Genomic DNA, 57,671 nt, shown 5'->3' with positions numbered 1-57,671 from the left:
CGTTGGCGTTCTTCTACTTCACTTTTCACTGCCTCAAATTGAGCCGCACTGGGAATTGCCATCACTTGAGGAACTAGTTTGACGAGCATGACAGCAGTGTATAGGGAAACAAGGGCAGTCATTGCTTTCATGAAGCCAGACAACCAGTAGTTAGGATGCCAAAGTGTCCAAATCTCTAAGATATGGGTTGTCCCACATAAAACAATAAAAGCACTAAACAATAGAAAAATCCAGTTATAAGGGATGTCTCGCCGCTTTTCAACAATATAAGTTAACGTGAAAGGAATAGAATAATAAGCTAATGCAGTCAGACCATCTGAAATAATATGCAATCCTACTAACTCTGGCTTCCAAAGATAGCAGTGACCGTGGGGAATAAAAATTGACGCGAACATCATGGGAATAATTTTCCAACAGCAGTTGCCAGTACTCTCAAGTAAATAATCAGTCCTAATTCAGTAAGTATAGTGAGCACCACAGCTAACTGTCAGTTCAGTAAACTTCACAAATGATAGATACTCCATTCATACAGGATACTACTTCCTAGATGAAAGTTCACTTGACTTGCCCCAATCTACGTACACTTTATGTAGCCATTAAACTATAAATGAGGCAAAATGAGGCACGAAAAACTATCTCCTGGACTGCTATTAGCATTTGAAGACTATCAACGGGAAGGACAAGAAGCGTTAACTCCACAGATACGAACCCTAAGTATATTTCCCCCTAGAAACACCCTCAAGACCACCCGCAGTGTGGTTTTTCTCTACTGCGACGAACAGGCAGACTTAAGCCACTTGTCAGCACTAGGCATTGAACTTAACCAAAATACAGGCAGTGTTCGCACGGCTTTCTTACCTCTTGACTGTTTAGCTGATTTATCTGAAGACCCTGCCATCCAACGTATCAAACCCTCGCGAAAACTCAAACTCCGGATGGATGTTGCCAAGAATGCAGTATGTATGTCTGAGTTTTTCAAGAAAAACGGTAATCTCACTGGTAAGGGAGTCATTATTGGTGTCATAGACACTGGTATCGATCCAAAACACCCGTCCTTTAAAGGGCGAATATTACGCATTTGGGACCAAACATTATCTGGACCTGGAGTTGCCGAAGGAAAATACGGGGCAGAATTGACTGGTTCGTTGCTGACTGTTTCTCAAGATACCAACGGTCATGGTACCCATGTTGCTGGAATCTGTGCTGGTGACGATGCTACCTATGGAGGGGTAGCACCAGAGGCTGAATTGGTTATAGTTAAAAGCGACTTAGATGAAGGTCACGTTGCTGATGGAGTTCGATACATTTTTCGAGTAGCCCAAGAGATGGGATGTCCAGCAGTCATCAATTTGAGCTTGGGCGGTCATTATGATGCCCACGATGGCAGTGATTCCCTCTCCAAAATCATTGACTCCGAAACGGGTTCTGGGCGAATCGTGTGTTGTGCAGCAGGCAATGAGGGGAATGACAACATTCACGGTCAAGCCACTATACCTGCTCTTAAGACGCTGACCATGCGATTTAACGTTCCATTAAATCAAACAAACATAGCACTATTAACTGCTTGGTATTCCAGCGTAGGTCAGTTGGAGATTTCTCTGCGTAGCCCTAATGGTTTTGTGACCCCTTTCCAACCAATCATCACTCAAGGCAATTACACCCAAGAATATCACCTAAAAGATGCACGAGTGCAAATAGCTACACCGGGTCCAGATCCATTCAACGGAGACTACAATATACTCGTACAAATTCGCGGTACTGGGAAGGGCAATTACAGCCAACCGGTACCGGGTGGTAATTGGCAGTTGCAGCTCCGCAATATTTCATCTAAAGATGTGCGTTTAGATGCTTGGACTCTAGATGGATCGGTGTTATTTACGGGTAAAAATATTGCAGATTCAGTAAAAATTGGGTCTCCCGGTTGTGCGAGTAGTGCAATTACAGTTGCTTCTTATACAAGCAAGGCGAATTACACTGATATCGATAACAAATTACAAGAAATGGGCTTCCAGTTGAATGATATTTCTGATTTCAGCAGCGAAGGTCCACTACGGAATAACGCCCAAAAGCCGGATGTCGCTGCACCAGGAGCAATCATTGTTTCTGCCCTCTCTTCCAGTGCTAACTTCGATCGCTCGTCCATCATTAATAGCAAATTTGTAGCGTTGTTCGGCACGAGTATGGCAGCGCCCTTTATCACTGGTATTGTAGCACTACTTTTGCAGCGTGACCCCAAGCTTGATCCAGCTGCCATAAAAGACTTGCTACGAAAAAATAGTTCAATCCCAGGCAAAGCAGCAGGAACTTTTGATATCAAATGGGGCTTTGGATTGATTAATCTAGAAAATTTGTAACTGCTTGTAAATCAATGTGTCTCTTGCGTACAACGATTTGTTTGCGTTTTTCCTACGGTAGTCACGATAACCTATTAAGTTTGATAGGTTGGTTGTAGGGCAGATTTAGGAGTCAGGGTGTGAGGGTATTAACAGTATAGGAGTTCCCCACACCCGTAGAAGCGAGTTTGGAAAAGTTCACCCTACACAATTTCCCTTAACCCGATGACATACTGTGAGGTTTTTATGGATTATCAGAAGTTAGATACCGCCCTGACAATGGCACTTAACGAAGTTGAAGATCCACAAAAGCAAAGTTTGAATGTTTTTATTCACACCAACCAAGCCGCAGACGATGCTCGTGCAAATGATATGTTAAAAAATTTGGGCGTTCCTGGTGTCGCCTGTGGAAAAGATGTGTTTACAGCGACTTTATCACCAAATGCAATTTCCCAGTTATCAGAGCAACCTTGGGTAAAACATATTAAGCTGTCGCAAAACTTGCATTTGATGAATCAAAAAATGAAACTTGGTATTAAGTTGGCTTAATGGTGTTCAAAGAAGGTAAATGCCCTACTCATAAAGCGTTTCAGGGCACAATCCATCACGCGATCGCCTGCCTTTTTTAAGCATTTATACGTATAAGTCTGGGTATTTCTTTCGTTTGAAAGATAGAAGGATGAGTTCATAATTCTGTCAGAAGCAATACAACAATCTACCTTGACCCCCTTATCAGCAGCTACAGACAGTCCTAAACTGAAAGTGTGAGTTGAAAGGCAGTCGGGAGAATTCTTGTGAAAAGCGTTTTAGCTATCATTCTCGGGGGGGGTGCAGGTACCCGCCTTTATCCTCTAACTAAGTTACGTGCTAAACCAGCAGTACCCGTAGCAGGCAAGTACCGATTAATTGATATCCCTGTCAGTAACTGTATAAACTCGGAAATATTTAAAATTTACGTTCTGACACAGTTCAACTCAGCTTCCCTGAATCGTCACATTGCCCGTACTTACAACTTTGCTGGTTTTACGGAAGGTTTTGTGGAAGTCTTAGCTGCACAGCAAACACCAGAAAACCTCAGTTGGTTCCAAGGTACGGCTGATGCAGTCCGGCAATACCTGTGGTTGATGGAAGAATGGGATGTAGAAGACTATCTCATCCTTTCCGGCGATCACCTGTACCGGATGGATTACCGCCAATTTGTTCAGCGCCACAGGGAAACAGGGGCTGATATCACCTTATCAGTGCTTCCCATTGATGACCGTCGCGCTTCTGACTTTGGTTTAGTTAAAATTGATGACTCCGGTAGGATAATCAGCTTTAGCGAAAAACCCAAAGGAGAGGCAAAAACTCAAATGCGTGTGGATACAACTGTACTGGGTTTGTCACCAGAACAAGCCCAAGAGCAGCCCTACATTGCCTCAATGGGAATATACATCTTTAAAAGAGACGTTTTGATTAAGTTGTTGAAAGAATCTTTAGAACGAACCGATTTTGGAAAAGAAATAATTCCAGATGCATCAAAAGATCACAACATTCAAGCCTACTTATTTGAGGGATACTGGGAAGACATCGGAACCATTGAAGCGTTCTATCACGCAAATTTGGCACTGACCCAGCAACCCATGCCACCCTTTAGCTTCTATGACGAAAATGCGCCAATTTATACCCGCGCTCGTTACTTGCCACCAACCAAGATGTTAGATTGCCAAATCGTAGAATCAATGCTCAGTGAAGGTTGTATCCTGAAAAACTGCCGCATTGAACATTCGGTGCTGGGAGTACGATCGCGTGTTGAGGCTGGCTGTGTTATTCAAGATAGCCTGATCATGGGAGCGGATTTCTATCAGCCTTTTGTTGAACGTCAGTCAGATTGCGAACGCACTCCAGTTCCCGTAGGAATTGGTACCAATACCACAATTCGTCGTGCCATTATCGACAAAAACGCTCGCATTGGCTGTGACGTCCATATCGTTAATAAGGATAATATCCAAGAAGCTGAGCGAGAAAACCAAGGCTTCTTCATCCGTAATGGCATCATTGTCGTACTAAAAAATGCTGTCATTGAAGATGGAACGGTAATTTAGTCCTTAGTCCTTAGTCATTAGTCCTCAGTCATTAGTCCTTAGTATTAGACCAAGAACAAATGACTAGTGACAAAGGACAAATGACTAGTGACAAAGAACAAATGACAAAACTCCTATTGCTTATTGGTCTTCCTGGTAGCGGTAAAACAACTTTAGCAAAACACTTGCTGGCAGATTGTCCTGAAATGCAAGTCATTTCTACCGATGCCATTAGGAGGCAGTTATTTGGTGATGAAGCCTTCCAGGGACCGTGGTTAAAAGTTTGGCGAGAGGTTTTGCGGCAATTGCGGCGATCGCTAGCCACAGGTAGCACAGCAATTTATGATGCTACTAATGCCCAACGACGTCAAAGGAGAGAAGTTATTGCTTCAGCACGTGAAATAGGCTTTACTCACATTACTGGAATTTGGGTAGATACTCCGGTTTGGCTGTGTTTGGCACGCAACAAGAGACGTCAGCGCCAAGTTCCAGAAGAAGTTATTTTCCGCATGCACCGTCAACTTCGTGATGTCCCTCCAAGCCAGCAAGAGGGGCTAGACGCTTTGTTTCGTTTTGCTTTCGGGCAGCACGAAAGTACGGTAATTGCGCTTGAGCAGTGAGAAAGAACCGCACTTGATTTTCTTTAATCTTTGTTAATTTAAAATCAGTATCTATCTAAATAAAATCAGTAATCAGCTAGCTGGCTACTGACAGTATACACAAAAATTTAATGGGAATTTCTAGCGGAGGCTGGTAAATGGCTTCAACGGACTTTAAAGATTACTACGCAACATTGGGAGTCAGTAAGACTGCAACTCAAGAAGAAATTAAACAAGCTTTTCGTAAATTAGCTCGAAAATATCACCCTGATGTCAATCCAGGCAACAAGCAAGCTGAAGCACGCTTTAAGGAAATCAATGAAGCTTACGAGGTTCTATCAGATTCAGACAAACGTAAAAAGTACGATCAATTTGGTCAATACTGGAAACAAGCATCTCAAGGTTTCCCTTCAGGTGGTCCTGGCGTTGACATGGGCGGTTTTGACTTCAGCCAGTATGGCAGCTTTGATGAATTTATCAACGAGTTGTTAGGACGCTTTGCCGGAGGTGCGGGTGCCCGTAGAGGGCAACAAAGCTATTCATATCGCACATCTACGGCAGGAGCAGGACCGGGCAACTTTGGCGGGTTTAGTGATTTTGGATTTCAAGATGCTAATTCTGCTTATGGTGCCCAAGATGCCGAAGCTACAATCACCCTAAGTTTTTCGGAAGCGTATAACGGTGTGCAAAAACACCTCAATCTTGGAAGTGAGGTTATTGATGTCCGCATACCCGCAGGTGCTAAACCGGGCAGCCGCTTGCGAGTGCGGGGCAAAGGACCTGTTAACCCTTTAACACAACAAAGAGGCGATTTATACCTCAAGGTTGAGCTACAACCTCATTCCTTCTTTCAATTTGATGGTGATAATTTGGTGTGCGAAGTACCGATTACACCAGATGAAGCTGCTCTTGGAGCATCTGTTGAGGTGCCAATTCCAGATGGCACGGTCACTGTCAAACTTCCCGCAGGAGTTCGTTCCGGTCAATCTTTGCGCCTGCGAGGTAAAGGCTGGCCTCAACCAAGAGGTGGACGTGGTGACCAGTTAATTAAAGTCGCGATCGTACCACCAAAAGACCTTACCCCACAGGAGCGGGAGTACTATGAAAAAATCCGCGCTATACGTAGCTTCAATCCCCGTACCCATTTGCAGCAAGTTAAACTTTAAGGATTTGGGGTCAATACCACTCCGTGGGATTGTTGTTCAAGGGTTGTTGCTCTTTTTAGGGCTTGGCAACATCAAAGCTCTGATGCAACAATCCAAATTCAGCTTGTAAGTAGGTCGGTCAGAAAAAACTAACTGGCAAGGATCGTCCTTCGTCATCAGTCATTGGTGAGTCCAGCCCGCAAGGCACGGGAAAACCGCGCCCTAGAGACTGGTGTTGGCGCAGCTTCTGGAGGAGGAGATACAAAGGAGGGTCATTAGTCGGGGTGGTTGCAGAAATATTGCTCCAGCAACTTTTCCGCGCTGGCATTATGGTCAAGGAAAGAAAATAAATGCTTATAACGGAGTTTGCCTTCTCGATCTAATACAAATTGTGCTGGCAAAGGTGCTCCTAAAGCTTGGCCAACTTCATATTTACGAAATACACGGCAACTGGGGTCGCTCAGCAACGGCATTTTTAATCCTAAATCTTGCACAACTATTTTGCTCTGCCGTTCATCAGTGCTGGTAATCATTAAAAGTTCTATACCCTGCCTTTGAAATTCCTCATAGTTTTCATTCAAAGCTTTAATATGGGGATAGCAAAAGGGGCAATAGTTTCTTTCTGTAAAAATCCGAGTAAAGGCAAGTATGACTGGTTGTTTGCCTCTATAATTTGATAATTTAACTAGAGTTCCATTAGTAATATCTGGAAGTTGAAAATCCGGTACTATTTGTCCTAAAACTAACGTATTGCTTGCTGGAATAGGTAGAAAATTGCGGAGAAAACGCTCATTAAATAATTCGTTGAAATTTGTTGAATTTAACATTTTTTTATGACAAATTCAAGAGGCGGACAACTATAACGAAATAATTCCTAATTCGTAATTCATAGTTGTACTTTTAATTACAAATTATTAATGACAAATTAATATTATGCCTATCTAAGGTTAACCTTGAGTTAACTTGTAGTAGAGCAACTGCCCTACTACAAAGCTATTGGATACCAGACAGTTGGATTCTAGACAGCAGAGAAGTAAACTTTGGACTTCACGGGGTCGGGAACCATTGTCTTGTCACCGGGTTGCCAACCGGCTGGGCAAACTTCATCGGGGTGAGACTGAACGTACTGAATGGCTTGCAGAGTCCGCAGAGTTTCATCGACATTACGGCCAAAAGCCAAGTTGTTGATGGTAGCGTGCTGGATAACACCATCTTTGTCGATGATAAACAGACCGCGTAAAGCAACGCCAGCTGCTGGATCGAGAACGTTGTACGCAGCGCTAATTTCTTTCTTGATATCAGAAACTAGGGGGTAGTTCAGGTCACCGACGCCACCAGACTTGCGATCGGTCTGAATCCAAGCGAGGTGTGAAAACTCGCTATCAACAGAAACACCAAGGATTTCGGTGTTAATTGTCTTAAATTCTTCGTAGCGATCGCTAAAGGCTGTGATTTCAGTGGGACAAACAAAAGTAAAGTCTAGGGGGTAGAAAAAGAGTACGACATACTTGCCGCGATAGTCGGAAAGTTTGATTGTTAATTTCATGAGCAATTCCGGCAGTTAAAGCACCTAAAGAAGCCAATTTTTCTTGAGCAATAATTTGCGCTTGTGTTGCTTTCAATTTTCCCAATATGCTTGCTAACTCATGATTTTTTTCCTGTAATTCCTGGGTTCTAACTTCTACTTTCTGTTCTAAAGTCCGGTTGTAATCCTCTAACTGCTTGTAGAGATAAGCCATTTCAGCTTGTCGTAGCTCCTCTTCCTGCTTCTCTCTATTCCGTAATGCCATAGCAGTTTGGATGAAATCCCGCTCCTCTTGACTCAGGTCTTCTGCGCGTTTCTGCTGCCAATTTTCTGCTTCATTTAGTAAGGCACCTCGCAACAACGCTCCATCATCTCTTGCTGTATTTTTCCATTGTCGCTTCGCTACCCGTAACTGCTCTTGCCAAATACGGAAACTACGGTCATCCTTCATCCACTGACGTAGCTGTTGCCATTCTCGAATCAGCACTTCATGCGCTAACTCAACTTTCTCTTCCTTAGTCTGCTCATCCCGTCCTGTTACCACCAGCCGCGCTTCAGCACCTGCTAAAAATGTCACTAACTCCCAATTTCCCACCTCCGCACGGGTTGCCAAACGTCGGGTATCTTCAGTACCTTCCCCTGGACGTACTAACTGTAAAAAGATTCGTTGTGCTTGTTTCTGCTCTACTTCACTCAAACCGGCGTAAACATCTTCCGCATGGTTCACCAAAGCCTTCGTTACTCCCCCAATCTCTTGATATGCCTGATGGGTCAATTTTCCTTGGCTCTGCTTTGTCCATAATTGCGTTAGGGCAAACTCTAAAAGAGGCAACTTTCCTGGTTCCTGATTAACATCATTCAGAATTACCTCCGTCAGCTGCTCCTCCATCTGCACTTGCACCTGTTGAGCAGGACGCTCAATAGCAGCCCGCATTTCCTCACGGCTCATTGTAGTAAGAAGCACCAGGGGGTGTTGCTCTAAAACTTTCCCAAAAGGGGGATAATTTAGGACGTAACTTAAAAAGTCAGCCCGTAGCGTTACTATTACTGTCAGTTTGCGAGGAGCTGATTGAATCATTGCCAGTAGGACATCTACAAAGCGCCGTTGTTCCTGAGTATCCTGGCAAAGGGTGTAGAGTTCTTCAAATTGGTCAACTACCAACAAAAGTCGTTTATTTGGATAAGGTTCAAGAATGTGTGCTACAATCTGCGACGCTGCCAACTCTTCCTGTTTCATCCTAGCAGCTAGATTTGCCGATCGCTCTAATTGCTGAGTTTTATCTAGTTCTGGTTCGAGCCATCGCACTAGTGCAGACGCCAGCAGATAAAATGGTTGGCTTTGAGGACGGAAAGATTCTATCAGCCAAATTCCTTTTTCTCTCAACTCAGGAATTAGCCCTGCAAATATAACGGAAGATTTGCCGCTACCGGAAGAACCAATTACAGCTACCAAGGGCTGTTTATAAACAACCTGTCTTAAGCTCTTAACAAAATTCTCCCGCCCAAAAAAGTAGACACGATCCTTTTCTTGAAATGCTGACAAGCCCCGATACGGACAATCTGCATCGGGGCTAATTAGTTTTTTCTCAGCGCTTCCTTAGAAGAAATCTCGTCATCATCTGCTAGAAATTCCTCAGCTTTCTTGTGGAATTCGGCTATGGTATCTTCCTTGCTGCTGTTCGGTTTATTCTGTGGATTGATGTTATTGCTTGTACTAGGGATTGGATTACCTGCTAGCAATTCAGTGGCGATCGCTTGTAGGCTTAGGTTTCCAGGGTTTTCTTTGCCTGCAGCCCTAACTAGCGTAAGAAGCCATCCTTGAGCGTCTGCCCTTTGTATCAATTGGAAGACAACGTATTGTAGATCGTTGTCTTGAGTAATTTCGTTTAAATTTTTTCCCAGCTCAAAATATAACAGTTGTTCCAGTGATGACCTTTCGGGGAAAGCTCCGATCAAAGCATCTCGTAGTTTTCTATATTGTTGGGGCGTCGGCATTTGATTTTTCAAAAAAGGTTAAATTCTTTACGTCTAAATAAGCAAACAACAGTAACTACTTATTTTTCCGTCTTTGCCTCCAAAGCTGCCATTCTTTCTTCAAGCTTACATGGAGTCGAGTGAGGGTATTGCCTCCCAAACTTGCTGCAAATAAAAACGCAAAGAAAAACAAAAACTTCCTTGCGCCTTTACGTAGTACTCAAAAATATTAACCCTTGAACACTGCATCCAACAACTTAGCAGCACCAAAACGGACTGGGTCGGTACATGGGAGACCGGTTTGGGACTCAACTTGAGCGATCGCATCCTTAGCTGCCGTCTCGTCTAATTGCCTGGTGTTAAGACTAATACCCACAACAGGCACTGGAGCAAAAGCACCTCCCGCACGGGCGACAGCTTCATAAAGCTGAACCACCTCTGACAAAGGTGGAATCAACACACCACCACTGGATACCTCAGTTTTTCCCGCTTGATGTACCAGTATCATGTGGGTTGGCTGCGAACCGCGTATCAAAGGCAGAGTTGCAGTGGAACCGGGGTGTAATAGCGAACCTTGCCCTTCAATATGGAGAATGTCGTAATTTTGACCATAACGCATCACCATTTGCTCCACAGCACCAGCGGCAAAGTCCACCCTAACTGCATCAAGTGGAACACCATCTCCTTCCAACATCAACCCAGTTTGACCCGTTGCTAAAAATTTAGAACGCTTCCCCCGCAGTCGCGATGCCCAATGCAACTCCAAACTAGTTGACATTTTGCCGACCGACATATCCGTGCCCACAGTCAACACCCGACGACAGGGTAAAGTGCGTGCCATACCAGAACCTACACCTAAATTTGGTGGTTCTTTCCGCACATCCCAAATGACTTGTCCCGGTTTTAGCAATGCCTTTAATTCTGGTATCATTGACAAAGGCGTGTGCAAACCGTTGACTATCGACATTCCAGATGTCACAGCGTCTTTAAATTCATGCCAGTAATCATCAGGTACACCACCCCCTTTAGGGGCAATACCTATAACTAACACCTGAGGTTTGTATTCCAGCGATGCAGCCACCGATGAGACTATCGGAACATTACGCTTAATACCTGTTAATTCCGACAAGGATTTCCCCGCACAATCGCGGTCAATCACTGCTACGATTGGGGCTTCACTATAACGTAAAAGTGCAAGCCCAGTTTTGCCATGAAGCCCTTTGATTCCTTCATGCAATAGGATAGCGACCCGTTGATTAAGCGCCAGACGCACTGTGTTGTACCCCCAACCCTGGTAAAAAATTTGGTAAAACTCTCCCCTCCTGCAAGACTGCACCTGTAAAGGGGTCATCTATGAGATTGAGATGGCTATCTAAATCTAGATAGTCAGCTAGTGAGGCTAATTGTACTGCTGCTGTATTGGCTAGCGTACTATCGGAATAGCAACCAAACATCACTTGCAACCCATGTGCCCGTGCTGTGTGTACCATTCGCATTGCTTCTGTTAAGCCCCCAGATTTCATCAGTTTGATATTAATTCCATCTACATAGTTTGCCAACTTGGGAATATCCGAGCTAGTAAAGCAACTTTCATCAACAAAGATAGGTAGAGAAATCCGCTTCTTCAAATCCGCTAAACTTTCTTCCTGCCCTTTTTGCAGTGGTTGCTCTACATACTTTACACCCAACTCAGCAAGCCAATTGCACATGGGTACTGCGTCTTCCAAACTCCAACCCCCGTTTGCATCAACATACAGCTCTTGCGCTGGTGCTTCTTCTCGCACTGCCAATAACATCTTCCGATCGGCAGCAATACCATCCGGACTCCCCAACTTTACCTTAAAAACACGAACATCTGTAAATTGCAGCCAGTCCCGTGCTCTAGCCCTTGCTCCTTCTGGGGAATTGATACCAATTGTTACCGAAGTAGGCACAATAGAATTGCGTTCCAGTCCCCACATTTGCCATAGAGGTAGCCCCACGCGCTTTCCCAACCAATCATGCATTGCCACATCTAAAGCTGCCTTTGCAGAGGAAGGAATGCCAGATTCACCCAACACTTGCTCCACAGCCTGCCTTTGCAATGGGCTAAATCTTTGTAAAGAAGGCGCAACTTGCAGCAAAGCATCCTTTATTGTCTCACTTGATTGCGAATGGGTACCCACACTAAAAGGCGATGCTTCTCCCCAACCTTCTATACCCTCATGGGAAATCCTAACCCATACATTTGCCGTCTGTGCCGTTGTGCCGCGACTGATTGTTAAAGGAAAGCGCTTGTTGACAGTAAATACCTCTACTTTTATCTGCATGATTGTGGTTAATATTTCAATGGAGTAAGTTAAAAAGTGGAAAAATCTACCCAAATATTACTGTTTGTCAACTTCTTCAACAAGTTTATCCACAAATTCTCTAAGTCGTTCTTGCCAGTCAGGGACGGCTTTAAGTTTATCTCTAACACCTTTACGGACATTGAAACACACAGATATAGGGTCAAAAGCTTCTTCATTCTGTGGTCGATATGCAAACTTGTTTCCTTTTTTAAATGGCATCGCACAAAACCAACTCTATATGCCAAAGTTGTAGCATATAGATGGGACGCGAGTGTATTATTGGGTTTTAAGACAGAGCTAAATTCCAGAAAAAAGGCAAAAGAGCCGAGATGCATAACTTTCACGTGGCGCGTCTCGGCTCAATACCATTATCGATTCTTTGCGACGGCAGTTGCGCTAAATAAAATCCATCCCATTAATCAGCAACGCCAATATTCACACTTCTGGATGTGAAAAATCTTTTCCAACGATAAATCTCGTTGCATCTATAGGATAAGTCTTAATATATACCATACAACCTGTTGCTGACGAGGGACTATAGGAGCAACCGGGTGGATACCGTAGCCAACTCCCAGCCTGATAAGTTCCTAACTCATCACTGAAAGTTCCTTCTATGACAAAGATTTCTTTCACCTCAGACTCGACTACGTTCAACAATGCTGTGCCAGGTTGCCAGCGCTCAATCCAGACTTTTTCAGGAAAACTTATTTGCTCATAGAGGGGCTTCACCTCAATTTGAGGGATAATACCCGACTGCCAGGGTAACTGGTAAATATTCTTTCGCACTTGCTGACGATTTTGTCCACCATGTTGGCGTAATTTAACAAAAGTCAGACAACTCTCTTCGCTGTAGGGGCGATGGATAAACCCTTCAGGATTGAGCATATAAGTTCCTGGTGTATGGATACCTGTTTCGTCAGCAAAGTTTCCTTTGAGTACTAAAATTTCTTCTCCTCCAGGGTGTTCATGTAGGCTGAAAAAGCCACCAGGAGCGAATCGAGTCAACATCGTCACTGGATGATCTTGAACTTCATTATCGGACTCAAAGCAAAAAAACGATATCCCGGTAAACTCTGTTTCATACCAGGCTTGAGTTGGTGATACTGCTACACGTATTGATAAATTTTCGTTAATTTTTTGAGGTTGCCAGTACAGTTGAGAAGATAGCATTGTCAGGTTTCACATCAAGTAGAGCGGTTAAATTACACAACTTTCAGAATGTAATAAGATTCTAAAGGCTCAATAATTCTTCTAGCCTCAATTGTGTAAAAAGCTTCATATTAAGCGACAGGAGTATAAATATCTAAATTATCCAAAACGACTCAAATTTTCTCAGACCTAGAAAAATAAATATTGACTAAGGCTTTCATTTGATGAGCAAAGTCTTGTTTTGTTGTTGACCGTGTAACTTCTACATATCGCCCAATACGGTTCGGTTAAGTTCTTAGCAGTGTTAAGTACAGAGAAAGTGAGTGTTTGTAACATAATTTTTGCTTTTCAGCATATTTATTTATAAATTTCGTAAATATATTAATATTTGTGAGAAAATAACACAAGGACAGTTAAGACAGTTAAGACGCTTAAGAGAGATTTAACGAAATCTTTATTTTTTCTATGTGGTGTTGAGGAGTAATGTTTTTTAGCATCGACTGAGCAAGGAAGTTTCGCGGTTGCTCCTCTCCATAACCCTTATAAATAGTGCTTTTGGGCAAGTCAATCAATTCCGTTGCTTACTCAATTTTCTTACGGTCATCACTGGTATCTTTTTCTCCTATTGACCACCCAGTACTTAACTCTAAAATCTGTTGGTGTGCTTTTACCCATCCTTCTACTGCACACAATCGACGATCTGATTGGGTGATGACGTATGTCAATAACAATACACTCAATTGCCCATTGCCTTGAGCCCCGGCGCGATCTTCTGAACTAGCTGAACTTTTCCGTGTAATACTAGGATCGGCATTGTTCTTAACGACCTCTGACAAATAATCAGCCCCAGTCATTCCAAAACATTCAGCAGTAATACCCAAAGCCTTCCACGTTTAATCAGTTAATCTTATTGAACGTACTTGAGGATAATCGTCATCTTTGAGTGCGAACTTCCCTTGGATATCTCGTTTTAACATCAGCATTTCCGTGTATTACCTCGTCAGGTTAACATGGTGAGCAGCATCTTTAACCATGTATTACACGATTAGGTCGATTTTTTTTCGTGTCATCCTTCAATCAGGAGCGAACGTACAGTTTTTATCCTTTATCCCCGATCCTTTAAACTTGATTTATGACATTTTTTGCATCTTTTGGTACTCATTCTTCCCATGACTAACTTACAAAAATGGAAGATTCTAGACTCAACAATGGTTTTGAACCATTCCTGGTGTAAAGTCAGGCAAGATCGGCTAGAATTACCTAACGGTAAAATCATAGACGACTACTTTGTCAGCATTAAACCAGAAGTTGCCTTAGTATTACCTATTACTAGTAGCAGAGAAATTGTTTTCGTCCGTCAGTACAGACACGCAGTCGGTGACTTTTTCATCGAACTTCCCGCAGGAAGTTTTGACCCAACACAAGAAAGTGCCGAAACAGCAGCGATGAGAGAACTGCAAGAAGAGACAGGTTATATTACCCAAAAACTACAAAAGATATCAACACTTTACGATAAGCCAAGCAAAGATACCAATCAAATACACTTATTTTTAGCAGAAAATGCGGTAAAAGTTGGAGAGCAAAAGCTAGATATTACAGAAGAAATAGAAGTTCTTTTAATTCCCGTAGAATCCGTCAGAGAAAAAATTCTCCAAGGAGAAATTTCTGTTGCAGGAACCGTTGCAGCCCTTTGCTTGGGATTGAATTTTTTAAGACAAGGATGAAGTATCAAGGATAAAGGATGAAAAATAATTCTTGTAGGTTGGGTTGAGGAACGAAACCCAACATCCCATCAAGGATGAAGTATCAAGGATAAAGGATGAAAAATAGTTCTCGTAGGTTGGTTTGAGGAACGAAACCTCATCAAGGATGAAATATCAAGGATAAAGGATGAAAAATAGTTCTTGTAGGTTGGGTTGAGAAGCGAAACCTCATCAAGGATAAAGTATCAAGGATAAAGGATGAAAAATAGTTCTCGTAGGTTGGGTTGAGAACAAAATCCAACATTTAATCATTGTTCTACCCAAACTACGTAATACATTTGGCAATTTAAGACTTACTTTTAGAGATGTCCAAGAAATAAATTATCATCTTGTGGTCCGGGCGTCCTCGCCCGTTCTAGCCATAGATTTAAATGTTATCTAGACGCGCCATGGCGCGTCTCTACATTATCGATTTGTATCATCCTTTGGGTAAGATGATATTAGTTCTTACAGCTTGGGTTTCGTTCCTCGATTTATCTTGCCCACTGTTGCAAGATATAAGCGTAGAAAGCGTCTTTATCTACTTTATCCATTGCATAAATCTTACGACCTCCAGGTACTATTTTGGTACGCCCCTGACTCAACCCAGCAGTCACAATTTCTGTTTCCCACTCCCGCAGTTCATAGAATTCTGGATGAGCAAGATATGCGGTTGCCAGCACATCCCAAAAATAATAATCTTGAGGGATGACCAGGGCGTAACATTGTCCCGCCAAATCGGATATCGGATATTGGCGCTGCTTTCCCATTTTGTACACTATGTCTGAGGTGACGGGTACATTGTTGGTTAAATCCAACGGACACATGATAATCTCAAGATGCGATCGCCATACCCGTTCAACAGAAATAGGGTCCCAGTAAGCATTCCATTCAGCAGAACCATCTTGTCCCGGTTCCCAATTTTTCTCCACGTTACCCGAGACATTCAGCGCACCCCCCATCCAGACAATTCGTTGAATTTTCGCTTCTACTTCCGGTGCTTTATCGAGTGCAGTTGCGACGTTGGTCAATGGTCCGGTGACCATCAAAGTAACGGGTTCTGGTGACTCCCGCAACACCTGTATCATGAAATCTTGACCGGGCTGTGTCAGTAAAGGTGTACGAATTGTTTCACTTTGATTGAGAATGGGAAGATGGTCAACAATAAAAGAATCGCGACGATAGAGACGAGGAAAGGGGTTAATACCACGTACAGTACTTTCAACGACGGGAATATGAGAACATCCCATTAAATCTAGAATTTTACGCGTGGCGCTAACGGCTGGTTCAGCGTAGCAGTCAGCTGGAGTGACGACAATGCCAAGTGGCTGTACATTATCCATCGTCATCAGCAGCATAGTTGCTAGATAATCATCTACACCGCCATCGTGATCCATCAAAACCAATTGTTTAGACATGGAGATTTGAAAATATGGATGAGTTTATGCAAGCTGCGATCGCCGAGGCAAAACAAGGCAGACAAGAAGGTGGAATTCCAATAGGTTCCATTCTTGTCAAGGATGACAAAATCATCGGCAGAGGGCACAACAAGCGCGTGCAAGATGGCGATCCTGTCACCCACGCCGAAATCGATTGCCTTCGCAATGCAGGAAGAATCGGCAGCTATCGAGGTACAACACTCTATTCAACCTTAATGCCGTGTTACTTGTGCGCTGGGGCAGTCGTACAATTTGGTATAAAAAAAGTAATCGCTGGAGAATCAAGAACTTTTCCCGGAGCCAAAGAATTCATGGTATCCCACGGTGTAGAAGTGATTGACCTCAATCTTGATGAATGCGAACAGATGATGAGCGAATTTATTCAAGAGAAACCCGAACTTTGGAACGAGGATATCGGTAAATAGGGATTATACCATTTCACCTTAATTCGGATACACATACATTGTGTAGAGACGCGCCATGGCGCGTCTTTACATAGCACGTCTCTACATTTGGTTGTTCTACCCTTTCAAAAACTCATCAAACGTCAACTTATCTGGAAGAGAAGGCTGCGCCCCTGATTTTGTTGCAGCTATTGCACCTGCGGCTGCACCCCAAACAACAGCCTGACGTAAAGACAGCCCTTCGTGAAGTGCTGCAGCCAAACCCCCATTAAACGCATCTCCCGCAGCAGTCGTGTCAACTGTACGAACTGGAAATGCTGGAACGAAAAAAGTTTCCCCTGCAGTTGCACAAACGACGCCCTTGGCACCTAGTTTCACAATTGCGTTTTTCACACCCCGTTGCCGCAACACTGCACTAGCCTGTCTTGCCGACTCTTCCCCATCTACAGGGAAACCCACCAGTTGCCCTGCTTCCACTTCATTAGGTGTGATGATATCAACTAACGAATAAAGTTCGCCGGGTATATCTTTGCGGGCGGGTGCAGGGTCGAGTATCACTGTCACTCCTGCTTGTTGTGCCGCTTGGGCAGCTAAAATAACGGCAGGTATGGGAATTTCAAATTGTAAAAGTAATGCTTTCGCTTCTGGTAACAAAGAGGATAAACGTTGTACATCTTCCTCATTCACGCGCCCATTTACACCGGGAATGACAATAATTTGATTTTCACCTTTGACATCTACGGCAATGACGGCAACACCAGAACTCACAGTGTCATCAAAGAATACATTCTCAGTTTGCACGCCAGATTCTTGCAGGCTGTTAACGAGTTCCGTACCAAAACTATCTGTGCCCACACGCCCTACCATATATGTGGGAATTCCCAATCGTGCTGATGCTACAGCTTGATTTGCACCTTTGCCCCCTGGTGCTTTGAAAAAATCCTGTCCCAGCAGCGTTTCTCCTGCAACTGGCAACTGGGGTGTTGTTGCGACTAAGTCTATGTTGATGCTGCCAAAGACGATAATAGTCATAATCCTTGATTATCGTTTATTCTTAAATTCCCTGGGTCTAATACTACAAGGAGCGATAAGCTGGGTACAGCTTGCGCTCCACGCGATAGCTTCGCTCCTGCCCGGAAGGCAGATCGCTTCGGGTTCAAACCACTGAGAATTTCCACACTTTTGAACAATATCTAGCATACGATGAGGGAAGTCATATTCGCATGAAAGCTCAAGACGAAAAAGCCGTAGTTGAGTGGTTAGAGAATCTCTGCAATTGGATTAAGGAAAACATCAACCTATGATTCCCCTAGATATACGCCTTTACACTTGGGTTGACGTTGAAGAAGTTTTACTTCGCATTCAAGAACAAAGATGTTTTCACTAAATTGCGCGAGCTTTATGAAGAAGAGCGAAAAATTCCTTTCACGCGGGAGCAACTACGATTATCTGTAGAAGAAATGAAGATATTAGAAGAAAACGGTGTAGTCATTCGTGAAAAAGATGATTATTATATGCCCGAAATCTTCCGTTTGGGATTACACTTTTCACTTACAGCTATAGGACGTCCTGCTGTGATGTCTTTGGCACGCCGCGCTGCTAAACAGGGAATTTAATATACAGCAAATTCCAATTTGTATATGTTGGGTTTCGTTCCTCAACCCAACCTACGTTTATCCTTCATACTTCATACTTTAAATTAGGTATTATCACATAGAAGTTTATAGAAAAGTCAAAATAAGCATTGTGGGATAGAACAGGTAATTTCTAAGATGCCAACTGCGACTGGAATAGAGATAAACCAGTAAAATTTCTGAACCTTATTTATACAACATTTGCTGACATATATTCATAAAAAAGGATAAGATGCAAATCAATCTTATTATTGGTAGATGTAGTGAAAATAGTAACAAAAAATTTGTTGATTGGCGGAGTAGCTATTCTGATTGCTGGAGCAGGATTAAAACCCTCATTAATACTCGCTAAAACTGAAACACCAGTAGAGCAGCACTTTGTTAAAAACAGTACAAAAGTTGCTTCTAGCCAAAAAAATCAATTTCAATTGCTTAATCCAGGAACGGGAGCAAGACAGCAATTGCGTTTTAAACCTAAAGTTAATGCTCAGCAAGCAATAGTGATGACTATGGATATGGATATGGCAATGTCCGTATCAGGTCAACCTGTTCCCACATTTAAATCACCAGGAATGGCAATAACGTTGCAGGCAAAAGTTACCAAAGTTGATTCCAATGGAGATATTCATTACGAATTCTCCTACACTAATGTTGATGTTGTAGGGAATTCTAATCTACCGCCACAAGTACTTCAAGCAATGCAATCTAAAATCAAAGAGTTATCTCGTATCAAGGGTTCTGGGATTGTCGATAGTAGAGGAAATAACAAAAAGCTGAACTTGTCCATACCACAAGATTTAGACCCTTACATGAAACAAACGCTGCAGCAAATGTCGAAGTCTTTTGAAGAACTTTCTACACCTGTTCCTCAGGAAGCTGTAGGTTTGGGTGCTCAATGGCGCGTCGCATCGAATTTGAATATAAATGGTATGAATCTCAAACAGATAGCTACATATGAGTTAGTCAATCTCAAAGATGGTGTTGCTACTCTTGCATTGAATGTAGAACAGCAAGTACCAGCATCTCAGAAGATAGATATTCCAGGAATGCCTCCTGGCAATACATTTACTATTAAATCCTATACTGGTACAGGTCAAGGAGAAACAACTGTGATGCTGAATAAAGTGCTACCGATTCGCTCAACTATGAACGTGCGTAACAGCTTGGAAATGGTTGGAAAGACTCCTAACAGTCCAGAAGAAACAACGATAAATCAAAAGCTATCAATGAAATTGTCTACTACGTCTAAGTAATCACCTATATTCTGCGATCGCAAAATCCTCTGTTTCCAATTCGCGATCGCATTTCACCTGTCATAGATATTTTATCTTCTTTACAGATTGCTAAAAATTGCCAGCTAATTCCTGATATTGACTAAAATAAATCCATACATCGACTGCACTTCTGTAGTAAACAATTAGGAAGAATATGCCTTTTCGGATTTTATGCTTGGATGGTGGAGGCATTAGAGGAGTTGTGGCTGCAACAATGTTGGCAGAAATAGAGAAGCAAATTCCTCAGCCTTTGAATGAGTACTTTAACTTAATTGCCGGAACTTCTACAGGCTCAATTTTGGCAGCAGGAATCGCCAAAGGGCTGAAAAGTGAAGAAATTATTCAAATGTACAGGCATCAAAGCCCGAGAATCTTTCCTTACAAAAGCCGTTTCTCCTTAAAAAGACTTCCATTACTTTTTAAGTATGGTTTGTCTGCTCCCAAATTCTCCAATAAAGGCTTAATTGAAGTCCTGAAAGAAGTTTTTGGAGAGACAAAACTGTTTGATGTCATCTCGCCATTGTTATTAGTAATATCCTATGACACAATAGAACGGCAGCCACTTATTTTTAAAAGTTTACAGCTACCGCTGACTTGGTAAGAAAAGAAGACCTTGCTACGGTGCAGCGCTTGCAAGAAGAATTCTCTGCAGAACTGGCTACTCTACGCGGTCGTGTCGATGCTGTAGAAGCTCGCACTGCTGAATTAGAAGCCAATCAGTTTTCGACGACCACTAAGCTGGTTGGGGAAGCTATTTTTAGCTTGTCTGATGTTTTTAGCAATGAGCGTGCCTTTCCCCTGGGGATTGATGAAGATGATTTGGCAGGCGTAGACATATCAGGTGATACCTTGTCTGCAGCAGCAGCGAATACTCTTATAGCTAGGGGTGTAGAGGTTCAAGGCGACAACGCTACCGAACGCCAACAAAGATTGCAAGCATTAGTTAATGCTTATGGTTTGGGTAACGTCAGAAACAGTCGCGACAGAGAAATAGATGGTAACACCGTCTTTGCCGATCGCGTGCGTTTGAACTTTAATAGTAGGTTTGTAGGCAGCGATCTTTTGCAAGTTCGTTTACAAGCTAGAAACATTACCCCATTTGGTACGAGTGTAACGGGTACTAATATGACTCGTTTGGGATTTGATGGAAATGAAGGCAACGACGTTCAATTCGACAACCTATACTATCAGTTCACCTTGGGAGATGCACTGAGCGTAAATATTGGTGCTACCGCGACAGAATTCGACGACACCGTCTTTGTGTTCAACCCTGCCTTTGACAGCAGCGGCGGCGGTGCTATTTCCCGCTATGGAAGGTTCAGCCCTATCTACCGAACTGTGGATAATGCCGCAGGTATCACTCTTACCTTCGGGCCTAATTCACCCATCAGTGCAACGGTGAGTTATCTAGCACCACAAGCCAATAACCCAGGTCTGGGTCGTGGTATTTTTAATGGTTCCTATGCAGTCATGGGTCAAATTGGTTTTCGTCCCAGTCAAGCCTTCAATTTAGGTTTAACCTATGTACGTAGTTATCAAAATAGCGAAGCTGAGATTAACCTCTTTACTTCTACAGGCAGTTTTCTTGCCAATCGCCCCTTTGGAAACACTGCTACTACTGCTAACCACTACGGCGTACAAGCATTCGTCCGTCCAAGCTCTAAATTTATTATTTCAGGTTGGGCAGGTTACTCACAAGCAGAATCCGAAGCAGATGATGGGCCATTTGAAAATGTAGATGCCGATATTTTTTACTGGGCTGCTGGTTTAGCACTTCAAGACTTTGGTAGAGAAGGCAATACCCTCGGTCTTATCTTTGGTCAACCACCTAAAGTGACTGATAGCGATGTTCTTGAAGATAAAGACACTTCCTATCACTTAGAAGCTCTTTATAAGTTTCGTCTCACCGATAACATTGCTATCACCCCTGGTTTGTTGGTCATCTTCAATCCTGAGAACAATAACAATAACGACAATATCTTTGTAGGTACGCTGCGTACTACTTTTACGTTCTAGAAAGTTATTACTAGCTTCTTATTCTTAGATGACCTAAAAAAATATCGAACATTTTTGGTTAAGATTAGGTTATGATATTCATCGGATTTCACTTGTATAAGTTCATTCTTAAGTTTTTGGATGAGGAGCGCACTTGGTCCCAAAGTAGGAGATAAAGTTTTAATTCTGCGCCCTGCTTACGTGGCAGGGAAAGTAGGTGTTATCTGTGAGAGGGAAGTACTTTCAGAGGGAAACCTAAGCGGACGGTGGCTGGTTCGGGTCGATTCCGAAGATGTTGTGGTGTCGCTGACCCCAAACGAGTTTGAATTGGCCAAAGATAATTTTGAAAATTTTTAGGTTACATCTGGCGATTCTGGTTCCTCTGGAGGGTTGTCGCCAATACCAAGTTCTTTTTTAGTGCGTTTCAACTGCTTCCAAAGCGCTTTAATCTGCTGGTAGGCTTCTTCTGGAGGGAGTTTCCCAGAAGTTTCTAAACTTGTAATAATGCCAACCTTTTGAGCAAATTCTTGGAGATTGGCGTTAAAAATTAGGTTTTGTGGCTTAACTTGACCGTAGTAACGACCTCGCGGATAAAGAAAACTGTCTTTATCTTCCTGATTGGGTTGTTCCATGAGTTCACCTTTATACATTTTTCTTTTATAAAATTTAACCTATTCTTAAACAAAGTACTTTTTTTAACAAAACACTGTTTATTCATTACGTGGCATCTCCCAAAAGAAAGAGATTTTTCAGTCGCGTAGATGCTAGCTAGCCACACCATGAAATAGCACCCGATTGTGAGAAATTTCTCATAATCAATTCATACTTCTTTCATGAAATATTTTTTAATTTTTAGAAAAATAAAGAATTGTAAATGGTAACAATAGCTATAGCTCGATAGAAGGCAGACTCAGATTCGGCGTAACCCATCAGTAAATACTTAAAGTCAACTGAAGGATGAAGTATAAAGTAAGCCCTATTAATACGAGAAGGCAGTGCATTGGTTGTTTTCCAGAGTTTAAAGCAACTGCCGTGGGCTTTTATTCATCTATCAACCTATTGTTCATCTTTTATCCTTCATCCTTTGTTGGTCATACAACATCAAAAATTGCAATCGGAGGACAAGCAAATGAGAAACATAATGAGCATTAGGGATAGACCCTCATTCACCAGTGAAGTACCAGCATCGTTTGTTGTATTTCTTGTTGCCCTCCCTCTATGTATGGGAATTGCCATTGCCTCGGGAGTTTCCCCCGCCCGTGGCATAGTGACAGGAATAGTTGGTGGGCTTGTTGTTAATGCTGTATCCGGCTCTCCAATGCTGGTAAGCGGACCAGCTGCAGGGCTTGCTGTCATTGTTGCAGAAATCATACAGCAATATGGCATTGATATGCTTGGTCCCATACTTATCTTGGCGGGTCTCATCCAATTGCTCGCAGGGATCTTTAAACTTGGTCAGCTATTTCGTGCCATGTCTCCCGCCGTTGTCTATGGAATGCTTTCAGGTATTGGTGTACTGATTTTGGCATCTCAGTTTCACGTCATGCTGGATGATGCACCCCGCTCACACGGCTTAGAGAACTTGTTCACAATTCCCAAAGTGATTTATAAAGCTATATTCCCAATGGATGGGAGCGTTCATCATATTGCAGCTTTACTGGGTATCACAACTATCGTTACTCTTGTTCTGTGGGAAAAGTTCAAGCCACCCAGCCTGAAGCTTGTACCGGGCGCACTTGTCTGTGTCATCATTGCCACAACAATTGCTGCAGTGTATAAATTACCCGTTGATTATGTTGATGTCCCTTCAAATCTCTTAGAGGCAATTCAACTTCCATCCCTTGCCACCTTACCACGGCTGATTCACGCTCCTGTCTTACTAGAAGCTATAGCTGTTGCGTTCATTGCCAGTGCGGAAAGCTTACTCTCAGCTGCCGCAGTAGATCGACTCCATACCGGACAGAGAACAGATTTTGACCGCGAATTAGCAGCACAAGGATTTGGCAATATGCTGTGTGGGCTACTTGGTGCTTTGCCAATGACCGGAGTGATAGTTCGCAGTTCTGTGAACGTGGAAGCAGGCGCAAAAACAAGACTATCTGCCATGCTTCACGGACTTTGGCTGCTCATGCTGGTGATTGCCGCACCTGGATTATTGAGAATAATTCCAACTTGTAGCCTAGCAGCAATACTGGTTTACACTGGCTACAAGTTGATAGAAGTAGAACATATTCGCCATCTCAAGAAATACGGGCGCTTTCCTCTGGTCATCTTCTTTGCCACTTTGATAGGAATTGTAGCAACAGAACTCCTAACAGGAGTCCTAATTGGTATTGTACTGACAGCGATTTCACTGATTTACAAAGTATCCAAACTCAACATTCAAGTTGTGAAAGATGAAAACAACGGGCGAGTTGATATTTATCTAGAAGGCGCAGCAACATTTGTGAGGCTGCCAAAGTTAGCAAGTCTTCTAGAGGCAATCCCTCCAAAAACAGAATTGCACATCCATTTAGATAAACTGGCTTACATAGACCATTCTTGCCTTGACCTATTCTCAACATGGGCAAAACAACAAGAAAAAATGGGTAGCACCCTCATAGTGCAGTGGGATGGGCTTTTAGAACGCAATCGTAAAATTTACACCAACGGGCAATCGCAAGCTGCGACATAGACAAACAGCGAACCGTTATCAGTTAACAGCGACCAAAATCCGAAATGTGAAGTGTGAACTGACAGCAAAACAGTGAAGTGTGCAGTGTGAAGTAAGAAGTAAAAGGTTTTCATAATTCCATCTTCGATTCTTCATCCCCTATGAGGTACCTTCATGACAGATTTTTTCATTCAAACCACGTGGTTAATCCCGTTCTACGGCTTGCTCGGGGCAGTCCTGACCTTGCCCTGGTCAACTCAAATCATACGTCGCACGGGTTCGGGTCCGGCTGCTTCCCTGAATCTCCTCATGACTTTGAGTGCCTACATTCACGGTCTCATCGTCTTTTGTGTACTGTGGAAGCAACCACCACAACAGTTACTCATTCACTGGTTTAAAGTCGCGGATTTAAACCTATCATTTGCCCTAGAAATCTCATCAATTAGTGTTGGGGCGATCGAACTCGTGACAGGTTTAAGCCTGTTAGCCCAGATATATGCTCTGGGATACATGGAAAAAGATTATGCCCTTGCCCGCTTTTTTGCGCTTATGGGATTTTTTGAAGGGGCAATGAGTGGTTTGGCGCTTTCCAATTCCCTGTTACTCTCCTACGGCTGGTTGGAACTGCTGACTCTGTCAACATACTCCCTAGTGGGATTTTGGTACGCACAGCCCTTGGTGGTTACAGCAGCGCGTGACGCATTTCTTACCAAGCGAGTAGGTGACATTTTGCTTCTCATGGGAGTGGTAGGGCTTTCAACTCTTGCAGGCAGTACAAACTTTCCAGAACTGTATCAATGGGCACAAACAACCCATTTACCATCACCAGCGATCGCGCTGTTATGCTTGGCACTGATTGCAGGTCCAACAGGAAAATGTGCCCAGTTCCCCCTTCATCTTTGGTTAGATGAAGCGATGGAAGCCCCCAGCCCAGCCTCAGTTTTGCGGAATTCTCTCGTGGTTGCTTGCGGTGCATATGTATTGGTGAAACTCCAACCCATTCTGGCGATTTCACCTGTTGCAATGACAACTTTGATTATCATTGGTACAGTGACCGCTCTTGGCTCATCCCTTGTCGCAATCTCTCAAATCGACATCAAACGTGCTCTCTCTCATTCCACAAGTGCCTACATGGGGGTAGTCTTCATTGCCGTTGGAATGCAATGGACAAATTTCGCCCTAATGATGATTTTGGCTCATGCCATTGCCAAAGCTTTGTTATTCATGAGTATTGGTTGCGTCATCACAACAACCAACACTCAAGATCTAACAGAAATGGGAGGGCTCTTAAAAACCATGCCCATTACAGCTAGTGCCTTTGCTTTCGCTACAGCAGGGCTCATTGGATTGTTACCCCTCGGAGGCTTCTGGGCAATGCAACGAGGAATTGAGCAATTTTGGCTAGAAGCACCTTGGTTGGTGGGTATCTTGCTTTTGGTTAACGGTTTGACAGCCTTTAACCTCACTCGCGTGTTTCGTCTTGTATTCTTAGGTCCATCTCAAGTCAAAACTCGTCGCGCACCTGAAGTCGGCTGGCAAATGGCATTACCAATGGTTATTTTGACGGTGACTACCCTATCAGTACCCTCCATGCTACATAGTCTGGATCTGATACCGTCATGGATATCCGTGAGTAGGTCAGAAACTATTTTGCTGACTCTATCTGGCATATTGGGTTACGGGCTTGGGGCCATCGTTGAACTGCGAAGAGTTTGGCTAAGACCAGTACATAAAACAGCAAAATTCTTACACGAGATGTTGGCTTACGACTTTTATATCAACCAAATTTACCGTGTCAGCATTGTTTTTGCTGTAGCACAACTGTCAAAATTCACGGCTTGGTTTGACCGCTTCATTCTGGATGGTGCGGTAAATTTATTAGGTCTTGCCACAGTTTTAACCGGTCAAAGCTTGAAATACAGCGCCTCAGGAAAGTCCCAATTTTACGTGCTCACAATTTTACTGGGCGTGAGTTTTTTGACCGTTTTTATGACTTTGTCAACTATCCACTAACCACTATCCACTATGCTCAGTCCCCTCATTTGGATACCAGTACTCGGTGCTGTCTTCATCGCATTTTTTCCCAAAGTGACACCAAGACTTGCAAGATGGATTTCATTTGCGATCGCCATCAGTCTGTTGATTTGGTCGATATTCTTAGGAAGCCAATTTCAACTTCTCAATTCCAATTGGCAATTTCAGGAATACGTACCTTGGCTAGAGACATTAGGCATCAATTATCATTTGGGCATTGATGGTTTATCTCTCCCTTTGCTCATCCTTAATGGTTTACTTACAAGCATTGCGATTTACTGTACCAACCCACTGACCCATCGACCCCGGTTTTACTATACCCTCATTTTGCTTTTAAATGCTGGGGTAGCTGGTGCCTTTCTGGCTCAAGATTTGCTATTGTTCTTCCTGTTTTACGAAGTGGAATTAATTCCCCTGTATCTGCTGATTGCGATTTGGGGAGGCGATCGTCGCGAGTACGCAGCAACAAAGTTTTTGATTTACACGGCGATTTCTGGAATTTTTCTACTTGCAAGTTTTTTGGGATTAGTTGGGTTTAGTGGTGCTAATAGCTTTGCTTACAATCCCTCACTCTCATCTGTCTTACCTTTAGAAGTTCAACTTCCCTTGCTAGTCACCCTTTTGGTGGGATTTGCTATCAAAACACCTCTTGTTCCCTTCCACACCTGGTTACCCGACGCTCACGTTGAAGCGTCTACTCCTGTGTCCATACTCTTAGCAGGAGTCCTGTTAAAGCTAGGAACTTATGGTTTAGTGCGGTTTGGCTTGGGTTTATTTTCCCAAGCATGGTCAGTCCTTGCTCCCTGGCTTGCTACTTGGGCTGTCGTCAGTGTTCTCTACGGAGTGTTTGCAGCGATCGCCCAAACGGACATGAAAAAGATGGTTGCTTACAGTTCTATTGGGCACATGGGTTATGTCTTGTTAGCAGCATCTGCCGCAACTCCTGTAAGCTTGATGGGGGCGTTGATGCAAATGATAAGCCACGGTTTGATATCTGGCTTGCTCTTTCTCTTAGTTGGTATAGTTTACGACAAAACTTGCAGTCGCAATCTCAACATTCTCAAAGGTTTACTCCATCCAGAACAGGGTTTACCAGTGATTGGCACCCTCATGGTACTAGCAGTCATGGCAAGTGCAGGTATCCCCAGTATGGCAGGTTTTGTTGCTGAGTTTTTATGTTTCCGAGGGAGTTTTTCCATCTTTCCCATACAAACCCTACTCTGCATGGTAGGCACTGGCTTTACTGCAGTGTACTTTTTAATGTTAGTTAACCGCGCCTTTTTTGGTCAAATTCCTGATGCGATCGCAGAACTACCCCGTGTGAAATGGTCAGAACACATACCTGCTGTTATTTTAGCAGCAACTATTATCCTCCTTGGAATCCAACCTAATTGGCTCATTGGTAGAAGCGAAGCAACAACAACCGCCTTAACAGTTACCAGCTATCAATTCTCAGTGAAAAATGACCAATTATCAGCAAACAAAATTTGATAACTGGTCATCTGTCACTGATTTTGTTCATTTGCTCGGAGAAACAACAATGATTGCTACTCTTTCAAAAGTTCAACAAATTGTTCATCCTCTAAACGAGTACATTAATCGATTGGAAGCAGGAGAAGCTCTGTTACCTGATTCCCCTCAAAATTTGTTAGAAGTTGTTGGAATTCTACACAGCTATGCATTTGTTTTGGATGCATATTCAAGGAACCTTCTCTACATTTCTAAAAATGCTTTCCTAGAACCATTTCCCTTCTGGAAACACTTTAATGGTAAAGTCACGACAGCAAAGTTACTGCGTTATGGATGGCACGATCGCTTTAATTTTGAGTATGCAGAATACTGCGCTAAAACTATGTTTTGGCATGGTGGTAGTAGTTTGGATACTTACTTAAATTCTCCAGAATTTGAGCAAGCTGCCCAAGAAGCAGTTCTAGCAAAAACTCAAAACAATTTACTATTAAGAGGCTTTCATCATTTATTCCCTGCCTTCTTTACAGAGCAAGTTCGGCAACTTGTGTATTATAATGCTTTGGGACAATTCTGGAGAGTGATGACCAATATCTTCAATGATTTATCCCATCGCTACAATCGTCAGGAAATCACCTCCATTCCTCAAGTTGTAGACCATATCCAGTCAGGTTTGACCGCAGCAGCTAAACAACCCATTGCTTATACTGTCTTTATTCGCGGTCAACTCTACAAAATTATTCCAGAAACAACAAGTTTAAAGTTTTTGCAAGACGTAGCTGTACCCTATGTCGAAGCAATTTTCTTCCGAGGAACCCCCTTTTTTGGCACAACTTCCTACAACGCACAAGCCCGTCAAATATCTCCAGCCCTATCTGAGTTTACTTATGGGGCACTTTATGCAGAACCGCTTTTAATAGGTAGTGCGGGAATTCCTCCTACTTTACTCATGCAAGATTTGCGCCATTTTTTACCCAGTTACCTACACGAGCTGTATATGCGATCGCATCGTGGAGAAGATAATCTACGGGTACAAATTTGCCGCAGCTTCCAAAAATCTATGTTTTGCGTTGCGACGGCGGCCATTAAAGGGTTATCACCCTATCCATTGGGTACTCAAGAACCCTATCAACAACAAGCTAACCGCCTGTATCTGGAAAATTGGATGAATCGCTTTGTGTACTCCCGTTTGCCCAATATCCAGTAACTCTGTGTGCTATCTCATCTCTTCCCTCAGTTCCCCAGAACGCTACCTATGGCACAATAAAGACGGTAATAAGAAATATATAGATAAGGTAATTTAGTGAGTCCAACTGCTCAAGCTACGGCAAGTACGCGTCGTGTGGTATTCCCATTTACAGCAATTGTGGGTCAGGAAGAAATGAAACTGGCTCTGTTGTTGAACGTGATAGACCCTAAAATTGGCGGTGTCATGATTATGGGCGATCGCGGTACGGGGAAATCCACAACCATCCGGGCGCTGGCTGACTTGCTACCAGAAATCCCTGTGGTTGTTAACGATCCATTCAACAGCCATCCCAGCGACCCCGATTTGATGAGCGATGAAGTCCGCCAACAGCTAGAGCAAGGGGCGGATATTCCCACAGTTCAAAAAAAGGTTATAATGGTAGATTTACCATTGGGAGCCACAGAAGACCGAGTTTGCGGCACCATTGACATCGAAAAAGCTTTATCAGAAGGTGTCAAAGCCTTTGAACCGGGACTTTTAGCAAAAGCCAATCGGGGTATCCTTTACGTAGATGAAGTGAACTTGCTAGATGACCACCTCGTAGACGTGCTTCTTGACTCTGCTGCTAGTGGCTGGAATACGGTAGAACGGGAAGGAATTTCGATTCGTCACCCAGCACGTTTTGTGCTTGTCGGTTCTGGTAACCCTGAAGAAGGTGAACTGCGTCCTCAACTTCTCGATCGCTTTGGAATGCACGCGGAAATTCATACGGTTAAAGAACCAGCCTTACGCGTGCAAATCGTTGAGCAAAGGGCAGAATTTGACCAAAATCCTCCAGCATTCTTAGAGCAATACAAATCTCAGCAGGAAGAACTGCAACAAAAAATTGTCAATGCCCAACAGCTTTTGCCATCGGTCAAAATAGACTACGACCTTCGGGTGAAAATCTCTGAAGTTTGTTCCGAACTTGATGTTGATGGACTGCGGGGTGATATCGTTACTAACCGCGCCGCAAAAGCAATCACTGCGTTTGAAGGGCGTAGTGAAGTCACAGTTGATGATATTCGCCGGGTGATTACTTTGTGTCTGCGCCACAGGCTGCGGAAAGACCCCTTAGAGTCAATTGATTCTGGCTACAAGGTTGAAAAAGCCTTTAGTCGCGTCTTTGGCATAGAAATTCCCGATGAAACCACACAAAGAAACGGTACGGGACAAAAAGTTAGAAGTTAGTCCTTAGTCATTAGTCATTAGTCAAGCGTTTAGAGTCAACCATTAATTAACAACCGTATATTTTGACTTTAGACCAATGACCAATGACCGATGACCAATGACCGATGACAAATGACCAATGACAAATCAGTTCTTATGAGATTTTGGCGTTTTTGGTTCAGTACATTTATACTATCCAGCCAGTACAACCCACCCCGGTTTGTAGAGATGCTGATGGTTTTGGTAGCAATTGCAATGCTGATAGTTTGGAATTTTACCTTAGAGACACCTTATATGATATTAGGGTGGAGTTTGGTAGTTGGAGCGTCAATGTCCATATTGGTCAGAGAAGCTATTGCCCCTTCCCCAGAAATTAGAGTAAATCAATTAGCAGCATTGTTTTTTCTTATTACTAGTGCCTACGGTTTTGTATATATCTTTCAAACTCTTTAACTCCAACCTTGCATCTCTACCAATTCCATACACAATTCATTGATTTGTTCTAGATTAGGACGGTCGGGCAAAGTAGACGCTTCGTAAACTTTGTCCATTTCAGCAACTAAATCTTCTGCCATCTTCATTATTTGCTCGTAAGAATAATCTCCCCGAAGAATCGCTTTTAACCCCTCTGCATCTCCACCTATTCTTCGGTCTACAATCACTTCTCCTTTCTGCAAGATTTCTAGCCCACTGCGTAACAATCTGATACAATGCATTCCATGTTTGAGGTCGTAACCCGATTTTCTCTCCATCTCCGCCCTAGCTGGATTTCTATTTTCTTGCCATGCTAAGTAAGCTTTCCATTCTCTTAAAGCCACTTGATAAGTTTGGCTTTTCTTTAGCAAGCGAATAAAATCTTTCCGGCTATTTGTTAATTTTTGTGTATATTCCAAAGCTTCATCAGCTAGCGGATACTGTTTCAACACGCCTTTAAAGTCTATATCTGCTGTCAGCAATTTATATAACTGGTCTGCTTCTTCTAAAAATTCAATTTTACCTCTAATTAAGTTATAAAGATATTCCAAAAAAGCGTTTAACTCATCTTTTGTAAGTGGTACTTCGTCTTCTATACCATAATCAGATGGAAGTGGTTTCTTTTGTGGCGGATTGAGCAACCACTTGCGATGAGTTTCCATTTTTTTTATTTGGGCAAAGGCATACCCAGAGTAAGTATGCTTGACTTTTTTAGTCAAGAATATTTTTTTCTGATTAATTAAGTGCTGACCTACAGCTGTTAAAACAGGATATTTTGTTAACCACAATAATTCTATAATATTGGGATTTGCTCCTGCAAGTAACTGAAGTATTTTTCTTAATTCGTATATGACTGTGTCTTTATTATTATCCAGAAAGGGAAATATTCCTGGTTCATCCCATCCACTATCTTTTTGTTCAATAATGTCAAATCCCAAATAGTAATTTTTGGCTGCTACAAATACGCCTCGGTAGTCGTAATCGGAATCGGGTCTATTTAACCCGTATCCGTGGCTACCTGCTAGCCCAACTAGAATTGTTCTTTTTTCAACTTCTATTCTTTGCATATGGATTTTTTTGAGAACTTAAGATTAAGTAGGAAGTAAGGGTTTTCTCTGGGGAGTGCATTTGTACTCTTTTGTATTACATTGTAGTATAAATTGGGGGAATTGCGATCGCTTCACAACCAAAACTTGTTGACTTTATTTGTCCCGATCTACTTACACGTAGGGTTTGCTACCAACAACAGGAAAGCTGAAAACAAGAGACAATTAGAAAATTTATCTGCTAAATTAGCTACAAAATTCATTTCCCAATCTGTCAAGATTTTTACAAATGTTCTTTAGTCAGTACTTAAGTAAAAATTCTCAATTAAGCAATATTGAGAAGTACAAAGTTTTTCAGAACATTATCTAATTTCTACCCAAATTTAAAGATGGGAAAGCCATACTGATAAAGAGAGTGTTTAAATATGTGGCTAAAAACTTTTTTAACGTTTAATCAATTTTTAACATGGCAACCTTAAAATCTTCTTGTGTTTCATCTTGTCGTTACTGTCGTTATTACACACCACAAGGGCAGCGTGGGGGCACCTGTCAGCTACTGAACGTATTAGTAAAATCAGAGTGGAAAGCTTGCTCGTTGTCTGCTCCATCTTTTGCGTCTGCAAGTAGACAAGAAGCTGAAGAATTAACCTTAGCGACTGGCAAAGCCTAGGTGAATTGACATTAAGCTATTTGTTAAGCTATGATTACGGATTGTCTGTCTAATTCCTGCTCGGATCAGGTAAAGACGATACAAAAGCTGAGAAGCTGTTTAAAAGCATAAAGCTCAGCTACCTGTACGGCAACCTCAAGGACAATTCCATGACTTACGCAATTATTGAGACTGGCGGCAAACAAATTAGAGTCGAACCAGGTCGCTTTTATGATATCGAGTTGCTTTCTGCCGAACCGGATGAGAAAGTCACAATAGAATCCGTTTTGTTAGTGCAGCACAACGGAGAGGTTACTATTGGACAGCCGCTTGTAACAGGAGCAAAAGTAGAAGGCACGGTGATGCGCCCCGACGGCAAGACCATCGCTTCTGCAAGTAGGGACAACACGGTAAAACTGTGGGATACCACAGGCAGAGAACTCAAAACCCTCAAAGGGCATACCGCCGAGGTTTTGAGCGTCAGCTTCAGCCCCGACGGCAAGACCATCGCTTCTGCAAGTTCGGACAACACGGTAAAACTGTGGGATACCACAGGCAGAGAACTCAAAACCCTCAAAGGTCATTCCGCCGAGGTTTATAGCGTCAGCTTCAGCCCCGACGGCAAGACCATCGCTTCTGCAAGTTCCGACAAGACAGTAAAACTGTGGGACTTCGATCTAAAAAATTTACTTAGGTTGGGATGCAATTGGCTCCAATATTATTTACCCCAGCATCCTGAAACATTGGCAGACCTTCAGGGATGTCAAACAAAGCCTCTCCTGAGTGCCGCCGCATCGACTTTAATAGAACAAGGTGAGAAATTAGCAACAGAGGGGAATTTTGAGGGTGCAGTTGTTAAGTTTAATAAAGCCAAGGTATGGAACTCCAAACTAAACTACAATTCAGAAGTAAAAGCAGCACCAGCTATAGTTGTCCAAGGCATAGAACTCGCCCAAGAAGGCGAAATTGAGGCAGCATTAGTTAAGTTTAAAAAAGCACAACAACTGGAGCGAAATATTGACCTGAATCCAGAGACAGAAGAGCTAGAAAATAATCCAAAAGCAATTGCTGTTATTACACGAGGAGAAGCACTGGTAAAGCAGGATAAAATCAAAGAAGCGATCGCTCTTTACAAAGATGCTCAAAAACTCGATCCCTCTTTAACAATCTCTGCCAATGATTGGAATTCTCTTTGTTGGGATGGTAGCTTGCGAATGTTTGCCAAAGACGTGATGTTTGCCTGTGAAAAAGCAGTTGCTCTTGCACCAAAAGATGGAGGGATTCTTGATAGCCGAGGTCTAGCGAGAGCGTTAACTGGCGATTTCAAAGGAGCGATTGAAGATTTTCAGGCATTTATTAAATGGTCTGATAATTCTGAGCAAAAATCACAGCGACAAAGCTGGATTAATGCCTTAAGTGCAGGTAAGAATCCCTTTACAACAGAAGAGTTTAAAAAGTTGAGGGAGGAGTAGAGATATGTTTCACGTTTAAAAAGAATTGGTATAATTTATGTGCCGAATTGGGTGGATAAGTGGCGGGCAAGATGCCCGCACCACAAGAAATTTTAGGATATTTTTTATTTGGAAGCCCCTAATCGCGATTGGCAGGATTTTACTATGTGCTTATCTGCCGCTATGCTGTAGCGAAGCTATCGCTATATCCGTTGAAGGCAACAACCACTGCATTGACTTTTTAGATTTTGGTGATAGAAACGAAAAATAGTGCAGTAGAAGTATTTGAGGGTTTAGCCCAACTGGTCACTTATGCTGTTAAAAGCTTACAGCAGCAATCATCTGTTTGGGGGTTAGTGACGAATGGTAAGGGTTATCAGTTTGTCCGTTTTGAACATCCAGCACCTTCCCTCAAGATACAAATTCTTATACGTTCACCCAGAGTTGACAAAGCTGCCAGCATTTGATAACATTTTTGTTATCTAAGCTAAACAAAGTTAAGTGGTGCAATGGCAAGTTGAGTTCTATAAGTTGTCTGATGGTAGTTCTCCTGTGTTGGCTTGGTTTGAAGAGCAAGAGGTTAAAGTCCAGGCAAAGTTTGCCCGGACATTTGACTTGCTTAAGGAATACGGTATATCGGTTGGAATGCCCCACGTGCGTTCTATGAAAGGCTCAAAGCTATTTGAGATTCGGGTAGAACAAGATACAAACATTTACCGAATTTTGTATTTTGCCTACACAGGTCAGCGATTTGTTTTACTGCATGGCTTTCAAAAGAAAACTCAGAAGACTCCAAAGAAAGAACTTGAGATTGCTGAATCTCGGATGAAAGCTTTTCTAGCAGACGCCGAGTAACAAAACATCACTGATGAAGCAAAAAAAGTCTCAGCCAAGGAGGCAAAAAACATGACTGAAAACTCCATAAACTGGGATTCGATACGTGCTGATTTGTTATCAGATCCAGCGTTCAAAGCAGAGTATGATGCGTTAGAGGCAGAATTTGACATTGCTAGTCGGCTCATTGCTCTCAGAAGTGAAACAGGGCTTACCCAGCGGCAGTTTGCGGCAAGGGTAGGAATGAAGCAATCCCAACTAGCAAGGATTGAATCAGGCAAACAAATCCCTAAACTGGAAACTTTAGCAAAAATTGCGGCGGCTGCAGGTTACACTATTGAAGTTCATTTTATTTCCCAGCCGGAAACAGAAAAGCCAAAAATTAAACCATTGAAGATAGATTTATCTGATATTGATTCTGCCTCATGCTCACAATCAACTATCTCGGTATTAAAGTCTGTTACTGATTTTTTAGAAAGTAACGACCCAGTTGCGGTGAAAGTTAGGAAACAGCTAGAAAGCAAATCTATTTCAGAAACCGCAGCAAATTTAGAAAAATGCTTTCACATTCCTGATGAAGATGATAGGCTTTGCGAAGTCAAAAAAGTTTTAGCAGGTGGTGTTACTGGTAGCGATCGTTTTCGTAATTCGAGTCATACAAAAAATGACATCGAGCTACTCGACTTAGCAGAACAACTGTTGGAAAAGTTGTCAGAAATTATCCCTTAAGCATCTGATTAGATACTAGTTAATACAGCATAGGTATTTATGTAAATAGAAAAAAGTAACAACATTAAGAAACAATTTTATTACAGTGTGATAAATAACCGAATGCTACTTTTTTATCGCCAAAATATCACCTATTAAAAAATCACTAAGACGAGGCAGCGCGTTGCTCTAGTTTCTAGAGTTGTAATCACCACAGCTGCCAAGAACACTAAGGTTCAACATGGGTTAAATTTTGTACTGGGAAAAAATTAATGATTATAGTGCTAAATACAATCAAAGCATTTTTCAATCAAGCACATTAACAATATTTGATTATCTTTTCTGTTATTTTCACAAAATTAATATGAATCATTATAGTAAGAAAATACAAAATCAAATTTACAAAACACGGAAATTATATTTTGATTTTTTGTTTAACTTATTTGAAATACTGAACGAAAGTGAAAACGAAAGCCAACTATTAAAGCAATTCCTGAAAGAAAATCTAGATAAACTGGATGACAGCTTGCCTCAGATTTTACAAGATTGGGCAACAGAACTTTTAACTGTAGCAACACCAGAAGAAGCAAAAGCAAGGGGTGAAGAAATAGGTAATTTTAGTGATATCATTCGAGAGCTTAGTTTTGGTAGTAGGGCAAATAATCGAGAGCTTAGTTTTGGTAGTAGGGCAAATAATATAGATATTGCGGTAACTGGTTATAAAATCGCTGTTCAAATTTTTACCTATTACGAATGCCCAGAACAATGGGCTCGGTTCCAAAATAACACCCAAAACAATTTGGGTGTTGCATACCAGGAACGCATACAAGGTAATCCAACAGAAAATCTGGAACAAGCACTCATCTGCTATAAAAAGGCATTACAAGTTTACACTTTCAATGCCTTTCCTATGGACTGCCTAAGAACTGGAAGGAACATGGGTGATGCTGCATTTAGTGTAAGATTATGGTTAACAGCAATTGAAAGTTACACTGCTGCTATTAATGCTGTAGAAAAACTTCGCAGTTGGTCAAGCTCTGAATTACGACGTCAAAAAATTCTGAAAGATGCTCTCGACATTTATGCCAACATGGTTCAAGCTTGCATCAATGCAGGACAAATCGAAAAAGCCTTTGAATACGCAGAACGATCGCGATCTAAACGTTTAGTAGATTTAATGGTAAGTCACGACCTCTACAAAGCAGGTGAAATTCCTCCAGAAGTAGAGAATTTATTGCAACAGTACAACGACTTACAACAGAAAATTGATGAAGAACGCGATCGCACTGGCAAGAACAAAGGTAGTTCAAACACTCGGGCTACATGGCAAGCCTACAATCAAGCAGTAGCAACCTTAGAAACTGCCAAACAAAAAATTTGGGAAAACATTAGACGTTTAGACCCCGTTCTGGCTGGTGAAATTCAGGTGGCTGCCCTGGACTTTGCTCAAATGCAACAACTGATTGACCAGCCTACTACTGCTATCCTAAGTTTTTATACTACAAGCAACGATACCCATATTTTTGTCCTGCAGCAAAACCAAATTACCTTGCATACTTGTATGGGACAAGGTTTAGAGACATTGCAAAACTGGATTTTTCAAAACTGGTTGATTGCTTATGTTAGCGATCGTGACAATTGGACAAACCAAATCAACACTATTCTGGACGAACTCGCTCAACGGCTGCAACTTACTGATTTAATTGTTCAACATCTTAAGGGAATTGAAGAATTAATTGTAGTACCTCACCTAACACTGCATCAGATTCCCTTTGCTGCTTTGCCTATTAAAGACCATGAATATCTGGGTGATAAATTCCTAATTCGCTACATCCCCAGCTGCCAAATTCTTGAATTTTGCCAAGAACGCGGTGAAGTTGCAAACGCTCTCTCCTACGGTCTTGTTGAAGATGCCAACAATAACCTTCCATGTGCAAATTTTGAAGGCGAACAAATTGCCCAGTTATACAATATTCCCTTAAATAGAAGATTAAGAGGTACCAGCCAAGCTACCAAAGCCAAATACCGCCAGCTTGCCGAACAAGTTCAAGTGCTTCACTCGTGTCATCATGCCGAGTCTTGCCTCTACGAACCTTTAGAATCCGTGCTTAAGTTGGGAGATGGTGACATCACTTTGGGGCAGTTGATGACTCCCAGCTGGCGGTTGCCCAATCTTTCCGATGTGTTTCTTGCTTGCTGTGAGACCCATTTAGGAATCCCATCGCTTACAGATGATATTCTTACCCTCTCTACTGGCTTTTTATGTGCAGGTGCTAGAAGCGTTTTGAGCACATTATGGTCAGTCAATGATTTAGCGACAGGGCTATTTTCCAGTTTTTACTATCAACATCGCAAACATGGTAAAAGTCGCCCAACCGCTTTACAGCAAGCTCAAATTCAACTGCGATCGCTCTCTAAAGAAGATATCAAACAAATTTCCCAACAAGCACTTGCTATTTGGAGAGAAGCCAGAAAAAAAATTAGTCAATACCCACCTGATTCTCAAGAGTATTTGGAATGGCATAGTAAATATCAAGCTTACGGTCGCGTACTTGAACCACTTAATACAGCCAAAAACTCCCAAGAGCAATTTCCCTTTTCTCACCCCTGCTATTGGTCAGCTTTTATATGCTCTGGGCTAAGGTGACATCAAATGAAGCAATATTCACAGCATCGAGTTGCTCTTTCAATATCGGCTGGAATTGAATTAGAAGTCATTGATTTAATTTTGAATACGCTCGTGCTTTTAGTAAAAGCATCATCTGTTCTAATGAGCTTTACACAGCGATCGCTAATTATAATTATAATAAAACAATACTCAACAAGTCACCTAATATATAAATTTTGACAATACTGTAGGTAATATTTAAACAAATGTGGAAAATTAACTCCTATGACATTTTCTCTTTAAGAACACCAGGTGGTGAGCGCTTCACCGAGTTTGTTGATTCATTAATCCGAAGTGAAGCCTACACTGAGGGTGTACAACTATCAGAAATATCAACCAACTTACGTACTAATTTGGGTGACAAAGGAGTTGATACCGAAGTTCGTCAACCCATGCCTGGTAATCTTACAGGTTGGATGAACGTACCCACTTGCTGGCAATATAAAGCTACCAATTACAGTAATATATCTGATTCAGAGCTTCGCAAAGAGGTAAAAAAGCCGTACTCAAAACAGCTGATTCAGCAAGGATATGGTTATCGCTTTTGTATCTGTGACGATCTTCCCCCAGCCAAGAAAAATCAATGGGAGCAGATTCTTGATAAAGAAGTTAAAAAGCTAAACCCTTCTGCACCTCAATCTAGAGTAGTGACTGCATCCGATCTTGCTGCTTGGGCTAGCCAGCTTCCAGCAATTATTGTGTCATTCTTTAAACCCGATTTAATGCAATGTCTGAGTCTTGAAGACTGGGGAAAAACCATTACAAAACCAACATTTCAGTATGTTGAAGTAGAAGCATGGGCTGCTGTGAAACCAACTATTCTCGACCATGTCAACTTTAGCATTCCCTGTAAAAGTGTTATTTTTACACTTCAAGGTGAAGCGGGAGTTGGTAAAACTAGATTTGTCTATGAAGCTTTAGCTAGTATCGCGGGAGCAAACAACCTTGTCCTTTATGCTATTGATGACAAAGCATTATTAATAGCTTATTCATTAGTAAGGGATAAAGCTGTAAATCTTATATTGGTTGCTGATGAGTGTCTGCCTGAAACTCAATATGAATTAAAAACAATCCTCAAAGGTGAAACACAGCGTGCTAGAGTTATTTGTATTGATAATTCTGGAGAACGAATTGCTGACATTGGACAGGCATGGTTGGAAAGAATTCCTGAAAGAAATGTAGAGACTATCTTAGAGAAAAATTTTCCTAGAGTTCCAATAGATCGTCGTCTTGCATATGTCAATTTATCTCGTGGATTTGTAAGATTAGCTGCTGACTTATGCAGTCAAGATGATGAAATTGCTGCTCAAGGCAATATGGGCTCTATTTTGAGTGATGTTAGAAGTTACCTACGTAACCGTATCAATAGTGAAGAAAAATTGCAAATTATAGAAGCTATCTCTCTATTCAGCAAAGTAGGATATCGTGATGATGTTAAAGAAGAGCTAGACATTCTATGTGAGATTCTGAAACTAGAGAGGACTAAAATTTTAGAAATTGCTCAACAATTGAAAGATGCTCCAGGATTTATTGCTTTTGCAGGAAGATATCTTTACATTACTCCTGGAATCATTGCTCAAGTGTCATTTGCAGGAGCATGGAAGCGATGGGTGGAATATAACCCGCCTGAATTTTTGACCAAAATTCCCAATTCACTTCTAGACTCTTTTCTCAATCGTGTCTCTACTAGCGCTTCCCAGGAGGTGCGCCGCATTGTTGGCGAATTTTTTCGGAATTGGACTGCCCAGATTCAACCGATTGATTTAAGCGATAGTTCAATAGTAGATAAATTTGTAGTCTTAGTAGAAATTTACCCCGATCGCTATTTGCCATCTCTAGCACGTTTAATTGATAGAGCTTCTCACGATGAACTATTGAAAATATCTGGGGAACATAGAGGAACAAGGCGTTCCTTAGTACGGTTAGCAAAGCGAATGTCAGCATTTCCTGAGTTTTTCCAATATGGAGAATCCATTTTATGGAAACTAGCCCTTGCGGAAACGGAATTTAATTTGGCTAACAACGCTACACATACCTGGCAAGACTTATTCCAGATTTTCCTATCTGGTACAGCTGTGCCTTTTGCTGAAAGAATGGATTTATTAGAGCGAAGATTATTCACAGAAGATAAAGCGCAAATAGATTTGGCATTAAAAAGCTTGAGTAGAGCTTTTGATACAAGAGGTTCGCGTGTATTAGGAGCGCCTGTGGTTGCTGGGCGCATTCCTCCTAAAGATTGGAAACCTCATACAGAATTAGAGTTTCAACAATGTTTGGATAAAGCCATGGATGTTTTATCAAAAGCAGTAAGAAGTGATATTTCCAGTATCCGTATTGGTGCATTGAGTGTAACAATAGAGCATTTACCAACTCTTCTAGCTTATGGGTATCTAGAGGAGGTAAAAGCTATGTTTCCGGCTAATACTGTATCTCAAGATATTTTGGTATCCCTAATTAGGAAACTAGAGGATATATTGCATATCCGTTCAGATACATCAAAAGAAGTGCGAGAATGGTTACAAAACCTTATACCTAATAACTTTCATGGAAGATTGATACAGACTGTTGGTAAATCTCCTTGGGGATACTCCTTTGAAGGTAGCCAAGAAGCTTGGCAAAATGAAATTAACAGTATTGCCCAACAGTTGTGTGAGCAGCCAGAACTTCTAGAAGCCGAAATGGCATGGCTTTGTTCACCGCAAGCAATGAGTGTTTGGGACTTGGGTAACGCTATGGGAGCATATGATGCCAATGCAGCTTGCTTGGAGATCGTCATGGGTGCTGTAGAAGAAACACAAGCTACTGGTTTAGCAAGGGAATATATAGGAAGTTTGCTTAGAAATCATCCCGAGCATAGTACTGTAGTCAATGAGTGGATAGACAAACTTGAAATTCAAACACCTGCAATAGCTTATGACTTGTTTAAAGCAGGTGGTGATGCTACCAAAGTTGTTGAGAGAGCATTAAAACTCGTTGATGCAGGTATTTTGTCGTTGGATTACCTGGGTGGTTTTAGCTTTGGCATTGTTGGAAGACCACTTTATAAATCCGAGTTCTATGAAATCCTTAAAAGGTTAGCTAGTTCAGTCAAAAATGGACAAAATTTACCAGTTACTCAAGTAGCTATCAAGTTGATTGCCTATCGACTGCAGAATGAGCAAAGTGAGAACCAAGAATCTACTTTAGGGGATGCAGCCATCACCAATCTCATATGGGAACTACTTGAAGTAACTGCTAAAGGAGATAGTGGAGATGTATACCATTGGGATAAAATTTTGAGAAGATTGGCAACAATTGATGTAAATCGGACAGCAAAAATTGCTAGTTTGGCTCTCGTTAGTGAAAGCGATTCACAAAAAAACAGTGCCGAACAAATTTTAGTTGACCTTGCTAAATCTTATCCCGAAGTAGTTATGCAAAATGTTGGAGAAGTAATACTGGATGAAGAATACAGATGGTACTTCTCCATCGAGAAATATCGCTTTCTCATACAAAATCTTCCGCTTGATGCGATGAAAAAATGGCTATGCTCAGTTGGTACTTTGGGAGCACAAGTCATTGCTAGAAATCTCCCTATTCCCTATTTGGATGACAGTGGAAATCCGGTGGTACCCCCACTTACAGAATTTGTTTTATCAGAATTTGAAGAGGACGATACTATCTTTCAACAGTTCTGTTCGGGTTCACACAGCTTGCAAGTTTATATGGGTGATATAGCATCTCAAAAGAGAAAAGAAGCAGAAATAGCCATAAAGTTTCTTCATCATCCATTGCGGAGAGTTAGAGAATGGGCAGAATACGAGATTTCAAATTGTGAGCAGGATGCCGAAATGTGGCGTCAAATTGATGAAGAATACATGATAGGTTAATGACTCGTGTTATGCGCGAAGATTAGCAATGAATTAACCGCCAAAACGCAAAGAGCGCAAAGGAAAAGAAATCGCATAACCTAACAAATAACGGGTTTTGTTGGGTTTCGTTCCTCAACCCAACCTACGTTCATCCTTCATCCTTCATACTTTAAACAAAAGTTACCCAAATTCTCCTTACGCCATTTAGCATCTGCTTTGCGATTGGTTCGCAACTCCAAAACTCGAATTCCGTTGCTTGGAAGTGGGTTTAGTTTCTCTTGCAAGTGTTGCCAAGAAGTTATCAATTCATACTCAATACTGTAAGTGGCACATAATTGAGCAAAATCTATATCTTGGGGAGTTCCAAAAAATTCTTCAAATGGGGGTTCAAATTGAGCAATGGGTAACATTTCAAAAATTCCCCCTCCATTGTTGTTAATGAGAATGATAGTTAAATGCCCGACAAATTTGTTGCGGATTAAAAATCCATTGGTGTCGTGCAATAAAGCTAAATCTCCTGTTAACATCACGCTACTCTGATGGCAATGGGCAATTCCCAAAGCAGTGGATAATGTTCCATCAATGCCATTTGCACCTCTGTTAAAGAAGGGTCGCACACCTAATTGATTGGGTTTCCAAAAATATTCAACATCCCGCACTGGCATACTGTTAGCAATGAATATGGGCGTTCCTGCTGGTAATGTTTGAGAAAGCAACCAGGCGGCTTTTCCTTCAAATAACTCTTCCATTGTTTCTAAGGTGCGGTCAACGGTAGCCCTAACTTTTGCTTCTGCTGTCAGCCACTTTTGCAGGTAAGAGTCGGAGGAGGAATTTTGTTCCTTCTCCTTGTCTCCCCATGTCTTCAATTTCTCTACACTGACGCGCAGGTGAGTTGTTCTACCGTGTAAGGGGTCGAGGTTTCGATCGCTTGGATCGATAACCCATCGTCGCGCTTCGGTATAAGTCAACCAGGAACGTAACTCTTTACTGGTGGGCATTTCACCGATTTGAATCGCTATGGACGGTGCAAGTTGTTTGGCAAAATCACGATCGCGCAAAATTAGGTCATAGGTAGAAATGATGTAGGGATTGAGGTCGGCATAGTTTCGGACTGGTGAAAGCCCTTCTGCAAGGACGGGAAATTTTAGAGTTTGGGCGAGGTATGCGATCGCGTTACAATATTCCCGTGGTTGTTGAGGTTGGGCAACACCAGCGATAATGATTCCCGTTTCAAATAGCCACTCGTGGAAAGGAAAGACAGAGGGGGAGAGGGATGCAGGGGGAGAGGTGTTTGTGATGTGGGAGAAGAAATCTTCTGAGTCAAACTGAGATTTTAGAGACGTGATATTTCCCGTCTCCCCATCTACACCAGGAAGCGGTGCAAGGGGGTCGCGGAAGGGTATATTAAGATGCACTGGTCCCGGTACGGGGTAAAGGGATTTTTCCCATGCATGAATCACTGTTTGCCGAAGATAAGCTAACATTCCCATTTCCAAGGAAGGGATAGCTAACTCTGTTTGCCAGTTTGGGTAAGTACCGTACAACTTCAACTGGTCTACAGTTTGCCCGGAATGACAATCGCGCAATTCTGATGGTCTATCGGCGGTTAACAACAGGAGTGGGATGCAACTCTCTTTTGCTTCAATGACTGCTGGGTAAAAATTTGCTCCGGCTGTTCCAGAGGTACAAACAATCGCGACAGGGCGTCCCGTGGCTTTCCCACGTCCCAAGGCAAAAAAGGCGGCGGAACGTTCATCCAGAATGGAAATGACTTCAATGTCAGGTGATTGCTGGGCAAAGGCGACTACCAGAGGCGTGGAACGAGAACCCGGACAAATCACGACACAAGCCAGCCCCAGTCGCCTCAATGTCTCAGCAAAAATTGATGCCCATACAGAATTGGTGTTTCTAAAATCAGTTGCCATTCGTACTTACTAAGCGATTTACCACTTAGTTATTTTTACTAGTTCTTTGGTAAGAAATGATTTACACTCTTGGTGGAATAACATTCTAGCAAGAGTACGTGCTATTCGGAAATAAGAGAAATTGACATGGACTGCATTCACTTAACAGGAATTCGTAGCTATGGCTACACTGGGTATTTACAAGAAGAACAGGTTCTGGGACAATGGTTTGAGGTAGATTTGAAACTTTGGCTGGATATGTCAAAAGCTGGTAAAACTGATGCTATCGAGGACACAGTAGACTACCGCAGTATTATCAGTTTGGTGCAAGACATAGTGAAGAAATCAAAGTTTGCCTTGGTGGAACGATTGGCAACTTTCATTGCTGATTCTATCCTAGAGTCGAGCGATCGCGTGACACAAGTTCAAGTGATTTTAACGAAACCTGCAGCCCCCATCCCAGACTTTGGTGGCAAAATTAGCATTGACTTGACTAGAGTAAAGTCCAAGGTGTAGAAAACAAAGCCAATGTTTCATAATTAGGTAGGAATGAAAAAAGGTAACTGGGAATGGTCGTCATTTGTCATTTGTCCTTAGTCATTTGTCCTTAGTCATTTGTAGGGTTTCTTGATGTATTTAAATTTTGTAACATAGTTCTGTTTATTCCCGCCCACTTACTTACTTTTGATTAATTTGTAAGAATGCCTGCAATTCTTTTTGTACTTTGGGCTGTTTGATGTAAATCTCTGCTGCTTCAATCAAATTGTTTATATTCTCTTTACTCACATCATCAAGGTCATCGCTCAACCGCTTGCCAGTCAAATGTCGGTCTAGCCTAAATTGTAGCCGTAAAAGACGATTTTGAATGACTTGATGGGTAATGTATTCATAAACGTCTGATGAGGCATCAAACAAAACATTGACAATTGGTTGTGCCCATTCTATTAAACCCCATCGGTGAACTTTTTCAAATGGAATGATTCGCGTAGCATCACCTGTCCCTATAGAGAGAACTGTAATATCTTCGAGGGAGTGACCCAACCGAAGTGCTTCAGCTACAGCACAACTAGAAGGGTTATTTGCAGCAACACCACCATCAATGGCAGAGTATATGGTTTGGATTGAATAGGTGGAGGTATTGTCAGGTACTACACTCCAGGGAGAATCTACGAATGCTTGTTTGACCATTCCCACATACTTTGCTATGGTCCGGGATTGGTCTTTTCCCGTACCACTGGTAATTCTCAAAATTTTATCATTGTATATACTTTCAGTTGAGGATGTCTCCTCATCCAAAAAAATACTTTGTGATGTGCCTTGTTGCACTGTTCCATTGATATTTTTCTCTAATTTATAGGCGGGAAAATATGTTGGCGCTGATGACGAGCAAGCACAAACTTCCCATAGAGTAATGTTTCCATAACCTTTGTCTTGACGCCAACTTTTGGCTAAAACCCTTACACTAAGGTCGATTTCACTTTATGCGCGAATTAGGGTGGCTGAAACCCCTATAAATTCGTTCTTAGAATTTCATCTTATGCGCGAACCCACAAATTACTGTTTAGCCCTTAATATTTCCAATGGGAGTTAACCTAACTACCCGTTTGCTAATTCCGGCTAACTCTGCGGCTTCAATCACATCTTCAATATCTTTGTAAGCTGCACCTGCTTCTTCAGCTAGCCCTGAGTGGGAGGTACTGCGGACATAAATACCCCGCTTTTGCATATCTTTTTGAAGTTGTTCTCCACGGTAAGTTTTTCGTGCTTTTGCCCGACTCATTGTACGTCCGCTGCCATGAGCAGTACTGTAAAAGGTCTGGTCACCACTGGATACACCAACTAATAAATAAGACCCAGTTTCCATGCTGCCACCAATAATCACTGGCTGACCTATATCTCTGTACTGTTCGGGAACATCTTGCATCTGAGGACCAAAGGCACGAGTTGCTCCTTTGCGATGTACGAGGAGCGATCGCTCTTTCCCATCAACTATATGGCGCTCTAATTTAGCAGTATTGTGAGCAACATCATAAACCATCTGCATACCCAATTCTTCTGCCGAATATCCAAAAATGTCAGAAAACACCTCTCGAACACGGTGCAAAATCACTTGACGGTTGGCAAAAGACATATTAATACCGCATTTCATTGCTGAAAAATATGCTTGACCTTCAGGAGAATTAAAAGGGGCGCAGGCTAATTCTCTATCCAAAATTTTGATGCCGTACTTACTCTCCATCACTTTTAAAAAGACTTGCAAATAGTCCGTTGCGACTTGATGTCCAAATCCCCGACTACCGCAGTGAAACATAACCACTACCTGATTTGGTATGGTAATTCCCAACCTCGCAGCTAATTCCTTATCAAAAATGTGTTCTGGTCGAGCAACTTGAATTTCTAAATAATGGTTACCAGACCCCAAAGTACCAATTTGATTGAAACCCCGGTCAATTGCTTTTTCACTTATTTTGGAAGAATCAGCGCCTTTTAAACATCCATGTTCTTCCATCAGTTCCAAATCTTTTTCCCATCCGTAGTTATTACGAACACACCATTGTGCGCCTTGTTCCACCACTTCCCGAAATTCATTGCGTGAGAGTTTCACAAAGCCTGTGCTTCCTACTCCTGCTGGAACTCTTTGATAGAGTTTATCTACCAGCTTTTTTATGTCGGGTTTTACTTCGTCGTAAGTCAGGTTTGTGACCAACAAGCGCATACCGCAATTAATATCGAAACCGATACCGCCGGGAGAAATCACACCCCCTTGTTCTATATCCATTGCCGCTACACCACCAATGGGAAAACCATAGCCAAAGTGCCCGTCAGGCATACACAAAGCGTACTTGGTTACCCCTGGAAGTGTTGCTACGTTCGTAACTTGGTCGTAAACGGCTTCGTCTAGTTCCTGAATTAACTTTTCTGTTGCATAAATTCGGGCAGGAACACGCATCCCTTCTTTGTAGGAAACGGGAACTTCCCAGATTGTGTCAGAAATTTTGTTTAAAAATTCTTTGATAGCCATTTTTATGAATTATGAAGTAAGTAATTAATTTTGATTAATATTAATAATAGTAAGTAGCTTAAATAAATTCAATGTAAGATACTTTCAGATTTCTAGTTACGATGCATATGTCCCCCGTTAGGGGTGCCGCAGGCTAGACAGCGAAACTACGAACATTTTATATTTTTTAGATTGAACTACTTAATATCAAAATATCTATTTACATTAAAAGTTATAATTTTGCATAACCTCTTCCTAAAGATGCGACTTAATCTAGATATTTTTCTACCTTAAGATTTACAAAAATATTGCTTTAACAGGAAAAAGGTACTCTTGTCAATTACAAGTAATATCAAGTCTGCTTAATTACTTATAATTCCCAATTCTAGCCTGTCCCAACTCTCCCAAAGTTTGGCTACGGTAATGGCGTACAAGTTGAATTTACCCCCTATCCACGCCACTTGCGGGACTATCGGGGAAACCGCTTTCTTCGCAGTGGCTCCCCCTAAAAAGGCTTATCTCAAAAAACCCTTTCTCCATAACAGTTTTGCAATTGTTAAGAAAGATGCGGGTAATGGATTGCCTTATAGAAGGAGAGAGATGAGAGAAAGGTTTTTCAGATCCCGTGAAAAGTAAGGTTAAGCATGAAGGCTTATCGTAGTTTTTGGTTACTACCATAAATATTGAGGTTTACGGACAGCAGGTAAAGGCTCATTGCTCGAATACGCCTGACTCAGGAAAAAAGCAGGACTGTCAGCTATTGCTAACTTTACATACAGCACATTTCAGGTAAATGAAGTAATATCGGTAGGGGCTCTCGGTCGTAAGCCTACCTTACGTCGGCACAGTGAGTGTTGGCGTAGCCTGTCCGCAGGACTTACGCCCTGACAACAATCTGTACCTCCTCCGCGTTACAATCTGCTGTATTCAAAACAAAATCCCCGACTATTTGTGAGAAGAATTTAAAAACCTTGCTAACAAATTCAGCGGTTTCACTGAATTTGTCTCATCCGGAAAATTTTCAGTAAAATTGCTCGTGTTTTTTATCATTGGGGTAATTTAATAATAAGAATAAGAACTGAATCGGCTCAAAGGAATTGCTCTCACCGATTCACCATCCCCACGCAGAAATACTCATTATCGCAGATTCAACTGCTAGACAGCATGGAACTGAGAAACCGGATGAAAACCAAAACCATTCGGTGTAGATTTGTGTGCCACTGAAAATCTGAATTCTGTACTTCTTAAAATTAGTGAAAGGAATCTCATGAGTCAACAACTCGTCGTTCAAGATTTAGTGATTGTCGTTGCTGCCAAAAACCATTCCCCTTCGATTCTCAACCCAGACTTCCTCAAATACAGTGGTATTGTTCCTCAAGATTGGAATTTGGCAAGACAGCCAATTTACACCAACAGTGCGGCTCAGGTGGTATTTACTAACGGAATTAGCATTATAGCCGAACCAAATCGAGTGATTTTCATCTCCCCTATTGGCGACAAGACAATGTCAGAATTGAACATTGCAGAAATTGCTCGCAAATACGTACAAACTTTGCCCAACGTAGAATATGAAGCTGTAGGTATCAATCCCAGGGGCTACGTTGCTTTTGCAGGCTCACCAGACGCAGCTCGCCTCTACATGGCCTCAACTCTACTGTGTCCCGGTGCTTGGCAATCCGAGGGCGATTCTCCCGTCAGAGCTTCACTCAATTTGGTTTACAAATTCCAACGCGCTCCTTTCTACCTGAGCATCACTGAAGCAGCACTGCGGAATGAAGATGAAACAACTACCCCAATTGTGATGTTTTCTGGCAGTTTTAGCTACGAACTAAGTGGTGAGTCTGGAGTCGAAAAAATTAGTGACTTGCATAAGTGCATCCAGAACTGGCAGACTGACTTGAACACTTACTCCGATATTATTAATCACAAATTTTTGAATACAATATCTTCTAGCTTAGCTGTAGCTTCTGAGGGCTCTACAGTTCCCATTCCTGCTACAGTTCCAGATTTATTGACTATGAATGCTGCTACAATAGCCTAGGAATTTAAATATGATTCCAGCAACTCTCAGAAAATGAAAACCTTAAATGAGCAGTGCTGGAAATTTTTCTTATAAATGAAATAATGAGTGCTACTTATGGTGACTTAAAGGGCTTGAGTGATGGATGGTGTGATTCAAAACTCAAGCCCATAAGTAGGATGAGAAGATTTGCTGTTCCGCAAAATAATTATTAATTACTACTAAAGGGTTAGTCATGGCTGGGACTGGAAGTTTTGGAACTAACGGTGCATCTGACAAAAATGATGGGTTGTTGCCACCTTCTCTATTAGAAAGCGCATCTTTAGCTGCACCGTTAGATGACAATTCATCTTTACTGGGGTTGCAAAACACTCTCAAAACCCCAAGTGGAGGCGACCTGCTTTCAAGTGAATTGGAGAGCCAAAAACCAGCCTCTACAACTCTTGACAATACAGCTAACTCCAGTACTCCTGCTGTCAATCCCTTTGAACAATCTTTCTTATTCAAACAACAGCCATATACTGCTGTTAAATTCCAACAACTCACACCTGTGAGTCAAAAGGATAAAGATGTCCTCACGGGTAGTGATAGCAATAACCCACTTGTGAACAGCCCGTCTAACGACCCGTTAACGGGTGTAAATCAGCAAACATTAACGGCTTCAACCCAGAATAGCCAAGGTCAAACAACCCCAACACCCGAAAGTCGGAAAACCAACTTTACGATTCGGACGGAAAAAACTATCACAATCAATGGTGGGGGAGATTTAGATGGCGAGCCAAAAGATTTGAGTGATGATGCACTCGTTTATGCAGGCAAAGGTTTTATATTTAACGGTAACCTGGTTTTGCCCGTACAGAGGGACAATGCTCTAAATCCAAAAACCGATAGTTCGGGTAAACTACTGTTGGTATATAATGCTGTTGCCGTAGCACCAGGTTACACAACTAGTATTGCTAACGGTTCTGCCAAACAGTATGCTCCTTTGATTCCCCCTGAAGTTGTCGAACAACTTTCAATCACTGTACCTGCGTATAGTGACCTCAAGCAGCAAGAACTCAGCCGCAAAATTCCATCAGGGACACCAACAGTTAGCTTTGACATTCGCCAAAACCCCATTAACAGTTCTTCAGATTGGTCGAAGAAGTTTCCACCTCCAGGCACGGCGAACAATCCTACTGTTGTCCGAGTCACAGGTGGAGGATTGAATATTCCTGCCAATGTCAGCTTAAACAACTATGTCATCATAGTTGAACAGGGAAATATTAACTTTAACGGTCGCGGTCATAATTTTAATCATGTTGTCTTAGTTGCTGAATCGGGCAACATAAATCTATCCAGTTTGCAAGCACGAGAATTGTCCGCCATAGCGAATGGCTCTATTAACATGAACGGTAACGCTCGCTTTGCTGGAGCAACGTTGTTGGCAACGGGCAGTAGTTCGGGTAGCATCACGTTTAATGGTGCAACGAAAAACACAGATGCCAGCAATAATGTTCGAGTCGTGTCCGGTGGCAGCATTATCTACAATGGTTCATCTGACACTCGCGGGTATTTCATGAGTGTTGGAGATTTCATCTTTAACGGCACTTCGACTTTACACGGCAAGATTAGTGCTAAGGGTGATATTACTTTCAACGGCAAAACGACAGTCATTCATCCTGACGCGATTCCACCTACTATTACCGCGACTCTGGCTAATGACACAGCACCGGGCGGCACAACGAACACCGACAGAATTACTTATGACCCTGCCATCACTGGAACTGTCGCTGACTCAAGCTCTATAGTAGAATTTCGTGCAGGCTTAAATAACACCCCTGTTGCTAACTATACAAACGTGACTGCCCAGCTTAAGGTTGATGGCAGTTTTACGTTTAATCGCGCTCAGCTAGAAGCTATTTATGGTGGTACACTGCCGGATGGCGTCCATACGTTGCACCTTGTGGCATCGGACTTATACGATAACTCCTCGAATGTTTTTGACCTGAGGTTTACCCTTGACACAAGTGTACTAACGCCCAACCAGCTCGATCTGTCCGCAATTGACGACAGTGGTGCTAGTAATACGGACAACATCACGAATAAAAATACACCGAATATTACAGGGAATGCCGAAGCTTTTGCTACAGTGCAACTGTTTGATGACAACCGATTGGTAGGTCAAACCACAGCCACGAATACAGGGGCTTGGCAAGTGACTACAAGCAGCTTAAGTGATGGCAACCGCAACCTGACAGCACGCGCCACTGATATCGCAGGAAATGTCAGCCAGCTTTCCCAACCGCTATCAGTCGCTATTGATACGGTGGCTCCCGATGCTCCCAGTAACTTGCGATTGACTCCTATGACTGACACTGGAGCTAGCAACAGCGATCTGATTACACTGAATCCGACGCCAACCATCACTGGAAATGCTGAGGCGGGGTCAACAGTACAGTTGTTCAAAGACGGACAGATATTAGGAACTGCGATCGCATCAAACACGGGTGAGTGGCAGCTACAAGTTGAACCTTTGGCTGATGGTGTCTATAATTTTACGGCGATTGCTGTTGACAAAGCTGGTAATGTCAGTTTGCTCTCTGACCAACTATCAATCACTATTGATACAACTATAGCTGCACCCAAGGATTTGGATTTGGTAGCTCATAGCGACAGCGGTTTTAACAATACTGACAACATTACCAACAACACTACACCAACCATTACAGGTATTGCTGATGCAGGGACAACAGTTCAGCTATTGAGTGACGGACAAGTTGTCGGACAGACGACTGCTAGTGCCAACGGAACGTGGTCAATCACTCCCTTCCCCCAAACTCAAGGAGTGCATACCTTGAGTGCTATTGCTAGTGACATCGCGGGCAATGTCAGCGCTGGCTCTGTGCCACTACAAATTACTATCGACGCCGTTTTGCCAGTCTTGACTCTCACAACTGGGGTTGATACTGCACCGCTTACACAAAAATCTCGACTTGTTGGTAGCGTGGATGGAACTGGGAGTGCAGTGACTTCCCTCTCCTACCGCTTCAATAACTTAGCAGAAATTCCCGTATCGTTTAACACTCAAGGAGCCTTCGACGAGCAGCTTGACTTTACTGGGGTACAAAATGGACAACATACCTTAACCATCACTACCACAGATACTGCAGGCAACGTTACGATCGCTCAGTATAACGTGACAATAGCCCTGGATAAAGATTCCCCTGCGATCGCGGCCTCTTTGGTACGCGATACGGCTATTAATGGAACTACTAACGCCGATGGTATTACCTTTGACCCAACCGTTAGGGGTACTGTCAGTGATGCAAATCGTGTGATTGAATTCCGGGCGAGATTTGATAACACCCCAATTCCAAACTTTGTCAATGTCACGGGACTACGTCAAGCAGATGGTAGCTTTAGTTTCGATCGCGCCCAACTAGATGCTATTTATGGAAGTACGCTACCGGATGGCAAGCACGTTCTGCACTTACAAGCAATAGATGAATACAATAATGTTTCGGACATCTTTGAGGTGAGTTTTACCCTGGATACGACTCCACCATTCGTCAAAGTGCCAGACTTACTAGAAACTGATGACACCGGAACTAACAATGCTGACAACATCACAAAGAACACTGCACCTGTTATTACTGGTAACGCCGAAGCTTTTGCAGTCGTAGAGTTGTTGAAAAATGGACAATCCATCGGTCAAACAACGGCAGATAGTACTGGCAATTGGCTCCTAGCAACTTCTTACAACGCTGATGGAACCTACAATTTCACTGCCACAGCCACTGACGTTGCAGGAAATGTTAGCAATTCAAGTGCATCATTGCAAGTTACCATTGATAGTGCCTTACCACAACTCACCCTCCAGACTCCGGTTGAGACTACACCTCTGACACCAGGAATGCGGCTCGTTGGTAGCGTCAATGGTACGGGGTCTGCGATCGCATCAGTTGAGTACCGCTTCAATAATTTACCCCCCGTTGCAGTCCCCTTGAGCACAACAGAAACCTTTGATAAAGAATTGGACTTGACTGGACTGGGCAATGGGGAGCACGCGCTGACTATCACCACCACTGATGTTGCTGGTAATACCAAGATTACTCAATACAACGTAACAGTTGCTATCGATAAAGATGCACCCGCGATCGCTGCTTCCTTGGTACGCGATACCGCACCTGGTGATACCACAAATGCGGATAACATCACTTTTGACCCCTCCATAAGCGGTACTGTCACAGATGCAAATCAAATTGTCCAGTTCCGTGCGGGTTTTGATAATGCTCCAGTTGCCAATTTTGTCAATGTCCTGCCCCAACTTCAAGCGGATGGTAGCTTTACTTTTAATCGCAACCAGTTAGAACAAATTTATGGCGGGCTTTTGCCTGATGGTTTTCATACCTTGCGTTTGCAGGCACAAGACCAGTACGGTAATACAAGCAGCATTTTTGATGTTGCCTTTACCCTCGACACGACCACAGATGCACCTACCCTCAACCTGTCTGCTACAAGTGATAGTGGTATTAGCAACAGCGATCGCATTACCAATGACGCCACCCCCACAATTATCGGAACCGCCGAGGCTGGTGCAACGGTGAAACTATTTAGCAGCAGTCAGTTGATAGGACAAACAACTGCGGCAGCGGATGGGACATGGCTTGTGACCACATCAGAATTAGCTCACGGTATACAGCAATTAAGCGCTACAGTCACAGATATTGCTGGCAATACGAATACCGGAACTGCTCTACAAGTTACAATTGATACTGTTAAGCCCCAATTAAATATAACTGCACCAATCAATCAAAGTTCTCTGCAACAGGGAGCTAAAGTGTCTGGTAGCGTCAACGAAACTCTCAGTGGGGTGGCTTCACTGGTTTATCGCTTCAACAACAACACTGAAGTGGCGATTGCATTTGATGCTACAGGTCGCTTTGACCAAGAACTCGATTTGGCTGGTCTGAACAATGGATCTCACATTCTGGCGATCGTTGCCACTGACAATGCTGGCAATGTGAGTGCAACTCAATATAATGTTACCGTTATTACCGATACTGTTGGACCTGCAATCTCGGCTACTTTAGTTAACGATACTGCTCCAGGTAATACCACTAACAAAGATTCGATTACTTATGACCCTACCATCAGTGGTACTGTCAGTGATGCTCATCGTGTCATTGAGTTTCGTGCAGGTTTTGACAGCACCCCCGACGTCGGGTTTATCAGTGTCTTGGCTGATTTGAAACCAGACGGGACTTTTAGCTTTGACCGCACTCGTTTAGAACAAATTTATGGCGGCACTTTACCGGATGGCATTCGGACGCTGCATCTGTTCGCCCGAGACGAATACGGCAATAATTCCAGCATTTTTGACTTTACTTTCAACTTTGACACCACTCCACCATCTGAACCCATCTTTAACCTGGGAGTTGCATCAGATTCCGGTACGCTGGCTGACAAGAAAACTAAGTTTGAAACTGTAACCTTGGTGGGTCAAACTGAGGCAAACGTGAGTGTGGTGTTAGAACAAACTCGTGCAGTCACAATATCCGATAGCAATGGCAAATTTACCTTTGCCAATGTCTCGTTGGCAATAGGAGACAATCTCTTCAGCGTGAGGGCGACGGATATTGCTGGCAATGAAAAGACCTTCTCCACAACTATCTACCGTTTGAGCCCTCCCACTGCCATTACTTTAGTTGGTAACACGGTAGCAGAAAACAGCGCTCCTGGGACACCCATCGGTCAATTGAGCAGCAGCGACCCGGATGCGGGAGACAGCTATACTTATACTTTGGCGGATGATGGAGGCGGGCGTTTCCGCATTGTGGGAAATGAGTTGCTTGTCGCCAATAGTCAGCTCTTAAATTTTGAAAGTAACTCCGAGCACTCTATTACAGTTCGTAGTACGGATGCTAGCGGCTTAAGTAAGACAGAGATTTTTACCATTAGTGTCACCAACGTTAACGAATCTCCTATCTTTACTAGCACTCCTTTTTACACGGCTAATGAAGGTAGCACTTACACCTACAATATTGTCACCATTGACCCAGATGCGGGAGATACTCGCAACATTACAACTATTAACCTCCCTACTTGGCTCAATTTAGTAGATAACGGTGATGGAACTGCAACTCTGAGTGGAACTCCCACTCAGGGGATCTTCAACATTGATTTAGCAGCAACTGATGCAGCAGGACTCAAGGGAAGCCAGTCCTTTATCATCTCCGTCAACCCTGTTAATTCAGACTCACCCTTAGTTGAAGAAACCAACTTTACAGCCAAGAGTGAAGTTAACTTCACAACGGGAGCAACTCCTTCCTTTATAAGCTTTAAGATTGACCCCAAGTTTGACAATCAAGATCCCAATTCAATCAATGATGCCTTTGAAGTGGCATTAGTTGATGTGAATGGAAACTCCTTGGTTCATACTGTTGCTAGCGGTCGAGATGCCTTCTTCAACTGGACTGAAGGCGAAGAAATTGCTCTGGGAGCAGGCACAAGTTATGATGCCACAGACCGCACTGTCAGTTTGAACTTGACTGGTATCACTCCAAATACTGATGCCAAACTGGTGTTCCGTCTGGTAAATAATGATGGCGACACAACAACCAGCGTCAGGATTTCAGATTTTGTTATAACTCCCGCACCAGAGGGTACGCAACTCCCAGTTCAAAAAGACTTTGAAAAGCAACCAATACAAGGGGCAACACCTAACTTTAACTTATTGAGCGATGTCTCTCAAAGCGTTGGTGCTGAGTACCACCGCACTACCTTTAATGCCGACACCAAGCTCCTGTATGCAGATATTGCCGTCCGCAATTCAGGCTCTTATAGCATTGATGCTCCGTTGCTTGTAGGCATTACAAATATTAGCGACCCCAGTGTCATAGTACGCAACTTTGATGGGTTGACACCTTTTGGTATTCCTTACTACGATTTCAGCAGTCTGGTAGCTGACAGCAAGCTTGACCCGAATGAACTGAGTGCTCAACGTTCCTTAGTATTCTACAATCCTCTTGGAGTGCAGTTTACCTACGACTTGGTGGTGCTAGCACAGTTAAATAAAGCGCCTGTTATTGAAACTAAGCCAAACACCGAAATCATTGGCTCTCAGTCCTACCGCTACGATGTCAAGGCGACTGACCCTAACTCTGATGTACTGACATATAAATTGCTGGTATCTCCAGAGGGGATGACCATTGACGAAAAGACTGGTGTCATTACCTGGGACACAGCAGCTACCAACAAAGGAAATCACGCGGTCTACCTGGAAGTCAGCGACAGTCGCGGTGGCGTTACAGAACAGCAGTGGACTTTATCAGTCATTGATGCACCGCCAAATCGACCGCCCATCTTCACTTCTACACCAGTCGTAGATGCAGCAATTAATACTCCCTATCAGTATGATGCGGATGCTATCGACCCAGACGCTGACAACTTGAGTTACAAGTTAGCACTCGGACCAGAGGGCATGATAGTCGATCCAACCACAGGTGAAGTCAAATGGACGCCACCATCTGTAATGGTATTTGGCGATACCGTACTAGGTCGGATTAACAATCCTGGTGAACAGGACGCATTCACTTTCAGCATGGTTTCGGGACAGCGTATTTACTTTGATTCACTTAAGTTTAGTGGTAACTACTGGGAATGGGCAGTGCGGATTTACAGCCCTAGTGGTCAGCTAGTGGTTAATTCTGATGCTAGATATGAAGGACCTCTTAACCTGACAGAAACTGGTAACTACCGCCTGGTGATTGATGGAAATGGTAGTGCGACTGGTGACTACGGCTTTAGCTTGCTTGACTTGGATGTTGTACCCATTGCGCCAATGGATAGCAACGAGACTGGCGTACTTAATCCAGGGTCAGAGGATGACGTGTACCGCTTCACAGGCATTGCGGGTCAACGGCTGTATTTTGACAGATTAAGTAATAATACTAATCTAGACTGGGTAATTTACGATGCAGGCAATCAAGTGATTCTCTCCAACAATTGGAATGACATGGAGATAGATCTGCCTGTTAATGGTGAATACATTCTGGCTTTAAGAGGTAGGGACAACATTAATCGCAATGTCCCTTACACTTTCCGTATTATTACCCCAAACACAAATTATAGCTCTTTAGAGTTGGGCAGTAACAATAATCCCTATATCGTTAGCGACAAAATTTCAGAAAAGGGAGAGCAAGATGTTTATACCTTCACTGGTAGTATTGGGCAACGTTTGTCGTTTGATACCATCACCAACGGTAACTACACAACTAGAGCCTACCTCTACAGTCCCAGTGGCATTACGATTTTTAACCGTGACCTGAGCGAACATAACGTAGGTCCGTTTACCCTCACCGAAAACGGCACTTATCGCTTAGTGATGGATGGGAATGGGGAAAGCACGGATGCTTACAGCTTCAGTATGCTGAATGTGAGTTCATCTCCTGTCATAGAGCTAGATACTGAAAAAAGCGATCGGCTTGACCCCGGTCAGAGAACACACTTTTATCAATTTGAGGGAAGTGCAAATCAGCGATTATTTTTCGATTCGCTCAAGGATGTCCCAAATACATACTGGGATTTGGTTGGACCGGGGAATCAGCTGCTTTACAACACCAATATGAGTAGTGACTTTGAGGTGACGCTCTCAAGCACAGGCACTTATACTCTGGCAATTTACGGTTTTAACGGTAGCCCTGTTGACTACCAGTTCCAGATTATTACCCCAGATACTAATACTGCATCGTTGACCTTGGGCAGTAATGATACTCCTCATATTATCAGCAATGCTATCTCTGAGAAGGGAGAGCAAGATGTTTATACCTTCACTGGTAGTATTGGACAACGTTTGTCGTTTGATACCATCACCAACGGTAACTACACAACTAGAGCCTACCTCTACAGTCCCAGTGGCATTAC

At 42.6% G+C, this 57,671-nt stretch carries 43 protein-coding genes and 2 pseudogenes (1 of these 45 running past the window's edge); 28 read left to right on the top strand and 17 right to left on the bottom strand.

Going from position 1 to position 57,671, the window contains the following annotated elements:
* Positions 1-398, bottom strand: partial view of a response regulator gene (locus ACYRY3_RS18495; protein ID WP_460203072.1) — the beginning only. 1,489 nt of this gene lie to the left of the window's left edge; the window shows 398 of its 1,887 coding nt (coding positions 1-398); it begins with the start codon at positions 396-398; its stop codon lies off the left edge, out of view.
* 219 nt (positions 399-617) lie between these two features.
* On the opposite strand from ACYRY3_RS18495, the gene ACYRY3_RS18490 reads away from it, so the two are divergent.
* From ACYRY3_RS18490 to ACYRY3_RS18470, 5 genes are all read left to right on the top strand, one after another.
* The gene (locus tag ACYRY3_RS18490) at positions 618-2,354 is read left to right on the top strand and encodes a S8 family peptidase (RefSeq protein ID WP_460203071.1); all 1,737 of its coding nucleotides are present in this window, start codon (positions 618-620) and stop codon (positions 2,352-2,354) included.
* Positions 2,355-2,579: 225 nt separating this feature from the next.
* Complete coding sequence (locus tag ACYRY3_RS18485; protein ID WP_460203070.1) at positions 2,580-2,882, top strand: hypothetical protein; 303 nt, start codon at positions 2,580-2,582, stop codon at positions 2,880-2,882.
* Between the two features lie 245 nt (positions 2,883-3,127).
* On the top strand, positions 3,128-4,417 hold the full coding sequence (locus tag ACYRY3_RS18480) for a glucose-1-phosphate adenylyltransferase (RefSeq protein ID WP_460203069.1): 1,290 nt from the start codon (positions 3,128-3,130) through the stop codon (positions 4,415-4,417).
* A 101-nt stretch (positions 4,418-4,518) separates the two neighbouring features.
* Complete coding sequence (locus ACYRY3_RS18475; protein ID WP_460203123.1) at positions 4,519-5,016, top strand: AAA family ATPase; 498 nt, start codon at positions 4,519-4,521, stop codon at positions 5,014-5,016.
* A gap of 137 nt (positions 5,017-5,153) precedes the next feature.
* On the top strand, positions 5,154-6,161 hold the full coding sequence (locus tag ACYRY3_RS18470; protein WP_460203068.1) for a DnaJ C-terminal domain-containing protein: 1,008 nt from the start codon (positions 5,154-5,156) through the stop codon (positions 6,159-6,161).
* Between the two features lie 254 nt (positions 6,162-6,415).
* Here ACYRY3_RS18470 and ACYRY3_RS18465 read toward each other — a convergent pair whose 3' ends face one another.
* The 9 genes and pseudogenes from ACYRY3_RS18465 to ACYRY3_RS18425 form a co-directional block, all read right to left on the bottom strand.
* Positions 6,416-6,967: a peroxiredoxin family protein gene (locus ACYRY3_RS18465; protein ID WP_460203067.1), complete on the bottom strand. Its 552-nt coding sequence runs from the start codon at positions 6,965-6,967 to the stop codon at positions 6,416-6,418.
* A gap of 191 nt (positions 6,968-7,158) precedes the next feature.
* A pseudogene (locus ACYRY3_RS18460) lies at positions 7,159-7,677 on the bottom strand (peroxiredoxin); the annotation flags it as partial.
* Positions 7,595-9,208: an nSTAND1 domain-containing NTPase gene (locus ACYRY3_RS18455; RefSeq protein WP_460203066.1), complete on the bottom strand. Its 1,614-nt coding sequence runs from the start codon at positions 9,206-9,208 to the stop codon at positions 7,595-7,597. The gene ACYRY3_RS18455 and the pseudogene ACYRY3_RS18460, both read right to left, overlap by 83 nt.
* 32 nt (positions 9,209-9,240) lie before the next feature.
* Positions 9,241-9,660: an effector-associated domain EAD1-containing protein gene (locus ACYRY3_RS18450; RefSeq protein ID WP_460203065.1), complete on the bottom strand. Its 420-nt coding sequence runs from the start codon at positions 9,658-9,660 to the stop codon at positions 9,241-9,243.
* Between the two features lie 208 nt (positions 9,661-9,868).
* Positions 9,869-10,912, bottom strand: coding sequence for a DUF1611 domain-containing protein (locus ACYRY3_RS18445; protein WP_460203064.1), 1,044 nt, complete (start codon positions 10,910-10,912; stop codon positions 9,869-9,871).
* Positions 10,896-11,948, bottom strand: a complete 1,053-nt coding sequence (locus tag ACYRY3_RS18440; RefSeq protein ID WP_460203063.1) for a dipeptide epimerase — start codon at positions 11,946-11,948, stop codon at positions 10,896-10,898. The genes ACYRY3_RS18445 and ACYRY3_RS18440 overlap by 17 nt, the downstream gene beginning before the upstream one ends.
* A gap of 57 nt (positions 11,949-12,005) precedes the next feature.
* Positions 12,006-12,188, bottom strand: a complete 183-nt coding sequence (locus tag ACYRY3_RS18435; RefSeq protein WP_460203062.1) for a hypothetical protein — start codon at positions 12,186-12,188, stop codon at positions 12,006-12,008.
* Positions 12,189-12,404: 216 nt separating this feature from the next.
* Complete coding sequence (locus ACYRY3_RS18430) at positions 12,405-13,139, bottom strand: cupin domain-containing protein (RefSeq protein ID WP_460203061.1); 735 nt, start codon at positions 13,137-13,139, stop codon at positions 12,405-12,407.
* Between the two features lie 560 nt (positions 13,140-13,699).
* Positions 13,700-13,999, bottom strand: a complete 300-nt coding sequence (locus ACYRY3_RS18425; RefSeq protein WP_460203127.1) for a hypothetical protein — start codon at positions 13,997-13,999, stop codon at positions 13,700-13,702.
* 288 nt (positions 14,000-14,287) lie between these two features.
* On the opposite strand from ACYRY3_RS18425, the gene ACYRY3_RS18420 reads away from it, so the two are divergent.
* On the top strand, positions 14,288-14,842 hold the full coding sequence (locus ACYRY3_RS18420) for an NUDIX hydrolase (protein WP_460203060.1): 555 nt from the start codon (positions 14,288-14,290) through the stop codon (positions 14,840-14,842).
* 512 nt (positions 14,843-15,354) lie between these two features.
* Here ACYRY3_RS18420 and ACYRY3_RS18415 read toward each other — a convergent pair.
* Entirely contained in the window at positions 15,355-16,278 is a 924-nt protein-coding gene (locus ACYRY3_RS18415; RefSeq protein WP_460203059.1) for a nucleoside hydrolase, read from the bottom strand.
* 14 nt (positions 16,279-16,292) lie between these two features.
* Between ACYRY3_RS18415 and ACYRY3_RS18410 the strand changes: the two genes are divergently transcribed.
* Entirely contained in the window at positions 16,293-16,724 is a 432-nt protein-coding gene (locus tag ACYRY3_RS18410; protein ID WP_460203058.1) for a nucleoside deaminase, read from the top strand.
* A 96-nt stretch (positions 16,725-16,820) separates the two neighbouring features.
* Here ACYRY3_RS18410 and rbsK read toward each other — a convergent pair whose 3' ends face one another.
* Positions 16,821-17,735, bottom strand: a complete 915-nt coding sequence (rbsK, locus tag ACYRY3_RS18405) for a ribokinase (RefSeq protein ID WP_460203057.1) — start codon at positions 17,733-17,735, stop codon at positions 16,821-16,823.
* Between the two features lie 356 nt (positions 17,736-18,091).
* Between rbsK and ACYRY3_RS18400 the strand changes: the two genes are divergently transcribed.
* The 5 genes and pseudogenes from ACYRY3_RS18400 (at position 18,092) to ACYRY3_RS18380 (ending at position 21,963) form a co-directional block, all read left to right on the top strand.
* Positions 18,092-18,319 carry a hypothetical protein gene (locus ACYRY3_RS18400; protein ID WP_460203056.1) on the top strand — a complete coding sequence of 76 codons (228 nt, stop codon included), beginning with the start codon at positions 18,092-18,094 and terminating at the stop codon, positions 18,317-18,319.
* Positions 18,320-18,600: 281 nt separating this feature from the next.
* Complete coding sequence (locus ACYRY3_RS18395; protein WP_460203055.1) at positions 18,601-19,590, top strand: DUF6263 family protein; 990 nt, start codon at positions 18,601-18,603, stop codon at positions 19,588-19,590.
* Positions 19,591-19,765: 175 nt separating this feature from the next.
* Positions 19,766-20,212: a patatin-like phospholipase family protein gene (locus tag ACYRY3_RS18390; RefSeq protein ID WP_460203054.1), complete on the top strand. Its 447-nt coding sequence runs from the start codon at positions 19,766-19,768 to the stop codon at positions 20,210-20,212.
* A pseudogene (locus ACYRY3_RS18385) lies at positions 20,191-21,627 on the top strand (iron uptake porin); the annotation flags it as partial. The gene ACYRY3_RS18390 and the pseudogene ACYRY3_RS18385, both read left to right, overlap by 22 nt.
* Before the next feature lie 120 nt (positions 21,628-21,747).
* Positions 21,748-21,963 carry a hypothetical protein gene (locus ACYRY3_RS18380; protein ID WP_460203053.1) on the top strand — a complete coding sequence of 72 codons (216 nt, stop codon included), beginning with the start codon at positions 21,748-21,750 and terminating at the stop codon, positions 21,961-21,963.
* On the opposite strand, the gene ACYRY3_RS18375 is transcribed toward ACYRY3_RS18380, so the two are convergent.
* Complete coding sequence (locus ACYRY3_RS18375; protein ID WP_460203052.1) at positions 21,960-22,238, bottom strand: DUF7219 family protein; 279 nt, start codon at positions 22,236-22,238, stop codon at positions 21,960-21,962. The genes ACYRY3_RS18380 and ACYRY3_RS18375 overlap by 4 nt on opposite strands.
* Before the next feature lie 497 nt (positions 22,239-22,735).
* Between ACYRY3_RS18375 and ACYRY3_RS18370 the strand changes: the two genes are divergently transcribed.
* From ACYRY3_RS18370 to ACYRY3_RS18345, 6 genes are all read left to right on the top strand, one after another.
* The gene (locus ACYRY3_RS18370; RefSeq protein ID WP_460203051.1) at positions 22,736-24,280 is read left to right on the top strand and encodes a SulP family inorganic anion transporter; all 1,545 of its coding nucleotides are present in this window, start codon (positions 22,736-22,738) and stop codon (positions 24,278-24,280) included.
* Between the two features lie 153 nt (positions 24,281-24,433).
* The gene (locus ACYRY3_RS18365) at positions 24,434-26,272 is read left to right on the top strand and encodes an NAD(P)H-quinone oxidoreductase subunit F (RefSeq protein ID WP_460203050.1); all 1,839 of its coding nucleotides are present in this window, start codon (positions 24,434-24,436) and stop codon (positions 26,270-26,272) included.
* A 12-nt stretch (positions 26,273-26,284) separates the two neighbouring features.
* On the top strand, positions 26,285-27,784 hold the full coding sequence (locus tag ACYRY3_RS18360) for an NADH-quinone oxidoreductase subunit M (RefSeq protein ID WP_460203049.1): 1,500 nt from the start codon (positions 26,285-26,287) through the stop codon (positions 27,782-27,784).
* A gap of 49 nt (positions 27,785-27,833) precedes the next feature.
* On the top strand, positions 27,834-28,967 hold the full coding sequence (locus tag ACYRY3_RS18355) for a CO2 hydration protein (protein ID WP_460203122.1): 1,134 nt from the start codon (positions 27,834-27,836) through the stop codon (positions 28,965-28,967).
* A gap of 96 nt (positions 28,968-29,063) precedes the next feature.
* The gene (bchI, locus tag ACYRY3_RS18350) at positions 29,064-30,179 is read left to right on the top strand and encodes a magnesium chelatase ATPase subunit I (RefSeq protein ID WP_460203048.1); all 1,116 of its coding nucleotides are present in this window, start codon (positions 29,064-29,066) and stop codon (positions 30,177-30,179) included.
* Positions 30,180-30,314: 135 nt separating this feature from the next.
* Positions 30,315-30,611, top strand: coding sequence for a hypothetical protein (locus ACYRY3_RS18345; RefSeq protein ID WP_460203121.1), 297 nt, complete (start codon positions 30,315-30,317; stop codon positions 30,609-30,611).
* Here ACYRY3_RS18345 and ACYRY3_RS18340 read toward each other — a convergent pair.
* Positions 30,608-31,699: a nucleotidyltransferase domain-containing protein gene (locus ACYRY3_RS18340; protein WP_460203047.1), complete on the bottom strand. Its 1,092-nt coding sequence runs from the start codon at positions 31,697-31,699 to the stop codon at positions 30,608-30,610. The genes ACYRY3_RS18345 and ACYRY3_RS18340 overlap by 4 nt on opposite strands.
* Positions 31,700-32,144: 445 nt before the next feature.
* Here ACYRY3_RS18340 and ACYRY3_RS18335 point away from each other — a divergent pair, with 445 nt between their 5' ends.
* From ACYRY3_RS18335 to ACYRY3_RS18305, 7 genes are all read left to right on the top strand, one after another.
* Positions 32,145-32,348, top strand: a complete 204-nt coding sequence (locus ACYRY3_RS18335; protein WP_460203046.1) for a hypothetical protein — start codon at positions 32,145-32,147, stop codon at positions 32,346-32,348.
* 149 nt (positions 32,349-32,497) lie between these two features.
* Complete coding sequence (gene rplU / locus ACYRY3_RS18330; protein WP_460203045.1) at positions 32,498-33,799, top strand: 50S ribosomal protein L21; 1,302 nt, start codon at positions 32,498-32,500, stop codon at positions 33,797-33,799.
* 230 nt (positions 33,800-34,029) lie between these two features.
* Positions 34,030-34,245 (top strand): hypothetical protein, encoded by a 216-nt coding sequence (locus ACYRY3_RS18325; RefSeq protein ID WP_460203044.1) that lies wholly within the window; start codon positions 34,030-34,032, stop codon positions 34,243-34,245.
* Positions 34,246-34,279: 34 nt separating this feature from the next.
* Entirely contained in the window at positions 34,280-34,633 is a 354-nt protein-coding gene (locus tag ACYRY3_RS18320) for a type II toxin-antitoxin system RelE/ParE family toxin (RefSeq protein ID WP_460203043.1), read from the top strand.
* A 51-nt stretch (positions 34,634-34,684) separates the two neighbouring features.
* The gene (locus ACYRY3_RS18315) at positions 34,685-35,341 is read left to right on the top strand and encodes a helix-turn-helix domain-containing protein (RefSeq protein ID WP_460203042.1); all 657 of its coding nucleotides are present in this window, start codon (positions 34,685-34,687) and stop codon (positions 35,339-35,341) included.
* 409 nt (positions 35,342-35,750) lie between these two features.
* Positions 35,751-37,967: a CHAT domain-containing protein gene (locus ACYRY3_RS18310; protein ID WP_460203041.1), complete on the top strand. Its 2,217-nt coding sequence runs from the start codon at positions 35,751-35,753 to the stop codon at positions 37,965-37,967.
* A 227-nt stretch (positions 37,968-38,194) separates the two neighbouring features.
* Entirely contained in the window at positions 38,195-41,857 is a 3,663-nt protein-coding gene (locus tag ACYRY3_RS18305; protein WP_460203040.1) for a hypothetical protein, read from the top strand.
* 137 nt (positions 41,858-41,994) lie between these two features.
* Here the strand turns inward: ACYRY3_RS18305 and menD are convergent, their stop codons facing one another.
* Entirely contained in the window at positions 41,995-43,764 is a 1,770-nt protein-coding gene (gene menD, locus ACYRY3_RS18300; RefSeq protein ID WP_460203039.1) for a 2-succinyl-5-enolpyruvyl-6-hydroxy-3-cyclohexene-1-carboxylic-acid synthase, read from the bottom strand.
* Positions 43,765-43,890: 126 nt separating this feature from the next.
* On the opposite strand from menD, the gene folB reads away from it, so the two are divergent.
* Complete coding sequence (gene folB, locus ACYRY3_RS18295) at positions 43,891-44,259, top strand: dihydroneopterin aldolase (protein WP_460203038.1); 369 nt, start codon at positions 43,891-43,893, stop codon at positions 44,257-44,259.
* Positions 44,260-44,421: 162 nt separating this feature from the next.
* Here the strand turns inward: folB and ACYRY3_RS18290 are convergent, their stop codons facing one another.
* Together ACYRY3_RS18290 and ACYRY3_RS18285 are read right to left on the bottom strand one after the other, a co-directional pair.
* Positions 44,422-45,069 carry a hypothetical protein gene (locus ACYRY3_RS18290; protein WP_460203037.1) on the bottom strand — a complete coding sequence of 216 codons (648 nt, stop codon included), beginning with the start codon at positions 45,067-45,069 and terminating at the stop codon, positions 44,422-44,424.
* A gap of 235 nt (positions 45,070-45,304) precedes the next feature.
* Complete coding sequence (locus ACYRY3_RS18285) at positions 45,305-46,765, bottom strand: RtcB family protein (protein ID WP_460203036.1); 1,461 nt, start codon at positions 46,763-46,765, stop codon at positions 45,305-45,307.
* A gap of 1,246 nt (positions 46,766-48,011) precedes the next feature.
* On the opposite strand from ACYRY3_RS18285, the gene ACYRY3_RS18280 reads away from it, so the two are divergent.
* Both ACYRY3_RS18280 and ACYRY3_RS18275 read left to right on the top strand, forming a co-directional pair.
* Positions 48,012-48,785 (top strand): hypothetical protein, encoded by a 774-nt coding sequence (locus ACYRY3_RS18280; RefSeq protein ID WP_460203035.1) that lies wholly within the window; start codon positions 48,012-48,014, stop codon positions 48,783-48,785.
* 214 nt (positions 48,786-48,999) lie between these two features.
* A partial coding sequence (locus ACYRY3_RS18275; protein ID WP_460203034.1) for an Ig-like domain-containing protein occupies positions 49,000-57,671 on the top strand: 8,672 nt, incomplete at its 3' end.

The sequence above is a fragment of the Scytonema sp. NUACC21 genome, assembly GCF_054684315.1.
Note: the sequence above shows the minus strand (reverse complement) of the source record. Positions and strands in the feature narration are given on the sequence as shown.

What these genes read in the sequence shown, in the direction of transcription:
- ACYRY3_RS18440 (WP_460203063.1), bottom strand. Translation starts at nt 11,948, where the DNA reads ATGCAGATAAAAGTAGAGGTATTTACTGTCAACAAGCGCTTTCCTTTA.
- ACYRY3_RS18355 (WP_460203122.1), top strand. Translation starts at nt 27,834, where the DNA reads ATGATTGCTACTCTTTCAAAAGTTCAACAAATTGTTCATCCTCTAAAC.
- ACYRY3_RS18430 (WP_460203061.1), bottom strand. Translation starts at nt 13,139, where the DNA reads ATGCTATCTTCTCAACTGTACTGGCAACCTCAAAAAATTAACGAAAAT.
- ACYRY3_RS18375 (WP_460203052.1), bottom strand. Translation starts at nt 22,238, where the DNA reads ATGGAACAACCCAATCAGGAAGATAAAGACAGTTTTCTTTATCCGCGA.
- ACYRY3_RS18380 (WP_460203053.1), top strand. Translation starts at nt 21,748, where the DNA reads ATGAGGAGCGCACTTGGTCCCAAAGTAGGAGATAAAGTTTTAATTCTG.
- ACYRY3_RS18390 (WP_460203054.1), top strand. Translation starts at nt 19,766, where the DNA reads ATGCCTTTTCGGATTTTATGCTTGGATGGTGGAGGCATTAGAGGAGTT.
- ACYRY3_RS18410 (WP_460203058.1), top strand. Translation starts at nt 16,293, where the DNA reads ATGGATGAGTTTATGCAAGCTGCGATCGCCGAGGCAAAACAAGGCAGA.
- folB (WP_460203038.1), top strand. Translation starts at nt 43,891, where the DNA reads ATGGACTGCATTCACTTAACAGGAATTCGTAGCTATGGCTACACTGGG.
- ACYRY3_RS18420 (WP_460203060.1), top strand. Translation starts at nt 14,288, where the DNA reads ATGACTAACTTACAAAAATGGAAGATTCTAGACTCAACAATGGTTTTG.
- ACYRY3_RS18415 (WP_460203059.1), bottom strand. Translation starts at nt 16,278, where the DNA reads ATGTCTAAACAATTGGTTTTGATGGATCACGATGGCGGTGTAGATGAT.
- ACYRY3_RS18365 (WP_460203050.1), top strand. Translation starts at nt 24,434, where the DNA reads ATGACAGATTTTTTCATTCAAACCACGTGGTTAATCCCGTTCTACGGC.
- ACYRY3_RS18465 (WP_460203067.1), bottom strand. Translation starts at nt 6,967, where the DNA reads ATGTTAAATTCAACAAATTTCAACGAATTATTTAATGAGCGTTTTCTC.
- menD (WP_460203039.1), bottom strand. Translation starts at nt 43,764, where the DNA reads ATGGCAACTGATTTTAGAAACACCAATTCTGTATGGGCATCAATTTTT.
- ACYRY3_RS18450 (WP_460203065.1), bottom strand. Translation starts at nt 9,660, where the DNA reads ATGCCGACGCCCCAACAATATAGAAAACTACGAGATGCTTTGATCGGA.
- ACYRY3_RS18335 (WP_460203046.1), top strand. Translation starts at nt 32,145, where the DNA reads ATGGCAACCTTAAAATCTTCTTGTGTTTCATCTTGTCGTTACTGTCGT.
- rbsK (WP_460203057.1), bottom strand. Translation starts at nt 17,735, where the DNA reads ATGACTATTATCGTCTTTGGCAGCATCAACATAGACTTAGTCGCAACA.
- ACYRY3_RS18315 (WP_460203042.1), top strand. Translation starts at nt 34,685, where the DNA reads ATGACTGAAAACTCCATAAACTGGGATTCGATACGTGCTGATTTGTTA.
- ACYRY3_RS18340 (WP_460203047.1), bottom strand. Translation starts at nt 31,699, where the DNA reads ATGCAAAGAATAGAAGTTGAAAAAAGAACAATTCTAGTTGGGCTAGCA.
- ACYRY3_RS18490 (WP_460203071.1), top strand. Translation starts at nt 618, where the DNA reads ATGAGGCACGAAAAACTATCTCCTGGACTGCTATTAGCATTTGAAGAC.
- ACYRY3_RS18485 (WP_460203070.1), top strand. Translation starts at nt 2,580, where the DNA reads ATGGATTATCAGAAGTTAGATACCGCCCTGACAATGGCACTTAACGAA.
- ACYRY3_RS18280 (WP_460203035.1), top strand. Translation starts at nt 48,012, where the DNA reads ATGAGTCAACAACTCGTCGTTCAAGATTTAGTGATTGTCGTTGCTGCC.
- ACYRY3_RS18285 (WP_460203036.1), bottom strand. Translation starts at nt 46,765, where the DNA reads ATGGCTATCAAAGAATTTTTAAACAAAATTTCTGACACAATCTGGGAA.
- ACYRY3_RS18305 (WP_460203040.1), top strand. Translation starts at nt 38,195, where the DNA reads ATGTGGAAAATTAACTCCTATGACATTTTCTCTTTAAGAACACCAGGT.
- ACYRY3_RS18360 (WP_460203049.1), top strand. Translation starts at nt 26,285, where the DNA reads ATGCTCAGTCCCCTCATTTGGATACCAGTACTCGGTGCTGTCTTCATC.
- ACYRY3_RS18470 (WP_460203068.1), top strand. Translation starts at nt 5,154, where the DNA reads ATGGCTTCAACGGACTTTAAAGATTACTACGCAACATTGGGAGTCAGT.
- rplU (WP_460203045.1), top strand. Translation starts at nt 32,498, where the DNA reads ATGACTTACGCAATTATTGAGACTGGCGGCAAACAAATTAGAGTCGAA.
- ACYRY3_RS18435 (WP_460203062.1), bottom strand. Translation starts at nt 12,188, where the DNA reads ATGCCATTTAAAAAAGGAAACAAGTTTGCATATCGACCACAGAATGAA.
- ACYRY3_RS18475 (WP_460203123.1), top strand. Translation starts at nt 4,519, where the DNA reads ATGACAAAACTCCTATTGCTTATTGGTCTTCCTGGTAGCGGTAAAACA.
- ACYRY3_RS18345 (WP_460203121.1), top strand. Translation starts at nt 30,315, where the DNA reads ATGAGATTTTGGCGTTTTTGGTTCAGTACATTTATACTATCCAGCCAG.
- ACYRY3_RS18370 (WP_460203051.1), top strand. Translation starts at nt 22,736, where the DNA reads ATGAGAAACATAATGAGCATTAGGGATAGACCCTCATTCACCAGTGAA.